This window comes from Pseudomonas sp. BS-2016, assembly GCF_001806145.1.
Lineage (GTDB): Bacteria > Pseudomonadota > Gammaproteobacteria > Pseudomonadales > Pseudomonadaceae > Aquipseudomonas > Aquipseudomonas lundensis.
Map to the genome: position 1 here is coordinate 170,523 of NZ_MLCT01000030.1, position 55,480 is coordinate 226,002.

At 60.4% G+C, this 55,480-nt stretch carries 54 protein-coding genes (2 of these 54 only partly in view); 19 read left to right on the forward strand and 35 right to left on the reverse strand.

What is annotated here, in order from left to right:
- A protein-coding gene (locus BKD70_RS16070; protein WP_047274199.1) for an HAD family phosphatase crosses the window boundary here: on the forward strand, nucleotides 1-531 show its 3' portion. It extends 123 nt beyond the left edge of the window; only the last 531 of its 654 coding nucleotides appear in the window; the start codon falls outside the window, past its left edge; its stop codon occupies nucleotides 529-531.
- 45 nt (nucleotides 532-576) lie between these two features.
- On the opposite strand, the gene BKD70_RS16075 is transcribed toward BKD70_RS16070, so the two are convergent.
- Nucleotides 577-1,539 (reverse strand): zinc-binding dehydrogenase, encoded by a 963-nt coding sequence (locus BKD70_RS16075; protein WP_047274197.1) that lies wholly within the window; start codon nucleotides 1,537-1,539, stop codon nucleotides 577-579.
- A 139-nt stretch (nucleotides 1,540-1,678) separates the two neighbouring features.
- Here BKD70_RS16075 and BKD70_RS16080 point away from each other — a divergent pair, with 139 nt between their 5' ends.
- Entirely contained in the window at nucleotides 1,679-3,760 is a 2,082-nt protein-coding gene (locus BKD70_RS16080; RefSeq protein ID WP_169835968.1) for a carboxy terminal-processing peptidase, read from the forward strand.
- Nucleotides 3,761-3,950: 190 nt separating this feature from the next.
- On the opposite strand, the gene BKD70_RS16085 is transcribed toward BKD70_RS16080, so the two are convergent.
- The 4 genes from BKD70_RS16085 to BKD70_RS16100 form a co-directional block, all read right to left on the reverse strand.
- On the reverse strand, nucleotides 3,951-4,406 hold the full coding sequence (locus BKD70_RS16085; protein ID WP_047274193.1) for a tetratricopeptide repeat protein: 456 nt from the start codon (nucleotides 4,404-4,406) through the stop codon (nucleotides 3,951-3,953).
- Nucleotides 4,407-4,775: a hypothetical protein gene (locus BKD70_RS16090; protein WP_047274192.1), complete on the reverse strand. Its 369-nt coding sequence runs from the start codon at nucleotides 4,773-4,775 to the stop codon at nucleotides 4,407-4,409.
- On the reverse strand, nucleotides 4,772-5,110 hold the full coding sequence (locus BKD70_RS16095; RefSeq protein ID WP_047274190.1) for a helix-turn-helix domain-containing protein: 339 nt from the start codon (nucleotides 5,108-5,110) through the stop codon (nucleotides 4,772-4,774). Before BKD70_RS16095 ends, BKD70_RS16090 begins: the two co-directional genes overlap by 4 nt.
- 415 nt (nucleotides 5,111-5,525) lie before the next feature.
- Nucleotides 5,526-6,263, reverse strand: coding sequence for an FKBP-type peptidyl-prolyl cis-trans isomerase (locus BKD70_RS16100; RefSeq protein WP_047274188.1), 738 nt, complete (start codon nucleotides 6,261-6,263; stop codon nucleotides 5,526-5,528).
- 266 nt (nucleotides 6,264-6,529) lie between these two features.
- On the opposite strand from BKD70_RS16100, the gene BKD70_RS16105 reads away from it, so the two are divergent.
- A complete protein-coding gene (locus BKD70_RS16105) occupies nucleotides 6,530-8,344 on the forward strand; it encodes a di-heme-cytochrome C peroxidase (RefSeq protein WP_047274186.1) in 1,815 nt (604 codons plus the stop codon).
- Between the two features lie 40 nt (nucleotides 8,345-8,384).
- Entirely contained in the window at nucleotides 8,385-9,521 is a 1,137-nt protein-coding gene (locus BKD70_RS16110; RefSeq protein WP_047274184.1) for a catalase family protein, read from the forward strand.
- Nucleotides 9,522-9,538: 17 nt separating this feature from the next.
- Here the strand turns inward: BKD70_RS16110 and BKD70_RS16115 are convergent, their stop codons facing one another.
- The 5 genes from BKD70_RS16115 to BKD70_RS16135 form a co-directional block, all read right to left on the reverse strand.
- Nucleotides 9,539-10,891, reverse strand: a complete 1,353-nt coding sequence (locus tag BKD70_RS16115; RefSeq protein WP_047274182.1) for a hypothetical protein — start codon at nucleotides 10,889-10,891, stop codon at nucleotides 9,539-9,541.
- A gap of 164 nt (nucleotides 10,892-11,055) precedes the next feature.
- Nucleotides 11,056-12,030: an HTH-type transcriptional regulator CysB gene (gene cysB / locus BKD70_RS16120; protein WP_047274180.1), complete on the reverse strand. Its 975-nt coding sequence runs from the start codon at nucleotides 12,028-12,030 to the stop codon at nucleotides 11,056-11,058.
- Between the two features lie 114 nt (nucleotides 12,031-12,144).
- Complete coding sequence (locus BKD70_RS16125) at nucleotides 12,145-12,645, reverse strand: universal stress protein (protein WP_047274178.1); 501 nt, start codon at nucleotides 12,643-12,645, stop codon at nucleotides 12,145-12,147.
- Nucleotides 12,646-12,728: 83 nt separating this feature from the next.
- The gene (locus tag BKD70_RS16130; protein ID WP_047274176.1) at nucleotides 12,729-13,646 is read right to left on the reverse strand and encodes a 5'-nucleotidase; all 918 of its coding nucleotides are present in this window, start codon (nucleotides 13,644-13,646) and stop codon (nucleotides 12,729-12,731) included.
- A 40-nt stretch (nucleotides 13,647-13,686) separates the two neighbouring features.
- On the reverse strand, nucleotides 13,687-14,073 hold the full coding sequence (locus tag BKD70_RS16135) for a co-chaperone YbbN (RefSeq protein WP_047274174.1): 387 nt from the start codon (nucleotides 14,071-14,073) through the stop codon (nucleotides 13,687-13,689).
- Here BKD70_RS16135 and BKD70_RS16140 point away from each other — a divergent pair.
- Nucleotides 14,072-14,518: a PilZ domain-containing protein gene (locus BKD70_RS16140; protein ID WP_047274172.1), complete on the forward strand. Its 447-nt coding sequence runs from the start codon at nucleotides 14,072-14,074 to the stop codon at nucleotides 14,516-14,518. The two genes, BKD70_RS16135 and BKD70_RS16140, sit on opposite strands and share 2 nt — an antisense overlap.
- Before the next feature lie 131 nt (nucleotides 14,519-14,649).
- Nucleotides 14,650-15,726 carry a 3-deoxy-7-phosphoheptulonate synthase gene (locus BKD70_RS16145; protein WP_047274545.1) on the forward strand — a complete coding sequence of 359 codons (1,077 nt, stop codon included), beginning with the start codon at nucleotides 14,650-14,652 and terminating at the stop codon, nucleotides 15,724-15,726.
- A gap of 58 nt (nucleotides 15,727-15,784) precedes the next feature.
- Here the strand turns inward: BKD70_RS16145 and ppk2 are convergent, their stop codons facing one another.
- The 3 genes from ppk2 to BKD70_RS16160 all read right to left on the reverse strand — a co-directional run bounded on the left by ppk2 (nucleotide 15,785) and on the right by BKD70_RS16160 (nucleotide 18,079).
- Complete coding sequence (gene ppk2, locus BKD70_RS16150) at nucleotides 15,785-16,954, reverse strand: polyphosphate kinase 2 (protein ID WP_047274170.1); 1,170 nt, start codon at nucleotides 16,952-16,954, stop codon at nucleotides 15,785-15,787.
- Between the two features lie 175 nt (nucleotides 16,955-17,129).
- The gene (locus BKD70_RS16155; RefSeq protein ID WP_047274168.1) at nucleotides 17,130-17,636 is read right to left on the reverse strand and encodes a macro domain-containing protein; all 507 of its coding nucleotides are present in this window, start codon (nucleotides 17,634-17,636) and stop codon (nucleotides 17,130-17,132) included.
- Between the two features lie 161 nt (nucleotides 17,637-17,797).
- Nucleotides 17,798-18,079 (reverse strand): GNAT family N-acetyltransferase, encoded by a 282-nt coding sequence (locus BKD70_RS16160; RefSeq protein ID WP_047274167.1) that lies wholly within the window; start codon nucleotides 18,077-18,079, stop codon nucleotides 17,798-17,800.
- A gap of 482 nt (nucleotides 18,080-18,561) precedes the next feature.
- On the opposite strand from BKD70_RS16160, the gene oprI reads away from it, so the two are divergent.
- Complete coding sequence (gene oprI / locus BKD70_RS16165) at nucleotides 18,562-18,813, forward strand: outer membrane lipoprotei OprI (RefSeq protein ID WP_003172710.1); 252 nt, start codon at nucleotides 18,562-18,564, stop codon at nucleotides 18,811-18,813.
- Between the two features lie 124 nt (nucleotides 18,814-18,937).
- Here the strand turns inward: oprI and BKD70_RS16170 are convergent, their stop codons facing one another.
- The 3 genes from BKD70_RS16170 to BKD70_RS16180 all read right to left on the reverse strand — a co-directional run bounded on the left by BKD70_RS16170 (nucleotide 18,938) and on the right by BKD70_RS16180 (nucleotide 21,060).
- A complete protein-coding gene (locus BKD70_RS16170; protein ID WP_047274164.1) occupies nucleotides 18,938-19,993 on the reverse strand; it encodes a L,D-transpeptidase family protein in 1,056 nt (351 codons plus the stop codon).
- Nucleotides 19,994-20,102: 109 nt separating this feature from the next.
- Nucleotides 20,103-20,396, reverse strand: a complete 294-nt coding sequence (locus BKD70_RS16175) for a hypothetical protein (RefSeq protein ID WP_003446817.1) — start codon at nucleotides 20,394-20,396, stop codon at nucleotides 20,103-20,105.
- 58 nt (nucleotides 20,397-20,454) lie between these two features.
- Nucleotides 20,455-21,060, reverse strand: a complete 606-nt coding sequence (locus BKD70_RS16180; RefSeq protein ID WP_047274159.1) for an arylesterase — start codon at nucleotides 21,058-21,060, stop codon at nucleotides 20,455-20,457.
- 10 nt (nucleotides 21,061-21,070) lie between these two features.
- Here BKD70_RS16180 and BKD70_RS16185 point away from each other — a divergent pair, with 10 nt between their 5' ends.
- The 4 genes from BKD70_RS16185 to BKD70_RS16200 all read left to right on the forward strand — a co-directional run bounded on the left by BKD70_RS16185 (nucleotide 21,071) and on the right by BKD70_RS16200 (nucleotide 25,754).
- On the forward strand, nucleotides 21,071-21,754 hold the full coding sequence (locus tag BKD70_RS16185) for an ABC transporter ATP-binding protein (RefSeq protein WP_047274157.1): 684 nt from the start codon (nucleotides 21,071-21,073) through the stop codon (nucleotides 21,752-21,754).
- On the forward strand, nucleotides 21,754-24,258 hold the full coding sequence (locus BKD70_RS16190; protein WP_047274155.1) for an ABC transporter permease: 2,505 nt from the start codon (nucleotides 21,754-21,756) through the stop codon (nucleotides 24,256-24,258). The genes BKD70_RS16185 and BKD70_RS16190 overlap by 1 nt, the downstream gene beginning before the upstream one ends.
- 34 nt (nucleotides 24,259-24,292) lie before the next feature.
- The gene (gene greB, locus BKD70_RS16195) at nucleotides 24,293-24,790 is read left to right on the forward strand and encodes a transcription elongation factor GreB (protein ID WP_047274153.1); all 498 of its coding nucleotides are present in this window, start codon (nucleotides 24,293-24,295) and stop codon (nucleotides 24,788-24,790) included.
- A gap of 109 nt (nucleotides 24,791-24,899) precedes the next feature.
- Nucleotides 24,900-25,754: a hypothetical protein gene (locus BKD70_RS16200; RefSeq protein WP_047274151.1), complete on the forward strand. Its 855-nt coding sequence runs from the start codon at nucleotides 24,900-24,902 to the stop codon at nucleotides 25,752-25,754.
- 52 nt (nucleotides 25,755-25,806) lie between these two features.
- On the opposite strand, the gene BKD70_RS16205 is transcribed toward BKD70_RS16200, so the two are convergent.
- The 3 genes from BKD70_RS16205 to BKD70_RS16215 all read right to left on the reverse strand — a co-directional run bounded on the left by BKD70_RS16205 (nucleotide 25,807) and on the right by BKD70_RS16215 (nucleotide 28,355).
- Nucleotides 25,807-26,115 (reverse strand): hypothetical protein, encoded by a 309-nt coding sequence (locus BKD70_RS16205; RefSeq protein WP_047274149.1) that lies wholly within the window; start codon nucleotides 26,113-26,115, stop codon nucleotides 25,807-25,809.
- 280 nt (nucleotides 26,116-26,395) lie between these two features.
- Entirely contained in the window at nucleotides 26,396-26,833 is a 438-nt protein-coding gene (locus BKD70_RS16210) for a DoxX family protein (RefSeq protein WP_047274147.1), read from the reverse strand.
- Between the two features lie 103 nt (nucleotides 26,834-26,936).
- The gene (locus BKD70_RS16215) at nucleotides 26,937-28,355 is read right to left on the reverse strand and encodes a transglycosylase SLT domain-containing protein (RefSeq protein ID WP_047274146.1); all 1,419 of its coding nucleotides are present in this window, start codon (nucleotides 28,353-28,355) and stop codon (nucleotides 26,937-26,939) included.
- Between the two features lie 238 nt (nucleotides 28,356-28,593).
- On the opposite strand from BKD70_RS16215, the gene BKD70_RS16220 reads away from it, so the two are divergent.
- The 3 genes from BKD70_RS16220 to BKD70_RS16230 all read left to right on the forward strand — a co-directional run bounded on the left by BKD70_RS16220 (nucleotide 28,594) and on the right by BKD70_RS16230 (nucleotide 31,366).
- Nucleotides 28,594-29,406 (forward strand): TatD family hydrolase, encoded by an 813-nt coding sequence (locus tag BKD70_RS16220; RefSeq protein ID WP_047274144.1) that lies wholly within the window; start codon nucleotides 28,594-28,596, stop codon nucleotides 29,404-29,406.
- A gap of 124 nt (nucleotides 29,407-29,530) precedes the next feature.
- Nucleotides 29,531-31,012, forward strand: coding sequence for a methyl-accepting chemotaxis protein (locus tag BKD70_RS16225; protein ID WP_047274142.1), 1,482 nt, complete (start codon nucleotides 29,531-29,533; stop codon nucleotides 31,010-31,012).
- Nucleotides 31,013-31,111: 99 nt separating this feature from the next.
- On the forward strand, nucleotides 31,112-31,366 hold the full coding sequence (locus tag BKD70_RS16230; RefSeq protein ID WP_052892149.1) for a hypothetical protein: 255 nt from the start codon (nucleotides 31,112-31,114) through the stop codon (nucleotides 31,364-31,366).
- A gap of 134 nt (nucleotides 31,367-31,500) precedes the next feature.
- On the opposite strand, the gene BKD70_RS16235 is transcribed toward BKD70_RS16230, so the two are convergent.
- From BKD70_RS16235 to BKD70_RS16245, 3 genes are all read right to left on the reverse strand, one after another.
- The gene (locus BKD70_RS16235; RefSeq protein ID WP_047274140.1) at nucleotides 31,501-32,298 is read right to left on the reverse strand and encodes an acyl-CoA thioesterase II; all 798 of its coding nucleotides are present in this window, start codon (nucleotides 32,296-32,298) and stop codon (nucleotides 31,501-31,503) included.
- 76 nt (nucleotides 32,299-32,374) lie between these two features.
- On the reverse strand, nucleotides 32,375-33,142 hold the full coding sequence (locus BKD70_RS16240; RefSeq protein ID WP_047274138.1) for a CHAD domain-containing protein: 768 nt from the start codon (nucleotides 33,140-33,142) through the stop codon (nucleotides 32,375-32,377).
- 26 nt (nucleotides 33,143-33,168) lie between these two features.
- A complete protein-coding gene (locus tag BKD70_RS16245; protein WP_047274136.1) occupies nucleotides 33,169-33,447 on the reverse strand; it encodes a hypothetical protein in 279 nt (92 codons plus the stop codon).
- 154 nt (nucleotides 33,448-33,601) lie between these two features.
- Between BKD70_RS16245 and BKD70_RS16250 the strand changes: the two genes are divergently transcribed.
- On the forward strand, nucleotides 33,602-34,642 hold the full coding sequence (locus tag BKD70_RS16250; RefSeq protein ID WP_047274134.1) for a patatin-like phospholipase family protein: 1,041 nt from the start codon (nucleotides 33,602-33,604) through the stop codon (nucleotides 34,640-34,642).
- On the opposite strand, the gene BKD70_RS16255 is transcribed toward BKD70_RS16250, so the two are convergent.
- The 8 genes from BKD70_RS16255 to BKD70_RS16290 form a co-directional block, all read right to left on the reverse strand.
- Entirely contained in the window at nucleotides 34,639-35,328 is a 690-nt protein-coding gene (locus tag BKD70_RS16255; RefSeq protein WP_047274132.1) for a response regulator, read from the reverse strand. The two genes, BKD70_RS16250 and BKD70_RS16255, sit on opposite strands and share 4 nt — an antisense overlap.
- 36 nt (nucleotides 35,329-35,364) lie before the next feature.
- Complete coding sequence (locus BKD70_RS16260; protein ID WP_047274130.1) at nucleotides 35,365-38,031, reverse strand: sensor histidine kinase KdpD; 2,667 nt, start codon at nucleotides 38,029-38,031, stop codon at nucleotides 35,365-35,367.
- Nucleotides 38,032-38,105: 74 nt separating this feature from the next.
- A complete protein-coding gene (gene kdpC / locus BKD70_RS16265; protein ID WP_047274128.1) occupies nucleotides 38,106-38,657 on the reverse strand; it encodes a potassium-transporting ATPase subunit KdpC in 552 nt (183 codons plus the stop codon).
- A gap of 18 nt (nucleotides 38,658-38,675) precedes the next feature.
- Nucleotides 38,676-40,748 (reverse strand): potassium-transporting ATPase subunit KdpB, encoded by a 2,073-nt coding sequence (gene kdpB, locus BKD70_RS16270; protein WP_047274126.1) that lies wholly within the window; start codon nucleotides 40,746-40,748, stop codon nucleotides 38,676-38,678.
- A gap of 10 nt (nucleotides 40,749-40,758) precedes the next feature.
- Nucleotides 40,759-42,453 (reverse strand): potassium-transporting ATPase subunit KdpA, encoded by a 1,695-nt coding sequence (gene kdpA, locus BKD70_RS16275; RefSeq protein ID WP_047274124.1) that lies wholly within the window; start codon nucleotides 42,451-42,453, stop codon nucleotides 40,759-40,761.
- An 8-nt stretch (nucleotides 42,454-42,461) separates the two neighbouring features.
- Entirely contained in the window at nucleotides 42,462-42,551 is a 90-nt protein-coding gene (kdpF, locus tag BKD70_RS16280) for a K(+)-transporting ATPase subunit F (protein WP_047274123.1), read from the reverse strand.
- 168 nt (nucleotides 42,552-42,719) lie between these two features.
- Nucleotides 42,720-43,952 carry a hypothetical protein gene (locus tag BKD70_RS16285; RefSeq protein WP_047274120.1) on the reverse strand — a complete coding sequence of 411 codons (1,233 nt, stop codon included), beginning with the start codon at nucleotides 43,950-43,952 and terminating at the stop codon, nucleotides 42,720-42,722.
- A 27-nt stretch (nucleotides 43,953-43,979) separates the two neighbouring features.
- Complete coding sequence (locus BKD70_RS16290) at nucleotides 43,980-44,429, reverse strand: YcgN family cysteine cluster protein (protein ID WP_047274118.1); 450 nt, start codon at nucleotides 44,427-44,429, stop codon at nucleotides 43,980-43,982.
- A gap of 154 nt (nucleotides 44,430-44,583) precedes the next feature.
- Here BKD70_RS16290 and BKD70_RS16295 point away from each other — a divergent pair, with 154 nt between their 5' ends.
- On the forward strand, nucleotides 44,584-45,177 hold the full coding sequence (locus BKD70_RS16295) for a nitroreductase family protein (protein ID WP_047274115.1): 594 nt from the start codon (nucleotides 44,584-44,586) through the stop codon (nucleotides 45,175-45,177).
- A 91-nt stretch (nucleotides 45,178-45,268) separates the two neighbouring features.
- On the opposite strand, the gene BKD70_RS16300 is transcribed toward BKD70_RS16295, so the two are convergent.
- The 3 genes from BKD70_RS16300 to rnd form a co-directional block, all read right to left on the reverse strand.
- Nucleotides 45,269-46,201: a D-2-hydroxyacid dehydrogenase gene (locus tag BKD70_RS16300; RefSeq protein WP_047274543.1), complete on the reverse strand. Its 933-nt coding sequence runs from the start codon at nucleotides 46,199-46,201 to the stop codon at nucleotides 45,269-45,271.
- Nucleotides 46,202-46,328: 127 nt separating this feature from the next.
- Nucleotides 46,329-46,622, reverse strand: a complete 294-nt coding sequence (locus BKD70_RS16305) for a YcgL domain-containing protein (RefSeq protein ID WP_047274112.1) — start codon at nucleotides 46,620-46,622, stop codon at nucleotides 46,329-46,331.
- Nucleotides 46,619-47,752, reverse strand: coding sequence for a ribonuclease D (rnd, locus tag BKD70_RS16310; protein ID WP_047274110.1), 1,134 nt, complete (start codon nucleotides 47,750-47,752; stop codon nucleotides 46,619-46,621). The genes BKD70_RS16305 and rnd overlap by 4 nt, the downstream gene beginning before the upstream one ends.
- Nucleotides 47,753-48,048: 296 nt before the next feature.
- On the opposite strand from rnd, the gene ampC reads away from it, so the two are divergent.
- Entirely contained in the window at nucleotides 48,049-49,197 is a 1,149-nt protein-coding gene (gene ampC, locus BKD70_RS16315; protein WP_047274108.1) for a class C beta-lactamase, read from the forward strand.
- Here the strand turns inward: ampC and BKD70_RS16320 are convergent.
- Together BKD70_RS16320 and BKD70_RS16325 are read right to left on the reverse strand one after the other, a co-directional pair.
- Nucleotides 49,194-49,829: a class I SAM-dependent methyltransferase gene (locus BKD70_RS16320; protein WP_047274107.1), complete on the reverse strand. Its 636-nt coding sequence runs from the start codon at nucleotides 49,827-49,829 to the stop codon at nucleotides 49,194-49,196. The two genes, ampC and BKD70_RS16320, sit on opposite strands and share 4 nt — an antisense overlap.
- Before the next feature lie 221 nt (nucleotides 49,830-50,050).
- A complete protein-coding gene (locus tag BKD70_RS16325; protein ID WP_047274105.1) occupies nucleotides 50,051-51,430 on the reverse strand; it encodes a glutamine synthetase family protein in 1,380 nt (459 codons plus the stop codon).
- A gap of 511 nt (nucleotides 51,431-51,941) precedes the next feature.
- Between BKD70_RS16325 and poxB the strand changes: the two genes are divergently transcribed.
- A complete protein-coding gene (gene poxB, locus BKD70_RS16330) occupies nucleotides 51,942-53,663 on the forward strand; it encodes a ubiquinone-dependent pyruvate dehydrogenase (protein WP_047274103.1) in 1,722 nt (573 codons plus the stop codon).
- 401 nt (nucleotides 53,664-54,064) lie between these two features.
- On the forward strand, nucleotides 54,065-55,480 hold the 5' portion of the coding sequence (locus tag BKD70_RS16335; RefSeq protein WP_047274100.1) for a TerC family protein. The gene runs 132 nt beyond the window's last position; the window shows 1,416 of its 1,548 coding nt (coding positions 1-1,416); the start codon lies at nucleotides 54,065-54,067; its stop codon lies beyond the right edge, outside the window.

Consider the following 55,480-nt stretch of genomic DNA (forward strand, 5'->3'; position numbering starts at 1 on the left):
GAACTCATGGACGCCTACAGCCGGGGCGAACTGGCTATGGAGACGTACATGGCCTTCAGCCTGGAGCCGATGATCGGTCGCACACCTGAAGAGGTTGCCCACCTGGTGGGCCCTTGGGTCGAGGAGCATATCGAGCCCATCATTTTCAGTGATGCCACCCGCACGATCGCTGCCCATCGCCAGGCCGGGGATCGGATTCTGGTGATCTCCGCGTCGGGCACCCATTTGGTCAAGCCGATTGCCGAACGACTGGGCATCGACGAAGTGCTGGGCATTGAGCTGGAGGTCCAACACGGGCTCTACACGGGCAACACCGTCGGCACGTTGACGTACCGGGAAGGCAAAATCACGCGCTTGCTGGAGTGGCTGGACGCCGAAGAAGAAAATCTGGAAGGGGCGAGTTTTTATTCCGACTCACGCAACGATTTGCCGTTGCTGTTGAAAGTGGATCACCCACACGTGGTCAATCCTGACCCGGTGTTGCGTGAACACGCTGAAAAAGCCGGGTGGCCAATCCACCACTGGAAGTAAGCGAACAAGCCCCTGACCACAAGGGACAGGGGCATTGCCGCCGTTTTAGAGCAGGTCCGGGTCGATCACCAGCACCAGCTTGCCGGACACTTGATTGCCGGCCAGCTCATCAAACGCTGCTTGTGCCTGCTCGATCGGGAAGGTCTTGGCCAGTTGTGGGCTCAAGCGCTTCTCAGTGAACAACGGCCACACTTGCTGACCCAAATCGCTGAGCAAATCCGCCTTGAACTGGTCATCGCGGCTGCGCAAGGTCGAGCCCAACAGCTGGATGCGCTTGCCCAGTACGAGGGCCAGATCCAGCTCAGCCTTGCGCCCGCCCATCAGACCGATCAGCACCCAGCGACCGTCCTGGGCCAGCAATTGGAGGTTGGACTCCACGTAATTGGCGCCCACCGGGTCCAGCACCACATCGAACGGCCCCAGCGCCTTGAGGCTGTCGAGCCCGTCATTGCGCAAAACGCCACCTTGGGCACCGAGAGACTGGCAGTACGCCAGACGCTCTGCAGACCCCACGCTGACCCAGCACGGGCTGCCAAAGGCTTTACACAATTGAATGGCCGCTGAACCGACGCCACTGGCTCCGGCGTGCAACAGCACTTTTTCACCGGGTTTCAGACCGGCCAGTTGGAACAGGTTCAGCCAGGCGGTGCTGTACACCTCGGGCAAGGCCGCGGCTTCGACCAGCGACAGACCTTCGGGCACCGGTAAAGCGTGGCGCGCATCCACCACAACCTCTTCAGCCATGCCGCCGCCGGCCAGCAGCGCGCACACACGGTCACCCACTTGCCACGACGATCCAGGGCCGACTTCACTGATCACGCCCGAGCATTCCAGGCCCAACACCTGGCTGGCGCCGGGCGGTGGTGGATAGAGCCCCGCACGCTGTAAAAGATCGGCGCGGTTCAGCCCCGCTGCCGCCACACGAATCCGAATTTGCCCTGCATCGCAGGTGGGACTTGGCTCTTCAACCCACTTCACATGACCTTCAACGCCTTGCAATGCTTTCACAGTGCCTCCATAGTGAGTCCGGACTGAGCCCGGCGCTGAAGCACCGGGCTTTTTGCATTATGCGACCGGTCCTTGATGGAACCGGCGACTTCAAAGACGGCCTAATATGCGTTATCAATTGCCCCCGCGTCGAATCAGCATGAAGCATTTATTCCCTAGCACCGCACTTGCCCTATTCATTGGCCTCAGCGTTTTGCCGCTCTCGGCCAATACATTCGCCGCTAACAGTTGGGATAACCTTCAGCCCGATCGTGATGAGGTAATTGCCAGTCTTAACGTTGTTGAGCTGCTCAAACGCCATCATTACAGCAAGCCGCCACTGGATGACGCACGTTCCGTGATCATCTATGACAGCTACCTGAAACTGCTCGACCCCTCGCGCAGTTATTTCCTGGCCAGCGATATTGCCGAATTCGACAAATGGAAAACCCAATTTGACGATTTCCTCAAAAGTGGCGACCTCAACCCCGGCTTCACGATCTACAAGCGCTACCTGGACCGGGTCAAATCGCGTCTGGACTTCGCCCTTGCCGAACTGAACAAGGGGGTCGACTCGTTCGACTTCAATGCCAAAGAGACCCTGGAGGTCGACCGCAAGGACGCCCCATGGCTCAAGACCGAAGCCGAACTCAACGACCTGTGGCGCAAACGTCTGAAGGACGAAGTGCTACGCCTGAAAATCGCCGGCAAAGAGCCCGCGAAAATCCAGGAACTGCTGACCAAGCGCTACAAGAACCAACTGTCGCGCCTTGACCAGACCCGTAGCGAAGACATCTTCCAGGCGTATATCAACACCTTCGCCATGTCTTACGACCCGCACACCAATTACCTGTCGCCCGATAACGCGGAAAACTTCGACATCAACATGAGCCTGTCGCTCGAAGGCATTGGCGCCGTGTTGCAAAGCGATAACGACCAAGTGAAAGTCGTGCGTCTGGTGCCAGCAGGCCCGGCGGACAAGACCAAGCAGGTGGCCCCGGCGGACAAGATCATCGGCGTTGCCCAGGGCGACAAAGAGATGGTCGACGTGATCGGCTGGCGTCTGGATGAAGTGGTCAAGTTGATTCGCGGCCCTAAAGGCTCGGTGGTGCGTCTGGAAGTGATTCCGGCCAGCAATGCGCCGAATGACCAGACCAGCAAAGTGGTGTCCATCACCCGCGAAGCCGTGAAGCTGGAAGAACAGGCGGCCAAAAAGTCGATCCTGAACCTGAAACAGGACGGCAAGAACTACAAGCTGGGCGTGATTGAAATTCCGGCCTTCTACCTGGACTTCAAAGCATTCCGTGCCGGTGACCCGAATTACAAGAGCACCACCCGCGACGTCAAGAAACTGCTGACCGAGTTGCAGAAAGAAAAAGTCGATGGCGTGATTATCGACCTGCGCAACAACGGCGGCGGTTCGTTGCAGGAAGCGACGGAGCTGACCAGCCTGTTTATCGACAAAGGGCCGACCGTGCTGGTGCGTAACGCGGACGGCAAGGTAGACGTGCTGGAAGACGAAAATCCGGGCGCCTTCTACAAAGGCCCGATGGCGTTGTTGGTCAATCGCCTGTCGGCTTCGGCCTCGGAGATTTTTGCCGGCGCCATGCAGGATTACCACCGTGCACTGATCATCGGCGGCCAGACCTTCGGCAAAGGCACCGTGCAGACCATTCAACCGCTCAACCATGGCGAACTGAAACTGACACTGGCCAAGTTCTATCGGGTTTCCGGCCAGAGCACGCAGCATCAGGGCGTTCTGCCTGACGTCGCGTTCCCGTCGATCATCGACACCAAGGAAATCGGTGAAAGCGCCCTGCCTGAAGCCATGCCATGGGACACCATCCGCCCGGCAATCAAGCCTGCGGTCGACCCGTTCAAGCCTTTCATTGCCCAGCTCAAGGCGGACCATGAAGCGCGCACGGCCAAGGATGCAGAATTCATCTTTATCCGTGACAAGCTGGCGCTGGCTGACAAGCTGATGAACGAGAAGACCGTCAGCCTCAATGAAGCCGAGCGCCGCGCGCAACACGCCGACATTGAAGCCAAGCAACTGGCGATGGAAAACGCCCGTCGTCAGGCCAAAGGCGAAGCACCGCTCAAAGAAATGAAAAAAGAAGACGAAGACGCACTGCCGGTCGAGCCTGAAAAGACCAAACCGGAAGATGACGCCTACCTGAGCGAGACCGGGCGCATCTTGCTCGACTACCTCAAGCTCAATGGTCAGGTGGCCACCCGCTAACGACGCACGCGTGTCGTGGCGCAGTGGCAGCGCACGATCGGGATCAGCCGTTAAAGCCGATCCCGATCTCAGCCTGGTTTCTGAGCCACCCCGGCACGGGCGTTTGATCGGGAACAGCCGTGTTGTTCACTGACCTAAAAAAGGGCGGGCCGCGCAAAGCGGTCCGCCCTTTTTTTGTCACGTCGGGAGCTTAACGCAACCCGGCCCGATAATGCTGAGCCTGCTCGGGATCGGCTTGCACCCCCGCAGCACCTTGCTCATACAGCGCCGCCAGTTTGATCGGCGCCAGCGGGTGGCCTGCCTTGACCGCCATTGTCCACCAGCGAACGGCTTCAGCAGCGTCAGGGGCTTTGGTCACACTTCCCGCGAGGCTGAACACACCCACTTGGTACGCGGCCTTGCCATCGCCCGCCAGACCCGCCAGGCGCAACAGGCGCACGCCCTCCTCCTTGGCCCCCAGCCCTTGCCCGCGAAACGCCAGGATGTGCCCGTAGAAGCTCTGGGCATCGGTATCACCCAGGTTGGCCATGCGCGCGAACTGGCCTTCCATCCAGCGCCATAAACGTGGCTGGCGAACACACCAGCGCCAGTGAAACAACTTGCGCGCCAGCCAGTAGCTGAAGCGCGCCTTGAGTCGCCACATCACTCAGGCTTCCTCATGTTCGTAAACATGCTCAAAGACCCGAACCACTTCAGCGGCATGCCAGGAAGCAGCTGCGATACCGTCAGGTGGTCCGCTGAAACGGCCGAGCCGCTCTGCGCATTCGAAAAAACCGGTACGGGGCAAACGGCTCGCCCCCTGGCTGATGACCAATGAACTGCGCATCGGCTGTTCCGCTTTGGTGTCCAGCGCGGCCAGATGCTCAAGTGCGGCGGTCAGGGTCAGCATGGCCGGGCTGGGCAATTGCAAACGTTCCAGCAACGCTCGATAGGTCACCAGGTGCCGCTGGCGGCGGGCCTGATCGAGTTCTGCCAGCAAGGCGTCCCAGTGTTGACGACTGATGCGTACGCTCATGACGCGTCCCTCCAGCCGGTGATCCCCAACTCCCAGCCAAGGCTGCGGCTGATGGCGCTGTCCGGCGTGCGCTCACCCCGTTCGATCATGCTCAGGTAAGACGGGCTGATACCGACCGTGCGCGCCAGCGTGTCGAGCGCCAGGCCTTTTGCTTCCCGCAAGCTTCGCAGTTGATCAAGCCCTGGCAGCGTGTGCTCAGGAACAGGCGCGGCTGGCGCCTCGGCGGGTGCTGGCTGCTGGCTCATACCCGCAGCCTTGAGCAGTGCCTGATAGCTTTCCCATGACAGAACCGCGTATTCGGGTTCCCCGTTGCGCTTGATAATTTGAAGATCCATTACTAAACCCCGTCAGACTTTTAAATAAATCGAGTCGGAACTTTCCCTAGAAGCTTAATCCTAACAGCCGCTAAGGTCTTGGGGGTTTTTGATGTGAGGTCAGATAAACCTACGACGGGCGAGGAAAACGGTGCGAGGCGCTGCAAATGTTATCCACACAAATTGTGGATAACCTTGTGAACAGAGCTGATTTTGATCCCTGAAAGCCCCGTTCCATAAGGGCTGCGCTCAGATCGGGCATTTTTTACACACATAAAAAAACCCATAAATTCATTGACTTGGCAGCCGAGTGGCACTAGCAACCCGCACACAGCGCTTTGGGGATGTTCCGATCAGAGGTCAAACAGAGCGTAGGAAATGAACTACAGAAACGAAAACGCCCCGTCGAGACGGGGCGCTATGTGTTGCAACTCGCTTACTTGCTGGCAGGTGCTTGCGGGGCAACTTCCTGATCAGCGCTGGCCGGGTCTTTGATACCCAGCAGTTCCAGGTCGAACACCAGCACCGAGTTGGCTGGAATGGCCGGGCTTGGGCTCTGCGCGCCGTAAGCCAGTTCGCTAGGAATGTAGAGTTTGTACTTCTCGCCAACGTGCATCAGTTGCAGGCCTTCAACCCAACCCGGAATCACGCCGCTCACTGGCAGATCAATCGGGCTGCCACGCTCAACCGAGCTGTCGAACACTTTGCCGTCGATCAGTTTGCCTTCGTAGTGAACCGTCACCACGTCGGTCGCTTTTGGCTGTGGGCCATCGGCTTTCTTGATCACTTCGTATTGCAGGCCAGAAGCGGTGGTGGTGACACCGGCTTTCTTGCCATTTTCTTCGAGGAATTTTTTGCCAGCTGCCGAGGCTTCTTCGCTCATTTTGGTCAGACGCTCTTCAGCACGCTTTTGCAGTGCAGAGAAGGCTTCGATCAGCTCGTCATCTTTAAGTTTTTGCTCTTTCTTGCCAACGGCATCTTCGATGCCCAGGGCGACGGCTTTGGAATCCAGATCATCCATGCCTTCTTGAGCCAGGCTTTTGCCCATGTTCAGGCCGATGCCATAAGAAGCTTTTTGTGCCGGAGTTTTCAGCTCTACGCTGGTCTGCGAATCGCAACCCGCCAGTACCAGGCCTACCAGAGCCACAGCTGCCGCCAACCGATGCTGTTTCATGCTATTTCCTTGTTCATGCGCCAAATGGGCAATCGAATAAAGCCGCGAGCTTATCAGGCGGCCGCGACCAATGGCTACCGGCATGAGAGCCACAAAACGATCAGAAGTTCACGCCTAAAAGACAATTCATAATCGCTGCAACTTTTGTAAACACTTAAGACGGTCTGTCAAGGAGGACGCCTAATTTTCAGCAGGAACTAATGGCTACTTGATGCCAGCCACTCTGTAAGGCATAAGACGGTAAAAAATTGACAAGGAGCGTGACAGTGCGTCTGTTTTACCGTGTTCTGCTAATCCTGCTGGCGGCCGTGGCGGGGTTGATTGCCGTGGTGGTCTATTTCACCGCCCATCCCCACTTACCGGCCTATCAGGCACCGCAGCAGCTGCATTATCTGGATCAATGGAGCCCGGCAGACCGCCAGACTTATTACTACACGCCCCAAGGCACTCAAGTGAAAGGCTTGCGCTACAACTGGTTCAGCGCGTTGGAGTTGCCGTTTTCGCAGCAACCTTTTGCCGCGCCCGAGTACTTGGCGCGCTTCGGCTTTCTGGTCGACCCGCAACAAAAAGCCAGTGCTGCCAACCCCGGCAATTTGCCTGTGGGGTTTACCCGTCACAGCAATCCCGGCAGCACGGTTGAGTACCTCGACATCACCTGCGCCGCCTGCCACACCGGCGAATTGCGTTATCAAGGGCAAGCCCTGCGCGTGGATGGCGCCCCGGCCCAGCACGTGCTGCCTTCAAGCGTGCCGACCCTGCGCGGTGGCAGCTTCGGCCAGGCCTTGGTGGCCAGCCTGGCCGCCACCTATTACAACCCGTGGAAATTCGAGCGGTTCGCCCACGCCGTGCTGGGCGATGACTATCAAGCGCAGCACAAACAGTTGCGCCGCGAATTCAAAACCGCGCTGGACACTTTCCTCGCCGTGGCCTGGAATGACACCCATCGCGGCCTCTACCCCACCCTGGAAGGCCCCGGCCGTACCGACGCCTTCGGCCGCATTGCCAATGCCAGTTTTGGCGACGCGATTTCCCCTGACAACTACCGCGTCGCCAATGCGCCGGTCGATTACCCGCACCTGTGGGACATGTGGACATTCGACTGGGTGCAGTGGACCGCATCGGCCAAGCAACCCATGGCACGCAACATCGGTGAGGCCCTGGGTGTCGGCGCCACCCTGAACTTTTTCGACAGCCACGGCCAGCCTTTGCAAGGGGATGCGCGCTACCCCTCCAGTGTGCGGGTGCATGACTTGCACCTGATCGAAGAAACCCTGCAAAAGCTCAAACCGCCCGTGTGGCCTGAAGCACTCTTCGGCCAGATCGACCGCCCGCTGGCCGCCAAAGGGCGCGCCCTGTTCACGGAAAACTGCGCCGGTTGCCACGTGCCGCAGGTCAAGGACGAAGCAGGCCGCCGCGTGCAACAGCTGACGGTCATCGCATTGGACGTGATCGGCACGGACCCCAATACCGCCAATAACATCGCCGATAACCGCTATGACGTCAGTGCCCTGCAATGGGATCCGGCCGAGTTGGCGAAGATGAACGTGACGCTGTTCCCCCACAGCGATGAACCGCTGGACTTGCATCAACTGTCCGTTGCCAAGGGGCTGGCGTACATCACCGCCTTTGTTGAAAAGCATGCGTACGCCGCCGCCGGGATCAGCCCGCAGGAACAGGATCGCCTCAATGGTTACGGGCTGCCGATTGCCGTGCAGGAAGTGCGCGCATACAAGGCGCGGCCGCTGGACGGGATCTGGGCCACAGCGCCGTATTTGCACAACGGCTCGGTGCCCACGCTGTATCAATTGCTGTCGCCTCAGTCCGAGCGCGACGAAACGTTTTACCGCGGCACGTTTGAGTACGATCCACGCCATCTGGGTTATCGCACTGAAGCCTTTGACGGGGGCTTTGTGCTGGACACCCGCATCAGCGGCAACCACAACAGCGGCCATGAGTTTCGGGCCGGGCCGCGGGGCAATGGGGTCATCGGGCGCTTGCTGCAACCTGAAGAGCGCTGGGCCTTGCTGGAGTACCTGAAAGTCCTCGGCAGCCCGCTCGAACAACAGGTGCCCGCACTGTGAAAAGGCCATTCCAACGCACGGTAACTGAAAGGATCTTTGCATGCTGACCACTCTTTGGATGCGCTTGGGCTCATGGCTGGGCAAGCTGCTACTGGCACTGATAGCGCTGGGGTTGATCGGCTGGGCATTGGCCAGCGGCTGGTATGCCTGGCAACACCGCGGGCCGGTGTCCACGCAAGAGGAAATCCCGACCGGCGAAGCCGCGATGACCCGGGATACGATTCAGACCGCCCTCAAAATTGTCGATCAGCACCGGGAAAACACCCGTTACCTGCGCGATGCTCACGCCAAGGCACATGGTTGCGTCAACGCCGAGGTTGAGGTGTTGAGCGACCTGAATCCGGCCTTGCGTCAGGGTGTCTTCGCCGAACCGGGCAAGACCTGGCACGCCGTGATGCGCCTGTCCAACGGCAATGCCTACCCGCAATTTGACAGCATTCGCGATGCCCGGGGGATGGCCATCAAACTGCTGGACGTCCCGGGCGCTCAACTGATGCCCAGCCAACAAGGCCGCACCGAACAGGATTTTGTGATGTTCAACCATCCCAACTTCTTCGTCAGTGATGTGGCCGAGTACCGACAAAACATCGGGGCGCAGGCTGACGGCAAAAAGGTCATGGCGTTCTTCCCGTCGTGGAACCCCAAGGACTGGCAAGTTCGCCATTTGTTCATTGCCTTGGCGACGTTGTCACCGGCACCGGCCAGCCCGACGCAGACCACCTATTTTTCGGTCTCGCCTTACAAGTTTGGCAGCGTGAACGCCAAGTTCCGGGTAGCCCCCGACCCTGAGCGGTGCCCGGCCTACACGCTGCCCGAGCAGAACCAGGCGCTGCCCAATTTCTTGCGCCAGGCGCTGACCCGGCAACTGTCGACTGACCGTGTACCGGCCTGTTTCGTGTTGCAAATCCAGCGCCAGAACGCCAATCGCTACATGCCGATTGAAGACACCAGCATCGAGTGGCAAACGTCCGATGCACCGTTCGAGACCGTCGCGCGCATCAACGTACCCGCTCAGGACTTTGACACCCCGCGCCAGAACCTGACGTGCGACAACCTGTCCTTCAACCCCTGGCACGGGATCGAGGCGCATCGGCCTATTGGTGGCATCAATCGGTTGCGCAAGGCCGTGTATGAGTCGGTCAGTGAATACCGTCACTCGCGCAACGCCGAACAATAATGACCTACAGGCCCGTCTCAGGCAGACGGGTCTTGCCCCTGTTCCGTGAGCACCACAAAGGGCTGCCAGCGCTCGGTCACCCGACCTTTGCGTGTCCACACCGTGTCAGTCACCAACACCTCCAACACGGCCCCCTGGGCCACATGCCGGACATAATCAGCGGCACTCAGCACACCGAGGCTGAGCAAATGCTCGAAGTCGCTGACTTCACCCTCGCGCCGGGTCACGCTGGCAATCAACGCGCGGTCGATACCTTCTGACAACTGGCGATACGACAACAATGCCCCTTGGGGCGCCGAAAAATAGATTTTGTGGCCAATCGCGTTTTGCATCAGCCAAAAACCCATGCACACGTTATCCGGCGAAAAACAGTTGTTCATGAGTAAGCGCTGGCTGGCCGGCACAGGCACGCCAGCGTTATCAGCCGAGTGATACACCGCCACCACCTGATAGCCCGCAGGCAATAGAGGCGCACCTGAGCGCTCTCTGCCGTAGGCGTCCGGGCGGTCGTATCGTTCGAAAGCGGCAATGTGAGGGCGTGTGCAGACAAAACGCGCGTGCTCCGTGTGCTTGAGAATAAAACCCACCCGTTGAACCCTTGCACCTTTAAGCATCTGGGCATGAGCCAGTCTGGCGGCGGCATTAGCCGTTGCCGCGATCGGCCCGCACAGGGGCGGCCGGTCATCAACCTGCGTGTCGATGACCTGGCCGGTTCGCCAATCGCCGGTAATGCGAGCGCGTCGACGCCAGAAAATACCGGGGCATACCACACTCAATTCCCCGGCCAGATACACCATCGCCAAAAAATCGCTCGGCAGCAGCACATTCTCGGCATCTGATTGTTCAAGGTGCCCTGGCGGGCCCGGATGGACCAACCTGAACACAGGCATCAAGGCGCGCTCCAGCTGCGAATCGCTGGAGACGTAGCACAGCAGGCTGCCATCGGGATTGGATAAGTAGAAACGCCCGTAATTGTGGCGAAATGAAATGGCCGTGCGCAGATCCATCATGGAGAAGAAGTTGTCTTGCAGGGCTCGCTCTTCATCACTGAGGTTCAGCGGGTGCGCGAAAACAGTGTGTGAGTGATAAAGCCCTTCAATGGCATAGCCTTCAGGCGGCAAAATATCGCCGTTTGCTCCCAGCGACAGCACGTCTGCGGGCCGGAACAGAGTGCCCTCACTGCTCTGTGGGATGGTGGCAAAGTACTGATGGTCTTTGCTCAAAATAAAGCCGCCGAATTCCTCTTCGCGTTGATTGCCAATTAAATCGTGGGCATACACCGCTGCATCGTCTGCGCTGATAAACGCAGGACTCAGGGTGGGAACAAGCGTTGAGTAAGGGCGGGGGGTGTCGAGGGTGGAGTCGTCCATTAGGGGGTCCTTGAGGTCGCGTGGGGGGGGGTTGAGCCGACTTGGTTCAACGGGCCATCACGCAACAGTGTCAAGGTCATTCCCGGTGCCAGGGCGTTACAGGGCTACTACCCGGCAAACGCCCCCTTAATACGCACCCCGCTTGCCGGGGCAGGTATCGAGCCTCAGTGAACAGGCAATTCGACGCCTTCGAACAGGTCTTCAAGTTCTTGCTTGTTATGGCACTGGATCGCTTTGGCCATCACTTCGCGGGTCAGGTGCGGGGCGAATTTTTCGATGAAGTCGCACATAAAACCGCGCAAGAACGTGCCCCGACGGAAACCGATTTTGGTAATGCTCGACTCGAACAGCTCGCTGGCATCCAGGACCACCAAATCTTTATCAAGGGTGGTGTCGACGGCCATCTTGGCCACGATGCCAACCCCCAGCCCGAGTCGCACATAGGTTTTGATGACGTCGGCGTCGGCGGCCGTGAACACCACTTTCGGTGTAAGGCCTCGATGGCTGAACGCCTCGTCGAGCTTCGAGCGGCCGGTGAAGCCAAACACGTAGGTCACGATCGGGTATTCGGCCAGCGCTTCAAGGGTCAGCTTGGGCAATTTGGTCAGCGGATGCCCTTGGGGCACCACGACGCAACGGTTCCAGCGATAGCACGGCATCATCACCAGGTCGCCGAACAGTTCGAGGGCTTCGGTGGCAATGGCGAAATCAACGGTGCCATCGGCTGCCATCTCGGCAATCTGCATCGGCGAGCCCTGATGCATGTGCAAGGACACGTCCGGGTATTGCTTGATGAAGTTGCTGATAACAGGCGGCAAGGCATAACGCGCCTGGGTGTGGGTGGTCGCAATCGACAGGGTGCCTTTTTTCTCGTTGGAGAATTCCTGAGCGATTTGCTTGATGCTTTCGACCTTGCGCAGGATCTCGCCGGCCGTGGTGATAATGCGCTCGCCGGCCGGCGTGACGCGGGTCAGGTGTTTGCCGCTGCGGGCAAACACTTCGACGCCCAATTCGTCTTCAAGCAAGCGGATCTGTTTGCTGATACCCGGCTGTGAGGTGTAAAGGCTCTGCGCAGTGGCGGAAACGTTGAGGTCGTGGTGCGCCACTTCCCAGATGTAGCGCAATTGTTGAAGCTTCATATGCATCCCTCAAAGCAATTAGACGCCAAGGGTATCGGCGGCGGTATATAACTATATGGAAGGTCAGAAGAAGAAATCTAGAACTTTTTTATCGTTATCAAGCCTGCAAGCATCTTAAACCTCCGTGCGACGACGGCGCTGCAGCAGCGGCACCAGGTACACCGGCATGCGTGCCAGCTCAATCACCCGCGCCGCCGTGCGTCCCAGGTGGCTGAGCCCGCCCGAAGGCTGGCCATGACTGCCGAGGATCAACAGGTCAACCGCCAGGCTGTCGGACTGCTGCAAAATCACGTGCGCAGGCTCGCCCTGAATCACCTTGACCGAGCGAATCAGGGCCAGTTCCTGCCCGCCTTCACCCAGCTCATCGCGCAGGCTTTGTAACACCCGTCCCTCAATGTTCGACAGCATGGTGCTCATGCCCTGCTGGTGCAGCGCACTGAACGTCTCTTCATCGAGATAACTCTGCAACACCGACTCCGCGAACAGCCCCATCGGCTCCACGGCATGCACCACATACAAGTCCGCACGGAAGGTACGCGCCAGCCCCAAGGCGTGCTGCATCACCAGTGGCGCATAAATACCGAGGTCATTGGCAAACAGTATCGAGCGAATCATGCGACCTCCCCCGACTCAATGAGTGGCCGAGATGGATTCAGCTTAGCAGCGCCAAGGGAAGTGCGAGGGCTATCACCGTGCTGTCAGTCGGCAGGCAAATCCTGCCGTTCGTTGCTGATACCGTGGGGCACATGCCCGGTTGCTACGACTTGGCGGGCGCGCTCGCAGTGACCGGCCTGATCGTCGAAAAACACGTCGGCCGCGAACGCTTCGAGAAAGGCCGACTTGTCCAGGCCGCCCAGAAACAGCGACTCATCCAGCCGGATATCCCAGTCACGCAGGGTGCGAATCACTCGCTCATGGGCGGGTGCCGAACGCGCCGTCACCAGTGCGGTACGAATCGGGCAGGCGTCGTCCGGGAACTCACGCTGCAACAGGTTCAGCGCCTCCAGGAACCCTTTGAAAGGACCGCCGCGCAAGGGGCTGCGCGCCGATTCACGCTCCAGGGATTGAAACGCTTCAATGCCGCCCGACTGATACACGCGCTCGGCTTCGTCGGAAAACAGCACCGCATCACCGTCGAACGCTATGCGCAGTTCTTTGTTTTCAGCCCGCCGCGTGCCTCCGGACAGGATCGTCGCGGCCGCAAAACCGGCATCCAGCGCACTGCGGACATCGTCGGCGTGGGTCGATAAAAACAGGTCGCAGCCAAAGGCATTGAGATAAGGATGCGGGTTACGTCCCCCGGAGAAGGCCGCTCGTGAAATCCCCAGCCCGTAATGCTGGATCGAATTGAAGACCCTCAAGCCTGTATCGGCACTGTTGCGCGAGACCAGCACCACCTCTACCCGCTCACGGCCGAGGGTGGCGTTGAAGCTCAGTAACTTTTGCACCAGCGGAAAAGCATCCCCCGGCGCCAGCACTTCATCTTCGTGTTCAATCTGGTACTGGCGATACGCCTCAATACCGTGGGCCAGATACACCTCATGGCTCGCACTCAGATCGAACAGGGCGCGAGACGAGATCGCCAGCACCAACTTGCCTTTCAAGCCTTTACTCATGTCGCCTCCGCTGGCAGTGCATGGGGGGTGGACGACCGGGTCAAGGCAGTTCGTCCGGTTCCGTCATCAAGGCCAGCCGGATGTGATGCGCCAGCTCGCCTTCACTCAAACGCGATTTCAACTCGCCATAAAACTGGCCGTCACGCACCACCAGCAGGGTCGGCAAATGGAAAATCCCATAACGCTGCACCAACCCGCCGTTGTCACCCGCATCGATCCAGCACAGCCGGTCAATAGGCAACGTCATCGCAGGCAGCCTGTGCCGGGCGACACGGCAGCTCGAACACCCGACGCTGGAGAAGATCACCAGCGATGTACCGGGCAGCGCCAGCAGGTGCTGGTCCGCATCAAAATCTGTCAGTTCCATTTCACCCACTATACTGAGGCAAACAATATCAAAGTGCTGGCACTTGGAGTGTGCGTTCATGGGTCGTTTTTTACCTCACCCAGATGATATCCCCGCTGAGATTACGCCCCGCAAACACCCCGCCCTTTCACGCCACAAGCTGCACTCTATCAGCCTTGGCGGCGTTTCATGCAACAGCGACCGAGGCTGGAAGCGTGGAGCGGCCGTTGACATTCACATGCCCACCCTGGGCGAGGATGCGCATTACCAAGGCTATATCGCGTGGTGTGAAAAACGTGAACAGGGCTACCGCGTGGGCATTGCCTTCACCGATGCCCAAACACTGTTTGGTGCCCGCATGGGCGAACAGGTGTGCCAAATCGAACACTTTTACCGCTTGCAGCGACTACAAAACCCGCAGGTGGACAACCTGCAAGCGCTGGCGCTGGAATGGATCAGCCTGAACGCCGTGGACTTCTCCCAAGCCACCGTGGAGCGCGCGCTGGCTCAACCAGCACTGGATTAAACCTGCGTGTGCCCATTGTCGGATAACCGCTTTACGCGTTAAGGTTCGGCTCCCCGTTGCGCTCAATCATGCTGTGCTCCGCCGCACGGGGATCGCTGGCGGCCGGCACCCGTGACCTGACGAGTAACACGATGGCTGATTTACCGATCGACGACCTAAACGTTGCCTCCAACGAAACCCTGATCACACCTGAACAGCTCAAGCGCGAGATGCCTCTGCGTGAAACTGCCTTGCAGACTGTGACCAAGGGCCGTGAGGTGATTCGCAACATCCTGGATGGCAAAGACCATCGACTGTTCGTTGTCATCGGGCCTTGCTCGATCCACGATATCAAGGCTGCCCACGAATACGCCGAGCGCCTCAAGGCCCTCGCCGCTGAAGTCAGCGATACGCTGTACCTGGTCATGCGGGTGTACTTTGAAAAGCCACGCACCACCGTCGGCTGGAAAGGCCTGATCAACGACCCGTACCTGGATGACTCGTTCAAGATCGAAGACGGTCTGCACATCGGGCGCAAACTGCTGCTGGACCTGGCTGAAATGGGCCTGCCGACCGCAACTGAAGCGCTGGACCCGATCTCCCCGCAGTACCTGCAAGACCTGATCAGCTGGTCGGCCATTGGTGCGCGCACCACCGAATCGCAAACCCACCGCGAGATGGCTTCGGGCCTGTCTTCGGCCGTCGGTTTCAAGAACGGCACCGATGGCGGCCTGACGGTAGCGATCAACGCGTTGCAGTCGGTTTCCAGCCCGCACCGCTTCTTGGGCATCAACCAGGAAGGCGGTGTCTCGATTGTCACCACCAAAGGCAACGCGTACGGCCACGTCGTGCTGCGCGGCGGCAACGGCAAGCCGAACTACGATTCAGTGAGTGTCGCCTTGTGCGAGCAGGCGCTGAACAAAGCGAACATCCGCCCGAACATCATGGTCGATTGCAGCCACGCCAACTCCAACAAAGACCCGGCCTTGCAGCCACTGGTCATGGAAAACGTGGCCAACCAGATCGCCGAAGGCAATCAGTCGATTATCGGCCTGATGGTCGAAAGCCATCTGAACTGGGGCTGCCAGGCCATTCCTAAAAACCTCGAAGACTTGCAGTACGGCGTGTCGATTACCGATGCGTGCATCGACTGGGCAAGCACCGAGAGCACCCTGCGCAGCATGCGGGCCAAGCTTAAGGATGTACTGCCAAACCGTGCTCGCGGCTAAGCACAGCCACGGTTGAACCTGCAGGAGCGCGCCCGCTCCTGCAGGGGGTTTTACAGCGCTACAGCGGAATCGAAGCCCGGCGTTCGCCGCGCTCATACACCACGTTGGCGCGCCCCACGATCAAAGGATCGAGCGCCCCGATACCTTTCAAATCCTTGTCGGCATACGGCAGCTTGTGCAGCACATAGCGCATGGCGCTCAGCCGCGCGCGTTTCTTGCAATTGGACTTGATCACCGTCCAGGGCGCATCCGAGGTATCGGTGTAGGAGAACATGCCTTCCTTGGCCTTGGTGTAGTCGTCCCACTTGTCCAGCGACGCCAGATCGATCGGGCTGAGTTTCCAGTGCTTGAGCGGATGTTTCTCGCGCTCCTTGAAGCGTCGACGTTGCTCGTCGCGGCTGACCGAAAACCAGAACTTGATCAGGTGAACGTTACTGCGCACTAGCATGCGCTCGAAATCCGGGGTCTGACGCATGAACTCAAGGTATTCATCGTCCGAACAGAAGCCCATCACGCGCTCAACACCCGCGCGGTTGTACCAGCTCCGGTCAAACATCACGATTTCGCCGGCTGTGGGCAAATGCTGAACATAGCGCTGGAAATACCACTGGCCGCGTTCCACTTCGCTGGGTTTTTCCAGGGCGACAATCCGCGCACCCCGTGGGTTGAGGTGCTCCATAAAGCGCTTGATCGATCCGCCCTTGCCCGCCGCATCTCGCCCTTCGAACAGAATGACGACCTTCTGACCGGTTTCCTTGACCCACGCCTGTAGCTTGAGCAGTTCAACTTGCAGGCGATATTTCTCGCGCTCGTAGTTGCGTCGCGACATCAGGTTCTTGTAGGGGTAGTTGCCTTTGCGCCAGTCCGGTGCCAATTGATCGTCCGGGTGCAGGGGACGCTGGTGGAAAACCGACTCGCTTTCCTGGCTGAGCAATGCGTTGCGCAACACCACCGCATCGTCGGGAGACATGCCCGACATCAAGGTGCCCAAGGTCTGGATAAGGCCCTGTGTATCGCCCTGCGGAATCTGCTGCAGGATGTCTTTGACCGCCGCACTGGTGGCCGCCTGGCGCGACTGAATTTTGTCTTCGACGACATGCCGCTGAAGTTGCGCAGGGCTTTGCGTCGGTGCGACATCACCGGACTGTGTGCGGCGTGGGCGGGAGGTACGTGCCGCTTTTTTGGCTGCGGGCTTTACGGAGGCAGTGCGAGTGACCACATCGGTCATGAGATTTCCTTAAATGAACGGCGGATGATTCAAATAAATACAGCATCTGTCGCCCGACCGCCTAGACACAGATCAAAACCCCCTCGATCACCCTCGCAGCAAACGCAGACACCCCGCGAGAACGTAGGACTCGCGGGGTGCAAGGGGGTGCGTTTTATACGGGGGTGCGGCAGATCTAACCCAGTTGCTCGTCCGCTTTCACACCCTTGCGATACACCTCATACACGATGACATCAGCGTTGAGTTCGCCCAGGTGCTTTTCAACCAATGGCTTGACGTCGTGCCATTCCAGCCCACCGACGCCCGTGGCCAGCCGCGGTAGCGCCACACTTTTAATGTGTTCGTCAGCCACATACCGGGCCAGTTCGCGCAAAGCATGCCCTACGTTTTTCAGGGTTGCCTTGCCGGGCTTGGCCGCATGACCGGTATGCAACGAATCCTGAGTCAACAGGTTCACAATGCTGCGCACTGCGCCCTTGTCATCAACCCCTGACCAGCACCAGATTTCACCGGGCTGTGGGGCCTTGCTGTGGGCGGCGTGACGATAATCCGCCACCAAGGATGGCCAACGCTCGCGCAGAGCCAGCGCCAGGCCGGTATCGAAAGGATCCTGAGGCGCAATGCCGTGAGCAATCACCTGCGCTTGACTCAGTAAAATGTCGCCTTCGACTTCACGGATCATATGCGTTCTCTCCACAGTCATTAACCCGGGCTCGGCAACGCGCCGCCCCCGCCTGATTCCAGACTAAGCGAGGGGGTCAGTGATCACGTTGATTCAGGTCAATAGCGGCAAGAGCGGCGTCGGGCAACGCCCTGGACGGGCAGACGGAGCACAGTAAAGGGTCAGAGTTTGGCTTGAGCGCGCTTGTGGCGCTCCATGTAACGCTCGACGTAAGAGCATGAAGGAATCACGTCATAGCCCATCTTCTCGGCGTAATCGAGGGCTTCTTCGGTCAATGCAGCGGCAATTCCGCGGCCACGCAGGGCGTTCGGAACAAAGGTGCGGTAGATATCCAGAGTCTGCTTTCCCAGATCCATGTAGGTCAGGTAAGCACGATGACCGTCGACAGTGGTCTCAAACTGGTGACCTGCCTGGTCATGGTGGATGGATAACGCCTCGCTCATCATTACTCCTCGCGGGTCTTGAACCGTGACCCCTACCTTACTGTTGTTTGTCGGCCGAGGGAACCACTGGGCACCCGGCTTGGGCCTCACGCAATAGCAAGACGCCAGCCTGTGTAAAGAGTAGTCAAACTCGGCATAAACGCTCGGTGCACGCGACGTGACCGGAGCATCTGTCGCCCAGCCTCATGCCAGACCATTGAACATTTTGCGCAATGTGGAAGCTATGACGAGACTCCGGCACTAAAGTCACTTGAAACCTGATGACCTGTCCCCAAATAGGGCGATGTGCTTAGTGCGTCAAACCGACTGTTTTACAAGCACAATCTGTTAAAGCTAGCCCATGGCCAGTCATTACCAATTATTTTTTTTGGTTCTTGCGCTAGGTCAGTTTACTTACTACAAGTAATGGGTAGTATGTACGCCGGCTGTTTCCTCATGTTGAAGGAGCAGCTTCAATTAGAAAGTCCTTGAAGGGGAACACGATGAACAACGTTCTGAAATTCTCTGCTCTGGCATTGGCCGCAGTTCTGGCTACCGGTTGCAGCAGCGTATCTAAAGAAACTGAAGCCCGTCTGACTGCAACTGAAGATGCAGCAGCACGTTCCCAGGCTCGTGCTGACGAAGCCTACCGTAAAGCTGACGAAGCGCTGGCTGCTGCTCAAAAAGCACAACAGACTGCTGATGAAGCAAACGAACGTGCTCTGCGCATGCTTGAAAAAGCAAGCCGCAAGTAATAGTCCTTCGGGGCTGTTACCAACCGACCCATTTTATGGGTCGGTTTTTTTTGCCTGAGGTATTTTCAACAGGCATTAAAAAGCCGCCGCAGTCAGTGACTGCGGCGGCTTTTAAACAGATCGATTACTGCACGTAATCGAGCGATTGCCCTTCTGGCACTTCGAGCACACCAGGCACTTGCGGTACGACAGCGGTGCTGATTCCGATCTCAGCCGGTATTCCCGTTTCTGCCACGACCACCGGGAACGCTTTTTCCTTGTCGATCTGAATGCTGTTTTCCAGTGCTTTGTGCTTGAGCACGAAGTTCATGAAACCAGCCCACTTTTGTTCTTTGTCTTCTTGAGTCAGATGCGACTTGTCGCTCTTGGCGAGCAGGGATCCGTCTTTGACGTTCAAAGGCTCGTGCACTTCGAGATACACCTTGCCGCCACTTACGCCCATCTTGTAAGGCTCGTTGATAATGCGAACGGGCGTCCCCACAGGCACCAACTGCGACATTTGCAAGACGTTCTTGTTCAGCATGCGGAAACAGCCGTGGCTCGTGCCCGTGCCAATACCGAACTTGGCATTGGAACCATGGATCAGGTAACCCGGCATGCCCAGCGTGAACTTGAAAGGCCCCAGAGGGTTGTCCGGGCCCGCGGGCACCACATTGGGCAGCGGATCACCATTGCGGGCATGTTCAGCCTTGATCGACGCAGGGGGCGTCCAGGTCGGGTTCGGCGTCTTGGCGGTGATTCGGGTCTGGCCCAACGGCGACCCCCAGCCCTCACGACCAATCCCCAGCGGAAAGGTGTACACCTTGTTTTGACCTTTGGGGAAGTAATACAACCGGTATTCGGCCAGGTTGATCACGATCCCTTCCCGCTTGCCGGGTGGCAGGATGAACTGGGTTGGCAACACGATGTCGGTGTCTACCAGCGTGCCATCGGGGTGCTTTTTGACCGGTAGCCAGGCATCGATGCCGGGGTTGGCCGCGATCATCTCCGAATAGCCCAGCTCATGCTCATTGCCCAAGTCTGCGAAGGAGTCTTCGTAGCGGCCCTTGATGACCTGTACCTGCCCCACCACGTCTTCACCGGGCGGTGGCAACGGAAACTCAAGAGCAGCAACAGGGCCTGCCACACACAGTGCGGCAACTGACAGACAACGGGTGACGGCAGGTAGGCGCGACAACATCCGGAACATCCTTCGCATAATCAACGGGGGACAAAAGGGGGAAAGTGTACACGCAGCCTGCCGGGTTCAGGAGGCGGCGTACCTCGCCAAAACAGTCAGACGAGGTAGATCATAGTTCAAAGCGCAATTCGGGCCAGATCGGCTCGGTGCCGCGGCGCTGCGATTCAATGATTGCGCGGCACAGCGGGCAGAGGCGGTGGTCCTGAAACACCTTGCGCGTGACGTCCGACCAACGCGGCTGCGCAGGCAGCAACGAGCCGCACAACGTACGGTCAATGGTGCCTCCCAGCTCCAATTGACGCGTCACCAGATGCACCCGTACCTCCTGGCAGGCGAACAAATCGAGCTGTTCATCGGGCTCGATCAGTTGATAGGCATATAAAGACCAGGCAGGACGCGACATCGGGGGCTCCAAATCGGGGGGGCGCCACCTTAGCCGAAACGCTGCGACTAGAAAAGCATCAAAGCAACGGTTTTAGCGCAGGCCACACATTATCCAGCAGGCGCTTCTGTCCAGCGGCTGCAGGGTGCAAGCCATCAGCCTGCATCAGCTCGGGATGCCCCCCTACGCCCTCAAGGAAAAACGGCACCAGCGCGATCTGTTTTTCGTCAGCCAGCTGCGTGTAAACACGGGCAAACGCCTCGGTATAGCGCACGCCATAATTGGGCGGCAACTGCATCCCCAACAGCAGCACTTTAGCGCCGGCGGTTTTGGCCGCATCGATCATCGCGGCAAGATTTTGTTGCAATTGCGCAGGCGGCTGACCGCGCAACCCGTCGTTGCCGCCCAATTCGACAATCACCACATCCGGTTTATGCTCTGTAAGCAGTGCGGGCAACCGGGCCTGCCCGCCCGCACTGGTGTCACCACTGATCGACGCATTGACCACCCGGTCGTCATGACCTTCGCGTTCAAGTCGCTGCTCAAGCAAGGACACCCAGCCCAGCCGGGTATCCAGGCCGAAACCCGCGCTGATACTATCGCCGACGATCAAGATTGTTCCCGCCGCTGCGTTCTGCGCCATACACATCAGGGCCAGAGCAGCACTTACAAACCACACACGCATCGGATTCTCCATGGGCGAACGTATTCTCACCGCGCAGAACCTTAGCAAAGTGGTACCCAGCGCGGAAGGCGAGTTAACCATCCTTCACCCGCTGAGCCTTGAACTGCGTCAAGGCGACAGCCTGGCCATCGTCGGCGCATCCGGCTCAGGCAAGTCGACCCTGCTGGGATTACTGGCCGGGCTCGACCTGCCCAGCGCAGGCGAAGTCATCCTCGCCGGGCACGCCCTGAGCACGCTGGATGAAGACCAGCGCGCCAGGGTTCGTGCCGAACACGTCGGTTTTGTATTCCAGTCCTTTCAATTGCTCGACAGCCTCAATGCACTGGAAAACGTCATGTTGCCGATGGAGCTGGAGGGCCGCACAGACGCGCGCGATCACGCGCGGCACCTGTTGGAGCGCGTCGGGTTGGGGCAGCGCCTGAGCCATTCCCCGCGTCAATTGTCCGGGGGTGAACAGCAACGCGTGGCCATCGCCCGGGCTTTCGCGGCCGAGCCCGACGTGTTGTTCGCTGATGAACCCACCGGCAACCTGGACAGTCACACGGGTGAGCGCATCACCGATTTACTCTTTGAGCTCAATCAAGAGCGCGGCACCACGCTGGTGCTGGTGACCCATGACGAACGCCTGGCACACCGCTGCCGGCGCCTGATCCGCCTTGAAGCTGGCCATCTGGTCGGCCCTCTGGAGCCTTGATGGCACGCATGCCACTGTTACGCCTGTGGAGCCTCGCCGTACGCCAATTGCTGCGCGATGCACGTGCCGGAGAATTACGCGTACTGTTCTTCGCCCTGCTGGTGGCGGTGGCGGCAAGTACCGCCATCGGTTATTTCGGCGCACGCCTGAACGGCGCCATGCTGCTGCGTGCCACTGAATTCCTGGGCGCCGACCTGGTCCTCGATGGCACCTCCCCCGCGCGGGACGAACAGGTTCGTTTCGGCAAGGAACTGGGCCTCAAGCATGCGCGGGTCGTGGAGTTCTCCAGCGTGATTGCCACCGACAACGGCATTCAACTGTCCAGCATCAAGGCCGCAGACGATGCCTATCCCCTGCGCGGCGAACTGAAAAGCGCTGCCCAACCCTACGCCCAAGAGCAGCCCGGCGGCGGCCCTGAACCGGGCGAGGCCTGGGCCGAATCACGCCTGCTGACAGCGCTGGACCTGAAGGTCGGTGACCCGATCGACGTGGGTTCAAAAACGCTGCGCATTACCCGTGTCCTGACCTACGAACCCGACCGGGCCGGCAATCTTTACAGCCTGACCCCACGGGTACTGATCAACCTGGATGACCTGGCTGCGACCGGCATCGTACAGCCCGGAAGCCGGGTCAATTTCCGTGAACTGTGGCGCGGCGAAGCGCCCGCGCTGGCGTCCTACCGGCAAGTCATCCAGCCCGGCCTTGACGCCAATCAACGCCTGCTGGACGCCCGCGACGGCAACCAGCAAATAGGCGGCGCACTGGGCAAAGCCGAGCGCTACCTGAACATGGCCAGCCTGGTAGCGGTGTTACTGGCGGGCGTGGCCGTGGCACTGTCCGCCACGCGTTTTGCCAATCGCCGCTTCGATGCCAGCGCGCTGCTGCGCTGCCTGGGGTTGTCGCGTCGCGAAACCTTGTGGCTGTTTGCCCTGCAATTGACCGTACTAGGGCTGCTGGCCAGCGTGGTGGGCGCCTTGCTGGGCTGGCTCGCCCAACTCGGCCTGTTCGCGCTGCTGCATGACCTGCTGCCGTCCGACGTCCCACCAGGCGGTCTGATGCCTGCGTTCGCCGGCATGGGCACCGGGCTGGTGGCGCTGGCCGGTTTCGCCCTGCCGCCGCTGGCAGCTCTGGGCCGGGTACCGCCGCTGCGGGTATTGCGGCGCGACCTGTTGCCGATACCCGCCAGTACCTGGAGCGTCTATGGCGCTGCCCTGCTCGCCCTGGGGTTAATCATGTGGCGCATGAGCCTTGATCTGGTGCTCACCTTCGCCCTGCTGGGTGGCGGTGTGCTGGCTGCGCTGGGCTTGGGCGGCCTGTTGCTGTTGGCCCTGCAAAGCCTGCGTCGCCTGTTGGCTGGCGCCTCACTGCCGTGGCGTCTGGGCCTGGGACAACTGCTGCGCCATCCCCTGGCCGCCGCCGGCCAAGCCTTGGCGTTCGGCTTGATCTTGCTGTCGATGGCGCTGATTGCCCTGTTGCGCACAGAGCTGCTCGACACCTGGCAGAACCAACTGCCCAAAGATGCGCCCAATTACTTTGCCCTGAACATCCTGCCCGCTGACAAAGAAGCCTTTGGCACGCGGTTGATGCAACTGCAGGCCACGGCAGCGCCCCTGTATCCGGTAGTGCCGGGCCGTCTGATCAGCATCAACGGCCAAGCCGTGCAAGGGCTCGTCAGCAAGGACTCAAGCGGCGACAAAGCCATTCAACGCGACTTGAGCCTGACCTGGGCCGCCAACCTGCCAGCGGGCAATGAGTTGACGGCGGGCCAATGGTGGACGCAAGACCCCGGCGACGGCATTCCCGGCGTTTCGGTCGAGGCCAAAGTGGCCCAAAGCCTGAAACTCAAACTGGGCGACCACCTGACCTTCAGCGTCGGCGGGGCGCGACGTGAAGCGCAAGTCACCAGCCTGCGCAGCATCAACTGGGACAATTTCCAACCCAACTTCTTCATGATCTTCCAGCCCGGCACCTTGCAGGACTTGCCCGCCACCTACCTCACCAGCTTCTATCTGGCGCCGGGCCATGACCGGGAAATCATCGAGCTGTCCCGCCGTTTTCCGGCCGTGACGATTTTGCCCATCGAAGCCTTGCTGGCCCAACTGCGCAGCATCCTGGCGCAGGTCACCATTGCCGTCGAATACGTGCTGCTGTTTGTCCTCGCGGCCGGTATGGCCGTGCTGTTTTCCGGCCTGCAATCCACCTTGGATGAACGCATCCGCCAAGGGGCCTTGCTCCGGGCACTGGGGGCCCGGCGCGCACTGTTGATCAAGGCCCGGCGGATCGAGTTCGGCCTGCTCGGTGCAACCAGCGGTCTGCTCGCTGCGATCGGCGCCGAACTGGTCAGCCTGGTGCTGTACCGCTTCGCGTTTGACCTGCCCTGGCATCCTCACCCGTGGCTGTTGCTGTTGCCGGTCGCGGGGGCATTGATGGTAGGGGCGGCCGGTGTCTTCGGCACACGCAAAGCGCTCAATACCAGCCCCCTGACAGTGCTGCGCGAGGGCTGATAGACTCGCCGCCTTCTCTGCCAATGGATTGCCCATGAGCCGCTACCGCCCCCCTCGCCCCGCCGGCACCGCGCTGATCACCCCCGAAGGTGAAGCGCGGATGCGGGCCGAACTGCACGAGTTGTGGCACGTGCGTCGCCCGCAAGTCACGCAGTCTGTCAGCGAGGCTGCGGCGCAGGGCGATCGCTCGGAAAACGCCGAATACACCTACGGCAAAAAGATGCTGCGTGAAATCGACAGCCGCGTGCGGTTTCTGACCAAGCGCCTCGAAAGCCTCAAAGTGGTCAGCGACAAGCCCAGCGACCCCAACAAAGTGTATTTCGGGGCGTGGGTCACCATTGAGGATGAAGACGGCAAGCAGGCGCGTTACCGCATCGTGGGCCCGGATGAGCTGGATTTGAAACAAGGCTTGATCAGCATTGACTCGCCTCTGGCGCGCGCGCTGATCGGCAAGGCGCTGGATGCTGAAGTGCAGGTCCAGACACCCACCGGCGAACAGTGGGTGTATATCGTCGCCATCGATTACCCCTGACCGATACCCCCACAAAGATGTAGCGGCATATGTAGCAGCCGTTTAAAAGCTCAGTTCCCCTTCTATGCTCAGGTGTATCCACCAACGGTCATTCAAGGAGCGAAAGACCATGAGCACAACAACTAACCATTACTGGATGAGTGAAGTCCCTGACATCAACAGACTGCGCATCGGCGAACTCATCCTGCCCGGCAGTCATGATTCAGGCAGCGATAAACAAGCACCCGACTTCCAGTGGCCACAAGAAATCACCCAAGACTTCGCCCCCCTTCACCAACTCAGGCACGGCATCAGGGCACTGGATTTAAGGGTCGCGTTTTACGGCAAGTATCCGCCCGGTGATGCGCGGCGCTTTCAACTGTTCCACAAAACCTCATCCGGGCGCACGGTCGCTGGCGACATCCTGCAAGCGCTAAAGACGTTTTACGCGGATGAACGGGCATTTAAAGAGATCGTCGTGCTGGACTTTCATGAGTTCAGGGACTTTACGGCAGAGGCGCACAGCGAACTTCAGGCGCTGATCCTCTCCATGCTGGGCGAACGCCTCGTGTCTGAAAAATGGGCCGGTTTAACGCTCGATGAACTCTACACCACCCATCCGGGAGCCAACGTGGTCGCGGCTTACAACCATTACACCAGCTCGACGTCGCTCTGGGAGGGCGTCGATCAACGTTGGAGCGGTAAAAACCTGATCTCGACAGCTGACCTCAAACACTTTATGGACAGCACCATTACCCGTTACAAAGCGCGAAACGCGTTGGTTGCCATCCAGTGCGCGAAATATGTCTTGCCGCTGCATGTGCCTGATGATTTCAAAGAGGTAATCAATCAGTGGTTCAAGTCGGAGCATTCAGAAAGTTACATTCAAAATTTCTTCATTATTAATACCGACTGGGCAACCCGCAGTGAACTGGTCAACAACTGCAAACACGCCAATCAAGTCAAAGCCCAACGTGTAACCTGACACGCTTATGGAGGCGCCGGGCATTGTTCAAAACACTCGGCGCACGTGTGCCTCAACGCAAGGTAATCAGCCCTTGGCGGGATATGCGTATCAAGTTGCGAATCACCGACTCGGCCTGTTGGGCAGTGGGCGACTGAATCACGGCCAGATCAAAACTGTCATTGGCAAACCGCGCCAGGCTGTCGTCGCCTTCTACAAACTGAATCAAAAATGCTGAAGCCCGTCCCTTTCGACGCGGCCAACCGTCCAGATAACGCAACAGCGTCGGCTGGTGTTTGCCGCCCAACAGGATTTTTGGATTACGAAAGGTTTGATTCGCCGTGATCGGCGCAAGACGTACAAGGGGACGTGGCTGACTCATCTATCGGTTTCTCCGCCTCAGGATTCTGCGTGGCAGGTGAGAGGCAACACCGAACCAGCGCTTTAGCGGTATTTCAAGGCCTGTTACAAGCCTCTTGGGTGTTCAGTCGAACACCCGGCGCCCCGCAAGTAGCTGTTTAAATCGGCGCAAGAAAACATCCTAGATAAACCCGGTTACAACTGTCAAGAATCACGTTCTGAGGCAGTCCGCCGGGCAGTGAACCCCTGACAGCTACCCGCCTGCTCGTCTGTAGTCAGGTCAGACGAGCAGGCCTTTGGGCTTACTTATGGGCAATCGCCTGATCCAGGGACAATTTGCCCGCGCCCTCGATCAATACCGCCAAGGTGCCGCCCAGCAGCGCCAGGGCGAATTCATAGCCGTTGTTGGCCATGAACAGACCGTTACTGATATGCACCGTGAAAATCGCCACCAGCAAGGTAAAGGTCAGCCCCAGTGCGGCAGGCCGCGCCAGCAGCCCAATGATCAGCGCCAGCCCGCCAAAGAACTCCGTCCCGCCCGAGAGCAGCGCCATCAGGGTCCCGGGCGCCAGACCGATGCTTTCCATCCATTGCGCCGTACCCGCCAGACCGCCCCCGCCAAACCAGCCAAAGAGTTTTTGCGAACCGTGGGCGGCGAAGATAATGCCGACCAGAACCCGTAACACGGTCAAGCCGTAGCCCGCGTGAGTCCCCAAAACGGTGTGGGTCAATTTGTTCATGGTGCAGTCCTTTTCGTCAGTCAGGTTGGGAGTGGCGCCATATTAATCAGTTTTTATCCGGTTAAAAGTCGAATAAATGCCCAATAACAATCGGATTTATCGATTATTTGCGGGAAGCCAACTTCGGTTCAGCGGGCTCCAGGGCGTCGCGTTCCCGGTCGAAGGCCAAATAGTATTTATTCACACTATTAACATAGCTGACCGCCCCCATTCCCACCTGCTCCATGGCAATGCGCTCTACCTGAAAGAACCATTGATTGGGATTAAGCCCCCTGCGCCGGGCCTCTGCGCGCATGGCCTGCACGCGTTCGGGCCCCATGTTGTAAGCCGCCAGCACGAACGCCATGCGCTCGCGTTCATTTAATTTGGGGCTGGCAAAGAACTTGCGCCGGATCATCGCCAGGTACTTGGCACCCGCCTGCACATTGCTGTCGACGCTTTGAATATTGTTGACGCCCACCCGCTGCGCCGCCGAGGGCGTAATCTGCAACAGCCCCATTGCGCCGCCCGAGCCTTTGGCATTCGGGTTCAGCGTGGACTCCTTGAACGCCAGCGCCGCCAGATTGAGCCAGTCCATGCCTTGTTGCTGCGCATGCTTTTGCAGCACCGGGCGCAGTTTTTCAAGCTTCTGCCGGTCTGCCCGCGCCAGCGGGTAGTGCACGCGATACAGGCGTCGATAGACGCGCTCGAACGCCACATTCTGATCGTCAGGCACGCTGTAGGTCGTCAGGAAGCGATCGATGCTGGCCCGCAACATCGACGCATCGCGACGCACGTACCAGCGCATGGCCCCCGGCTCGCTGACCAGCACTTTGCGATCAAAGCGCAGCTTGGGCATCAACGCGGCCCAACGCTCGGCAATCGGCTGTTCGACCAGGGTCAGGTGGTAGATTTTGGCTTGCACCATCTCCAGCACATCTTCGACCGCCAGGGTCGGGTCCACCCATTCGATTTTCACCGGCGGCAGTTTGCGCAGTGCCAGTTTTTGATTGATCAGGTTCACCGCTTCGCCAGCCGCACTGCCCGTCGTCAGCGCCACCGTGCGGCCCGACAATTGCTCAAGACGGGTGAAGCGTCGCTCACCCTTGACCCCCACGAGAATCAGCGACACGCGATCAATGATCGGCTCGCTCGGGCTAATGGCATGGCTCGGCTTGACGTCCAGCAGCTCGCCGGGCGCCATTAAGTCGCCTTCGCCGCGCAACAGCGCACCCAGCAGTTGATCTTTGGCTTTAGGGATGATTTTGAGGGTGATCTGTTGACCCGTTCGCGCATGGCCGTTGAGGTAACGCTCGAAGGCCCGCAAGCGATGGTATTCGACACCAATCGACTGGCCCTGCACTTCACCGGAACTGTTGCGGCTTTGGTTGACCAGCACGCGCAGCACCTGGCTACTACGAATCTGCGCCAGATCGCGGACCTGACTCGGCTGCGCCGCCTGGAGCGGTCCGGGCAGGCGTGCCGTTGCCAGACCGGGCAACAGCATCAGGCACAGCGCAATCCACAGCGTCAGTCTTGTCATCCGTTCTCCGCAAAGAATACAGCCCGTCAGCGTGCCGGATTACCCGACAACCGGTCGCCCTTTTGGGGCATAAGGTGCGCTGCGAGCCGTGTGCAATTGCGCGGATACAGCGAATCCTGTACCGGGAATTGCGCAATTGCGGCATTCAAAGACAACCACAACTCTCTGTAGTTCTTGGTTTTTCTTATTAAATCGACAGCTCTGATATGCTTCGCGGCCTGTGGCCTGAGGTAGCACCATGCAACTCATCGATATCGGCGTCAACCTGACCAACCCCAGCTTCGACGGCAAACATGAGGCCGTGCTGGAGCGTGCCTACGCCGCTGGCGTGTGCCAATTGGTGCTCACCGGCACCAGCGTAGACGGCAGCGAGCACGCCTTGCAGTTGTGCCATGAGCAGGATGAAAGCGCCACGCGGCTGTTCTCGACAGCGGGCATCCATCCGCATTCGGCCAGCGACTGGAACACTGACAGCGCCCGGCGTTTACATGCCTTGCTCACAGAGCCACGGGTGCTTGCTGTGGGCGAATGCGGCCTGGACTTCAACCGTGATTTTTCGCCACGCCCGCAACAGGAAAAAGTGCTCGAAGAACACTTGGCGATGGCTGTGGATTTACAACTGCCCGTGTTCTTGCACGAGCGCGACGCCAATCAGCGCCTGCTGGAAATCCTGCGCGACTACCGCGACCGCCTGCCGGCTGCCGTGGTGCATTGCTTCACCGGCGAGCAGAAGGCGCTGTTCAGTTATCTGGACCTGGATCTGCACATCGGCATCACGGGCTGGATCTGCGACGAACGCCGCGGAACGCATTTGCACCCGCTGGTGCGCAACATTCCCCGCGGTCGATTGATGCTCGAGAGTGACGCGCCGTATTTGCTGCCCCGCACCCTGCGCCCAAAACCCAAAAACGGTCGCAACGAACCGGCCTACCTCCCCGAAGTCCTGCGTGAAGTGGCGCTGCACCGGGGTGAAAGCGAAGCCGATCTTGCCGAACACAGCACCGCCTGTGCCCGCGCCTTTTTTGGCTTGCCGACCCTGCAACACGTTTGAGGCAACAGGGGTGAGCCCTCACAGGTTCACGCCCTTGACCCACATCAACAAGATCGTCATGGTTTGACGGCACAATGATGGCACCTTGCCAATATTGTTTCCGCCAAATCAGAGAAGACCTTCCATGGGTGCCTGGCTTAGCAACATCTCGCTCAAATACAAATTCTGGGCCGTCAACGCGGTGGCCTTCGTCACCACGCTGTTGCTGGTGCTCTACGCCGTGCAACTCGAACAACAATCGCGCGCCGATGCCGCCCGCGCGAATGCCCATGCGCAGGCGCAATTGCTCAGTGCGTGGCCGGGCGGTCAAGCCTTGCCCGCCGTCGACTTCTTGCTGCCGATGAGTCCGGGCCAGGTTCCCACCGTGGACGAACACCCCCTGCCGCAACTCAGTGAGGGCAATGGGTGGGTCTCCCTCCACGCCATGCCGTTCTTCGGGCACAACCCGCTGCTGGGCGCCGAGGTCATCACCCGCCCTGACGGCCAACGGGTTGCGGTACTGGCCTACGCGCCAAGCCTGGCGCAAGTGTTTGTCGAGCGTCTGGCGAACTACGCGGTAGCGGTGTTCGTGCTGATGCTGGCGATGCTCTGCGCTTCGCAACTGTTGATTCAGTTCTTGCTCAGCCAGCTCAACACGCTCAAAGACGTGATGCTGCACGTCGAAAAAACCGGCGACCTGTCCGCCCGCGTGCCCTTGGCGTGCACCGACGAGGTGGGGCAAATGGCGGGGGCCTTCAATGCCATGCAAGCCGGTTATCAACGTATCGTACAGACCGTCGCCGACACCGCCGCGCAATTGGATGCCGGTGCCGCGCGACTGGCCAGCAGCATGGACGAAGTGCGTCATGGCATGCTCGGCCAGCAAAGCGAAACCGATCAGGCCGCCACTGCCATCAATGAAATGTCTGCCACGGTCTATCACATTGCCCAGCACGCTGGCGCCACCCGCGACCTGTCGCAAACCGCCGACACCCTCGCCGGCAGTGGTCAGCAAGTGGTCAGCCGGGTTCAGGACTCCATCGCCAGCCTGTCCAACGGCGTGCAACAAACCGCCGAGATGATTCAGCAATTGGCCCAAGACAGTCAGAAGATCAACGGCGTCGTCAGTGTGATTCACAGCATTGCCGAGCAAACCAACCTGCTGGCGCTCAACGCGGCGATTGAGGCCGCCCGGGCTGGCGAGATGGGTCGCGGGTTTGCCGTGGTGGCCGATGAGGTGCGCAACCTGGCCAAGCGCGTGCAAGCCTCGACAGACGAAATCACCACCATGGTATCGGCCCTGCAAGCGGGCACCCGAGACGCGGTGGACTTCATGCAGGAAAGCTCGTTCAAGGCCGATGACTGCGTGCAGCAGGCCCAAGAGGCGGGCGAGGCGCTGGCGGAAATCACCGACGCGGTGGCCAAGATGCGCGAGAGCAACACGCAAATTGCGGTGGCCGCCCAGGAGCAGAGCCATGTTGCCGAAGAAATGAACCGCGCCGTGGTCAGCATCCGCGACGTCACTGAAAACACAGTCCAACAAACCGTCGACTCAGCCACGACCAGTAACCAGTTGGCGACGCTGGCCGGTGAATTGAACCGGGCCATCGGTCAGTTAAAGCTATAAGGCCAATAGCCATTGTCGATTCGCCGCGTGCCTTGCGCGGGCCTATCCTCTGTTCATCCGGTTCAGCCATCGCTGAACCCTCGAACAAGGAGTGCAATCATGGGCAAACGTCATCCCAACCTGCCTGCCTGGCAATGGCGCTCGAACCCACAGAGCCATGCAAGCGCCTCGCATCAGGCGATTGACCTGATGGCTGTCGCGTTGATGGTGGTGGCCTTTCTGCTACTGGCCTCGGGCATCTTCAGTGGCAACGCCACCAGCGCGGTGATCGGCCTGGTGACGCTGTTTGCGGCCACACGCCTGCAACACCAGCGTCACAAGGCGCATGAAGAACCACACAGTCAGGCGTTCTGACTGGGGCGGTTCCCGTTTAATAGCCGCCGCGACGAACACCCACGGGGGTGCAGGGCAAGGCGAGAGAATCGGGGTTGGGTTGTAGCCAATAAGCATCGATCAACGCCGCGCTGCGCCACGTGGGCTTTCATCCCCTAGCCAAACACCGTGACGGTCTGGCGGCTGATCGCAATCAGCTCGCCCGCAGGCGACCACAGATTAGCCGCCACATGGCCATACCCATCCTGCGCATGCTCGATCACGGCCAGGTATTTGCACCACTCAAGGGTGCTGATGTGAACCTGCGGCTGCACAAACTCAATGGTCCAGGTCAAAGTGCTACCGGCGGCGGGCTTGTCCAGCAGCGGCAGCAACGCCGGGGGCCAGGCATCGACCAGGGCCAGCACGTGGGTTTCGGTCAGGGGTTCGTCCTTGACCTCACCCGCAAACCGCACCCAGCCGCCCATTTCACGCCCGCCCTTGCCGGTAAATGGCAAGGCGCCTACCGCCCAGCCCATCGACAAATGCCGCATGAATTCCGGCGTGATGCCTTTGATGTAGGGCAACAGCGGGCAGCTGTCGACGGGCTTCATGTCCGGCGCCGGCAGGCTCTGCACCTTGACGGACGATTCGCGTGGCGCCCCGAAGCTGCCTTGAACCAGCGTCACCACCTGACCCTGTTGCAGCGCCCTGCCCAGCACCTGCGTGACGGCCTTGCCTTCACGCAGCACTTCGACTTCAAAGCTAACCGGCACATCCGGGGCCACAGGCCCGACGAAGCTCACCGACAGCGAGCGTAAAGCACGCTGCGCAGGGACTTGGGCACGCATTGCCTCATACTGCAAGGCCGCCATCAAACCGCCAAATGTCGCGCGTCCCTGACCCCAATCGGCCGGAATCGTGACGGACGACGGGTTATGACGCACCGCCGCAACCAATTCTGAAAACTGCATGAGCACCTCGGTATGGATCATCAGACGCAGATACTACGCACCCGCCGCAGGCAGCACAGCGCTTGATTCGGCCAAATCATGAGTGAAAACAGGCCGCGCTCAACTTGATCAACGCGCGGTCGGCGTCCTGTTCACCAAGGGCCAGGGTGTCACGCCAGCCCTCGACACAGGGCTGCAAGTCCGGCTGCTGCTCGGCCTGCAACAACCATTGCCAGGCATCGTGCCAGTCGCCCAGGGCTTTTTGCGCCTCTTTAAGGCGTACCAGCACCCTCGGCGGCAAGCGATCCAGTTCGGGGTAGGCCTCGGCGGCATAGCGCACGCGTTTAATCAGCAAACGCACACGGTGCCGGTCATGGCCGGGGTCATTCAGCGCCTTTTGTAGGGTCTGCCACTGTTTTTCGAGCACCTTTTCGATGCGCGGGCGCAACCCGCGCAGCAACCCTTCACGCTGGGCGGCCCGCAGAAACCGTGGGAAGACGTCAAGGATCATCAGCAGTTGCGCCAACTGCGCGCTTTCGGCCACGGCGAGATAGCTGCCAGCCAGTTGCGACAACCGACGCTCAGCCAGTTGCGCGTGCCCCTGTTGCTGCAAATACGCCGCCAGCACTTCCAGATCGCGCAGCGGCGTAGTCAGAGCACCCACCTGTGAGGCCGCCATTTCCAGCTGCACCACCCCCGGCAACCCCCGCAGTGGTCTTAGTAGGCTGCGCAGACGGCGCACCGTGGTGCGCAAATCATGCAAGGCTTCGGGGTCGGTTTCGGCCTGCAAGCGCGCCTGACAGGCCAGCAACCTGACCTCCAGACGCACGATGTTCGCCACAATCTTGTCAACCCATTCAGACATCCTTCCCCTCCCCGTCCCGCACCGGTTTAACGACCCGCGCGTGACTCACGAATATAAAAACGCGCTTTCTCGGCTTTTTTCGAGCAGCCTTCAAACGCTTCGAACTGTTGTTGAGTTTTAGCCCCGGTCAGCAACGACAGGGCCTTGGAATAGCTGATCGTGCCTGCAAACCCTTCGGCCTTGGCCAGGTCCAGCTCGTGCCAGGCGGCATCCAGCTGCGTCGCGCAACTGTCACGGTAGGCCGTTTTGCCCGCACAACCGGCCAGCATCAACGCCATCAACGGCACACAGATCAGAGCTTTCATGGACATACCCTCAAACAATTAATGTTAATTAGAGGCTAAGACGCAAAAGCAGGTAGAAAGTGCCCTGCCCCGGCGCGCCGTCTTTGCAAGACTAGCTTGCCCATTCAGGAAAAGGCATTGCATTGTTAGCACCTCACTGGCCAAGGATTGATTCATGAAAAAGCGCGTTGCATTGGTGCTGGGCTCGGGTGGCGCCCGAGGGTACGCCCACATTGGCGTCATTGAGGAACTCGAACGCCGTGGCTACGACATCGCCTGCATTGCCGGTTGCTCGATGGGGGCCGTGGTGGGGGGCATTTACGCGGCTGGCAAGCTGGATCTGTACCGCGACTGGATTCAAAGCCTGGACTATCTCGATGTGTTGCGGCTGGTGGACGTTAGCTTTCGCCTGGGCGCCATTCGTGGGGAAAAAGTGTTCGGTCAAATTCGCAACATCGTTGGCGAGATCAACATCGAAGACTTGCGTATCCCCTACACCGCCGTGGCCACGGACCTGACCCACCAACAGGAAATTTGGTTTCAGGAAGGCTGTCTGCATCAGGCAATGCGGGCCTCGGCGGCGATTCCCAGCCTGTTTACCCCGGTGATGCAGGGCAGCCGCATGCTGGTCGACGGCGGCCTGCTCAACCCGCTGCCCATCGTGCCGGTGGTCTCCAGCCATTGCGACCTGATCATCGCCGTTAACCTGAACTCCACCCTCCAAAACGGCTACCAGTTGCCCGTCATTCAACGTGCCCCGGCGTTCAAAAGCCGTTTCGACAACCTGATGAACTCCCTCGGCTCACACATCCCCTTTCGCAATAAACATGCAAACGACCTGCTGGAGCTGGAACAAGCGCTGCTCACGCCTGCCCCGGATACCCCGCCCAATCCCTGGATTGAATCGTCGCGCCCCGACGGCCAGCAACCGGCCGCCGCCCCGACCCAAGAAGGCGCGCCCAAATCCGCTTCAGGTTCATTCATCATCGACAACGTCGGCCCGGCGTCGCTGCTGGATTTGATCAACCAGAGCTTCGAGGTCATGCAGACGTCACTGGCGCAATACAAGATCGCCGGTTATCCGCCCGACATTCTGATTAACGTGCCCAAGCGGGTGTGCCGGTTTTTCGAGTTTTACAAGGCGCCCGAATTGATCGCCTTGGGCCGCGAGATTGCCAGCGACACCCTGGACCGCTATGAGAGTGAAACCCCCTAAGCGTCCAGCAAGCGATACCCCACGCCCGGTTCGGTCAGGATAAAGCGCGGGCGGGTCGGGTCATCGGCCAGCTTTTGCCGCAAATGACCGACCACAATGCGCAAGTAATGGCTGTTCTCGACATGGGTTGGGCCCCAAATATCCTTGAGCAGTTGCTGCTGGGTGATGACCCGACCCGGATGGCGCGCCAACTGCGCCAGCACGGCATATTCCTTGCGCGTCAGGGCGACTTCGACGCCGTCCAGCACTACACGGCGATAGGCCAGGTCCACGGTCAAGGGCCCCACGGCCACGGCGGCCTGCTGCACCTCGCCCGCCGGAGCCTGACGCAACAACGCACGGACGCGCGCCAGAAACTCCTGAATGCCGAAGGGTTTGGTCACGTAGTCATTGGCGCCGCCATCCAGCGCTTCGACCTTTTGCGCTTCGCTGGCCCGCACCGAAAGTACCAGCACCGGCACCCCTGACCATTCGCGAAACTCGCGCAGCACGTGCTGGCCGTCCATGTCCGGCAGGCCGAGGTCGAGCACCAGCAGATCCGGTTTCTGCAGCGCGGCCAGACTCAAGCCGTCGGCGCCCGTGGCCGCTTCGAGCACCTGATACCCCTGGGACACCAGGCTGATGCGCAAAAACTTGCGGATCTGCGGTTCGTCATCAATGACCAAAACGGTGGTGGGTTGGCTCATGGCGTGGGTTCACCGTGCAAAGAGGCGCGCAGAATATCAGGCTTCACGGGGCGGCTCTTCCCCTTCCGGCAGCGGCTGTTCAGGCAGCGGCAAGTGCAAGGTGATGCACGTGCCGCGCCCGCCGATGCCCTCGCCCACACTGATGCGCCCGCCATGGGCGCCGACCATGCCCTGACAGATCGCCAGCCCCAGCCCCGTGCCCTGCCCGCCCCGGTCGCCGCGGGCAGCGGTGTAAAACATGTCGAAAATCTTCGCCCGGTCTTCTTCCGGGATACCCGGCCCTTGATCGCTCACGGCAAACCACAGCTCCTGTTGATCGGCCCCGGCCACCAGTTGCAGCACGCCATGGGGCGGTGAAAAGCGTGCGGCGTTTTCCAGGACGTTGACCAGTGCCTGCTCGATCAACGCCGCGTGAATGTGTAACAGCGGCAATTGTGGCGCCACGTCGACCTGCACCTGCAACGGCGCGAGCACCGCCCGCAGCCGGTTCAACGCACTGGCGACGATGTCCGTCGGCGACACCCAGTCCCGCGCCAGCTTCAAGGCCCCATGCCCCAGACGGGTCATGTCCAGCAGGTTCTGGATGTAACGGTCCAGGCGCTCGGCCTCGTCACGGGTGCCCTCCAGCAACTCGCGCCGGTCCTCAAGCGGGATCGCCTCGCCCAGCGCAAGCAGCGTGTCGATACTGCCGCGCATGGTGGTCAGCGGGGTGCGCAGGTCGTGGGACACGGAGGCCAGCAAGGCGCTGCGCAATTGTTCGGTTTCGCCATGCAGGCGGGCGGCTTCAAGGTCCTGGGCCAATTGCGCACGGGCCAGCGCCTGTGCCAATGGTTGGCTGAGGGCCATCAGCAGGCGCCGCCGCTGACCGGTCAAGCTCTGGCCTTCTTTCGGGCTGACGCCCAGCAAGGCCAATGGACCGTCGTCCACCGTCAACGGCCACCACCACCAACGGCCCATCGGTAAAGTGCCGGTGCCTTTGCCCGCCGGTTGCTCGTGATTCCAGGCCCAGTCGGCCGCCGCGCGCTCGGCCTCGTTGAAGGTCAACGGCCCTCCGGTTTCCACGGTCCAGCCGCCGCTGCCATCACGGTTGAGCAGGCACAGGTTGAGTTCTTTCCAGCCGCTCAAATGCTGGGCGGCGGCGTTGACCACCGCTTTGCGGTCGGTGGCAGCGGTCAGTTTGCGCGACAGGTCCAATAGCTCGCTGGTCTCTTGCTGGGTCTCGCGCAGCGCCTGCAACTGGCGGCGCTGACGGGCCGCGAGGTTGCCGGTCAAGGCGGCCATGAGCAGGAAGAACACCAGCGTCAGCACGTCTTCTTCGCGCTGGATACTGAACGAGAAGTTCGGCGGGATGAATAAAAAGTCATAGGTCAAAAAGGACATCGCTGCACAGGCCAGCGCAGGTCCCAGGCTGCTGCGCACCGCCACCAGCAGCACGGCCGCCAGAAACACCATCGAAATATTGGGCAACGCCAGCACGCTGGACACCCCCCAGGCCAACGCACTGGCCAGCACGGTCGCCAGCAGCGCCAGACCGTAGTCGAACCACACCAGCGACCCCACGCGCCGACGCGGCGTGGCATCCGGTGCCTGCTCGTTATCGAGCACATTGATTTCCAGCCCGTGGGCATCGCGCAACAAGCGAGATGCCAGGCCGCCGCCGAAGCATTTCCTGCGCCAGTTCGGCCGTGACTGGCCCACCAGTAGCAGGCTGGCGCGGCGCTCGGCGGCGTGCTGAATCAGGGTTTTCGCCACTTCGCCCGCGCGCAGCAACACCACCTCGCCCCCCAGACGCTCAGCCAATTGCTGCGCGCTTTGCAGGCGCAACCGCGAGTGCTCGTCCCGCGCACTGCCGTTGTCCACGTGTACCAGACTCCATGGCAAATGCCGGCGCTCGGCTACCCGGCTGGCGTGACGCACCAGCCGCTCGGCCTGTGCATCGCCATCAATGCCCACCAGCAACCGCCCGCGCAACGCCGGGGCAGCCTGACCCAACTGGCGATAGCCTTTGTCCAGCTCATCATCGACATACACCGCCGCGGTCTGCATGGCCAATTCGCGCAGGGCATTGAGGTTGGTCTGGGTGAAAAAGGCATCGATGGCCGCGCGGGCCTGTTCGGGCACATACACTTTGCCATCGCGCAGCCGCTCCAGCAGTTCGCGGGGCGGCAGGTCGATCAGCAACAGTTCATAGGCTTCCTGCACGATCCAGTCCGGCAGGGTTTCGCGCACGTGCACCCCGGTGATGCCGCGCACCTGATCGTTGAGGCTTTCCAGATGCTGGACGTTGACCGTGGTGTAGACATCTATCCCGGCGGCCAGCAATTCCTGCACGTCCTGCCAGCGTTTGGCGTGGCGACTGCCGGGCGCGTTGCTGTGGGCCAATTCGTCCACCAGCACCAATGCGGGCCGGGCGTGCAGCAGGCCATCCAGGTCCATTTCTTCAAGCTGCACGCCGCGGTATTGCGAGCGCACCAAAGGCTGTTGCGCCAGGCCGTTGAGCAGGGCCTGGGTTTCGGCGCGGCCATGGGTTTCCACCACCCCGACCAGCACCCGGACACCCTGACGCACCTGGGTGTGGGCTGCCTGAAGCATGGCGTAGGTCTTGCCCACGCCCGGGGCCGCGCCCAGAAACACCTTGAGCCGGCCACGGCCAGCCCGAGGCAAATCCGCTAACAACGCATCGGCGCGACCGGAATCTGTCATGTCTTTACCTATTCAAATGGAGATCAACGCGGTCGCTGCCGCAACAGGCGGCAGCGACAACGGCGGCAGATGGCTCAGGGTGTGAGCTGGGCCAGCGCCCGGTTCAGGTTCAGCACGTTCACCACCGGCGGCCCAACCCACGGCTGCTCGATGTGCGCCTGCAGCAAGTGCTCGACCGTTTGCACCGGCAAGCCTCGGGCCGCAGCCACACGTGGCAGTTGATAGCGTATTGCCTCAGGTGGCAAGTGCGGATCCAGCCCGCTGGCGGATGTCGTCAGCATTGCCAGCGGCACTGGCCCCTGTTCGGGCACGGCCCATTCGGCGGCGCTGTCCTTGATCCGCGCCGCCAGCGCCGGGTTGCTGGGCGCCAGGTTGCTGGCCGCGCTCGACACCGTGGCGTAGGCCCCGGCCGAGGGCCGCGAGTGAAACCATTGTTCGCCGGTGAAGGCCTGGGCGATCAACTGCGAACCGCGCACGCTGCCGTCCGCATCGCGCACCAGGCTGCCATTGGCCTGATCGGGAAACGCCAGTTGCGCGATCCCGGTCACGGTCAGCGGGTAGATCACCCCGGTGATGGCCGTCAACAGCACCATCAGGCTCAGGGCCGGACGTAAAAGAGTAGCCATGTTGCGTTCCTCCTCGGGTTAAACCAGATGCAGCGCCGTGAGCAGCATGTCGATCAGCTTGATGCCCACAAACGGCACCACCAGCCCGCCCAGCCCGTAAATCAGCAGGTTGCGACGCAGCAGTTGCGCGGCACTCGCCGCCTGCACCCGCACGCCGCGCAAGGCCAGCGGGATCAGCACCACGATAATCAGCGCGTTAAACACAATCGCGGACAGGATGGCGCTTTGCGGGCTGTTGAGGTGCATCACGTTGAGCACCCCCAGTTGCGGGTAAATCGTGGCAAACAGCGCTGGCAGGATGGCGAAATACTTGGCCACGTCGTTGGCAATCGAGAACGTGGTCAGCGCGCCCCGGGTCACCAGCAACTCTTTACCGATCTGCACCACATCCAGCAACTTGGTGGGGTCGCTGTCGAGGTCGACCATGTTGGCGGCTTCGCGGGCCGCCTGGGTGCCGTCGTTCATGGCCATGCCCACGTCGGCCTGTGCCAGCGCCGGTGCGTCGTTGGCGCCGTCGCCGCACATCGCCACCAGACGGCCGTCGTTCTGCTCCTGGCGGATGCGCGCCAGTTTTTTCTCCGGCGTGGCTTCTGCCAACACATCATCGACCCCCGCCTCGGCCGCAATCGCCGCGGCGGTCAGCGGGTTGTCGCCGGTCACCATGACCGTGCGGATCCCCAGCTTGCGCAGTTCGGCAAAACGCTCGCGGATGCCGGGCTTGACCACGTCCTTGAGGTGAATCGCGCCGAGCAGCTTGCCTTGCACGCACACCAGCAACGGCGTGCCGCCACTCTGGGCAATTTTGTCGATTTCACGGGACAAGGCCGGGGCGACCTCATCGCGTTTCAGGCCGATAAAGGCCAGCACCGAATCCACAGCGCCCTTGCGGTACACCCGGTCGTTGTAATCGACCCCCGAGAGCCGCGTTTCAGCCGTGAACGGCACTGCTGTGATTGCGTGCGCCTCCGGCTCTGGCAGCGCGTGCAGGCCACGGATGAACTCGACAATCGACTTGCCCTCCGCCGTCTCGTCCGCCAGCGACGCCAACAGCGCGCCCTGAGCCAGCTCCATCGCGGTCACGCCGGGGGCGGCATACAGCGCCGTGCAGCGGCGATTGCCGAAAGTGATGGTGCCTGTCTTGTCCAGCATCAACACGTGCACGTCACCGGCGGCCTCCACCGCGCGGCCGGACTTGGCAATCACGTTCAGGCGCACCAGCCGGTCCATACCGGCAATGCCGATGGCCGACAGTAAGCCACCGATGGTGGTCGGGATCAGCGTCACCAACAGCGCAACCAGAAACACCAACGGCAGACTGCCACCCGCAAAATAGGCGAAGGGCTGCAAGGTCACGACCACGATCAGAAAGATCAGGGTCAGGCCGATCAGCAGAATATCCAGCGCCACTTCGTTGGGCGTTTTCTGGCGTTTGGCGCCTTCGACCAGCGCGATCATGCGGTCCAGTGTCGACTCGCCGGGATTGGCGCTGATCTGTACCAACAGCCAGTCCGACACCAGCCGCGTATTGCCTGTGACGGCCGAACGATCACCGCCCGACTCGCGAATCACCGGGGCTGACTCGCCGGTGATCGCCGCTTCGTTGACCGCGGCAATGCCTTCAATCACCTCACCGTCACCGGGGATCATCTCACCGGCTTCGACACGCACCACATCGCCTTTGCGCAAGCGCGTGGCTGGCACCACTTCAAAGCTGCCGTTGGCCGTGCGGCGGCGCGCACTCAACCCCACGCTGCCTGCTTTCAGGCTGTCAGCCCGCGCCTTGCCCCGACCCTCGGCCAGGGCTTCGGCGAAGTTGGCAAACAGCACGGTAAACCACAACCACACGGCGATTTGCAGCGCTACGCCGGTGGGCACCACAGGGTCGGGCAACACGCACAAGATCGTGGTGAAGACCGCCGTCAGTTCCACCACCAGCATCACCGGCGAGCGCTTGAGCTGACGCGGGTCGAGCTTGACGAATGCGTGTAACAACGCCGGACGCCACAGGTCGGCAAACGCGGTTTTCGGTGACGCAGGCGCCTGGGTGTCAGGCGCAGGCGTCAGGGTTTTAACAGGAGCTGGCATGCTCATCATCGTGTCCTCAGAAACCCGGAATCAGTTGTTCAGCGATGGGGCCAAGGGCCAGTGTCGGCAAAAAGGTCAACCCGCCCACCAGCACGATGGTCATGGTCAGCAGCACCACAAACAGCGGGCCGTGGGTGGGAAAGCTGTCCTGCCCCACGGGGGCGGTTTTCTTCATCGCCAGGCTTCCGGCCAGCGCCAGCACCGGCAGGATGTAGCCGAAACGGCCGATCAACATGCCCAACCCCAACATCAGGTTATAAAACGGCGTGTTGGCATTGAGCCCGGCAAACGCCGACCCGTTGTTGGCACTGGCCGAGGTAAAGGCGTACAGCACTTGACTGAAGCCATGGGCACCGGGGTTGCTCACCGACGCCACGGCGCTCGGCAAACTGGTCGCCAGCGCGCTGAGCACCAGCACGCCCACCGGCATCACCAGCAGCGTGACCACCAGCAGTTGCACCTCTTTGGCTTGCAGTTTTTTGCCCAGGTACTCGGGGGTTCGGCCAATCATCAAACCGGCCAGGAACACGGCAATCAGTACGTTCAGCAACATGCCGTAGAGTCCGGCGCCCACACCACCGAAGATCACTTCACCGACCATCATGTTGACCATCGCCACCATCCCGCTCAGCGGGTTGAGGCTGTCATGCATGCCATTGACCGACCCGTTAGAGGCCGCGGTGGTGGTCTCGGTCCACAGCACCGTGGCGGTGGTGCCAAAACGCACTTCCTTGCCCTCCAGCGGTGCGGTGTGTTCAACCAGCGGGCTGTTGAGCGCAGGGTTGGGTTGAGACTCTGCGTACAACGCAGTGCCGCCGCCGATCAAGAACAACGCCAGCATGCAGGCGATGATGGCGCGGCTTTGGCGCAGGTCCTTGACGTAATGGCCGAAGGTGAACACCAGCGCCACGGGAATCAGGATGATCGACGCCACTTCAAACAGGTTGCTCCAGGCCGTGGGGTTCTCGAACGGGTGCGCCGAGTTGACCCCGAAAAAGCCCCCGCCATTGGTGCCCAGTTGCTTGATCGCAATCTGACTCGCGGCCGGCCCTAACGGGATGACCTGATCCACGCCCTCCAGGGTCAGCGCGTGAACATAATGCGCCAGGGTTTGCGGCACGCCCTGCCACACCAGCAACAGCGCCAGCACCAGGCACAGCGGCAGCAGGCCGTAGAGCGTGGCGCGGGTCATGTCGACCCAGAAATTGCCCAGCGTGCGGGCGGACCGGCGGCTGATGCCACGGCACAAGGCAACCAAGACCGCCAGGCCCGTCGCCGCACTGACGAAGTTCTGCACGGTCAGGCCCGCCATCTGGCTGAGGTAACTGAGGGTCGCTTCGCCGCTGTAGCTCTGCCAGTTGGTGTTGGTGACAAAACTCACAGCGGTGTTGAACGCCTGCGTCCACTCCTGACCCGGCAACTGCTGCGGGTTGAGTGGCAAATACTGTTGCAACAGCAAAATCGCAAACAGCAACACAAACCCTGCGAGGTTGAACGCCAGCAACGCCAGCGTGTACTTCTGCCAAGTGTGCTCATCGCCCGGATCGACCCCGGCCACCCGGTAACAGACCTTCTCGACCGGCCCGAACACCTGCGTCAACCAGGTGCGCTGGCCTTCCATGACCTTGTAATAAAAACGTCCCAGCCAGGGCGCAGGCAGCAACACCAACGCGAAAAAGGCCAGCAACAGCCCATAGTCATAACTGTGCATACCCGCTCCTAATTCCGATCAGCGCGCAACAGCGCCACCAGCAGATAAACGAACAGCCCCACTGCCAACAGCAGCGACACCCCATCCAGAATGCCCATCGACGTGCTCCCCAAAGCGGCGATTGCCGCGTGTGGGGAAAGTGTGGGGTTCAGGGGCGTAAAGGATCGAGATCGAGGGGGATGCGAGGGCGTAAAGAGGCCGTAAAGAAAACCATCACTGCAGATCTGTCGCGGCTGCCGGATCTGCCACGACAGTAAGCCGAGCGGTCAGCGCAGCAGGGGGGTGTCCAGCACTTCGGACGCGCCGCCCAGCACGCTTTCGCTCAGTTGGATAAACGATTGGGTATTGACCTTGTCCATGCGCATTAACGCTTGGCTCACATCGTCCAGCGAACGCTTGCTATGGGTTTGCAGACGGATTTCGCGGTCCAGCGCCTGCAACAGCGTCACCGCACGCGCCACCACCGCCGGATTGGCCTGCGCGCCGCGCATCCGCTTCACGCCTTTGCCAGTCGCATTGAGCTTGTGCTGCAAGGTCTGATAACGCTCCTCGCTCATCCCGCCTGCGCGGCGCATCAGTTCGATGGCGTAATACTCGCTCAACCCTTGGCTGATCCAGTCATGGCCCGGTTCTACCTTGATGCCACTGAACAGTTGCACCAATTCGCGCAACAACGGGCTGCTGCCGGACTCGCTGACCATCGGCAACGCGCTGCTCAGGTAAATGGAGTTGCGGTCGGCGCTGGCGCCTTTCCACATCGGGCTGCCGGCCCCGACGATCAGCAACTTGGGCGGGTTGCGCGGGAACACCGCTTGCACCTGCGGCCAGACGAAGGTCAGCAACGTCAGGACGTCCATGCGCCGCATGCCCTGTCCTTGCGGTGCGGCAACGGTGACCTCGGTTTCGCCCAGCGTGGTGCGCCGGCTGCCCAGCGTGCCCGCCAGCATCCACCCGGTTGGCCGATCAAACAAACGCGAAACATCGTCAATGCGGAAACGGTTTTTGCCGATGCGCGGCCACGCGGTTTCGACACTTTTCCAGCCTTCGGGCAAGGCGAACGTCAGCCGTGACACCAACTCGGTACCGTCTTGCTGGTCGAGGCTGGCAGGCGGCACCAGTTGCTCGCCACGGAACAACGCCCACTTGGGCGTGGCATAGGTGTCGAAACTGCCGTTTTTAAAGGGGTGATTGAGGCGAACCCGGTAGCTCAGCGTGGCGGTGCCTGACGCGGGATGCCACACCCCACGGCTGTGCTGCGGGTCGGGGGTGAGCTGCCAGCCGCCATCGGCCTTGAAATCGCTGTAGCTGCCGGGTGCGCCAAGGTCGAAATCCAGGCTGCGCACGGCTGAGCCTTCAGCCAGCGTCAGGCGCACGTCGGCCTGGCCGGTTTGCGGCATCAGGCGCACGTGGTAATCCAGATTGACTTTTTGCGCGGCCCACAGCGGACTGCCGAGCAGTGCTATCAGCAGCCCCAGGGGGATTCGGTAACGCAGCGGCATACACACTCCTTGCGACCGCTCCGGCGATTAACCGGCGCGGAAAATCAGATGATCTTCCCAGTCTTCTTCCGGCACGCTGCCTTCGGCCAGCATGCGCCCCGATTGCGAGATGCGCTCGTGGTGCACGGCGTCCGGATCACCACACACCAAGGGGTGCCACAGCGGCAGGTCCTTGCGTTCGCTGACTAGCCGGTAGCCACAGGTGGGCGGCAGCCATTTGAATTCCTCCGCCTTGCCCGGCGACAGTTGAATGCAGTCCGGGACAGAATCACGTCGATTCGGGTAGTCCGTGCACCGGCAGGTTTTCAGGTCGAGCAGTTTGCAGGCAATGCGCGTGTAGTAGACGCTGTTGTCGTCTTCATCTTCGAGCTTTTGCAGGCAGCACAAGCCGCAACCGTCGCACAGCGACTCCCATTCCTCCTGATCCAGTTGATCGAGGGTTTTGCGGATCCAGAACGGTTCAACTTTTGCGGCCATGGCTCAAACATCAACATCGGGGAATGGAAAAGGCCGCCAGTCTAGTGCCCTAGGCCCCGCGGGCCAAGCGCTTGTCGTCAGACTTGTCAGCCAGATGGCATAACAGTAGCTTTGCGCCTACGCTGAACCGCGAAAATCAACTCAGGTATCAAGAATGACTGCTAATACCCGCATCGCCGATCACGCCATTCACGAGCAATTCACCCAGCGCTGGTCGCCCCGTGCTTTCACCGATGCCACCCTCGACACACCGACCCTCATGAGCTTTTTTGAAGCCGCACGCTGGGCGCCTTCGGCTTACAACTCGCAGCCTTGGCGCTTTCTGTACGCGCTGCGCGGCACCCCGGCGTTTGATCGCTACCTGAACCTGCTGGTGGAATTCAATCAGGGCTGGGCTAAACACGCCGCCGCGCTGGTGGTGATTGTGTCGAAAACCACCTTTGCCGCTCCGGGCACCACCGAAGAAAAACCGTCACCGACTAACGCGTTCGATACCGGCGCAGCCTGGGGCCATCTGGCCTTGCAAGCTCACCTGAGCGGCTGGCATACCCACGGCATGAGCGGGCTCGATTACGAGCGCGCGCACAAAGAGCTGAAGATCCCGGAAGGCTATGCCGTGCAAGCCATGGTGGCAATCGGCAAGCTGGGGGACAAAGCGACGCTGGTCGATTACCTGCAAGCCAAGGAAGTGCCCAGCCAGCGTGAGCCGCTGAGCAAATTAGTCGCTGAAGGTGATTTCAGCCTCTAAGCGCGGCCTGTCGCTGCCGCAAACCGCGAGCTTTCGACCTGGCCCTTGAAAGCTCGCAGCCTCGCGTTGTCCGGCAGCGACCCCAGTCTTGTTAATAGCCGCGTGCGAAATCCACTTCGCCACGCATCGGCTGCCCCGCCTGAAACGCACGCAGGTTGTCGACAAACAGTTGCACCATCAACGACGGTGACGTCGGCGCCGAACTGTGGCCGGTCAACAACAGGCCCCAGGCGGTCCAGAATGGATGCTTGGCGGGCAATGGCTCCTGCCGGCACACGTCAATCACGGCGGCGGCAATATGGCCGACCCGCAACGCTTCAACCAAGTCCGCATCCACCACGGCGACGCCGCGCCCGGCATTGATGAACACCCCGGTCGGATTGAATTGTGCAAACAGTTCGGCATCGTACAGGTCGTGGGTGTCCGGCGTGTTGGGCAACAAGTTCACCACGTAATCCACCGCCCCCACCAGGCGCGGCAAATCCTCCAGCGTGCCGACTCCCTTGAAGGGCGCCTGCTCACGGGCGGTGCGGGCGATGGCATACAGCTCCACGCCAAACGGTTGCAGAAACTGCGCCACGGTCTGGCCAATGTCGCCGGCGCCGACGATCAGCACCTTGCGCCCGACCAGGCTCTGGCCCATGCGGTTGTCCCATTTGCGCTCCACCTGACTGACCAGCCGCGCCATGACTTCACGCTCGTGACCGAGGATGTACGTCAGCACGTATTCGGCCATGACCTGACCGAAAATGCCCACGGCACGGGTCAGGCGGTAGTTGCGCTGCAAGCCGCCGGCCAACAGCGGCGTGATGCCCGCCCAGGTCGATTGCAGCCATTGTGGCTGATGCCCCTGACGCATCAGCGTGGCCAGCAGATCAGGCTGGCCCAGCCATACCGGGCAATCGGCCGCCAGACGCGACAGCTGCGCCGAGTCGCCACTGGTCAACACCTCCAGTTCAGGCGCGGCCGCTTGCAGCAGGCGTGTGTAAAGGGGGTGGTCATGTTCGGCAATCAGAACGCGCATGCTCGTAACCTTTTTAAAACGCTGCCAGCGGCCGCCGTCGCGGGTTAACGCGTCGAATGGGGGCACCGCCAATGCATTTGAATCCACTCAGGACAGGTGCCCTCTGCCGGGCACCCGGATCAGGTCGTTACATCGGGTCGTTGCGACGTAACAGCTCTTCAGGCAAGTGCTCGATGTATTCGTCTTCGGCCGGTGGCATCTGCAGGTGATAACCCTGTTTCTCAAGGTTCTCCAGCACCACGGCGATGTCTTCGCGCGACAGCTTGCGCTCGGGGGTCAACACCAGATCGAACGCGTGAATGGCTTTGCCAAACGCCGCCATCAAAGGCTCCGGCACGCGCTCCAGGGCATCGGCCTTGAGCACGTACAAATACATTTCGTTGCGCTTGGTGCTGCGGTAAATAGAGCAAATACGTTTCAAGACGGTTCTCCAGCAGTGGCCAGGCTGTCGAGCAGCGCCTGACCCATCAGCTCACGGCGCCATCCGCGCAGTGAGTCCGGCAATTGATAAGGGCCATTGGGGAAGCCGCTCTTGACCAGCGCTTCCAGGGTTTTCTTGCGCAGCATCAGCTCGGGCGCCATGTTCAGTTGTTCGGCATACACCTGGCCCACCGCCCGCAGGCGTTTGATCAGCGCCGCGGCTTCTACCGGCAACGGCTCGGGCACGGCAGGCGGCCACTGCTCCGGTGGCAGGCTGCCTGCACGCTTGATCAGGTCGAGTAAAAACTCGCCGTCCTGACGCACAGTGCGCGGGTGCATGTCTTCGATGCGTGCCAGCGAAACCAGGTTGTCGGGCTGGGTTTTGGCCAATGGCCACAACGCATGTTCACGCACGATCCGGTTGCGCGGTAGGTCACGGGCGCGGGCTTCACGCTCACGCCAGGCGCAGATTTCACGCAAGACCGCCAACTGATCGCGGGACAACTTCCACGCCAGCTTGGCCTCGCGGTACACCTCGTTCGGGTCCACTTCGCGGCGCAGGTTGGCGACCAGCTCAGCACCGTCTTCGAGCACCCAGTTGTACTTTTCGGGCGACAACCGCGGACGCAACAGCACATACACTTCCGCCAGATGTTGAGCATCTTCGGCGGCGTAGCTGATCTGCGTTTCGGACAGTGGACGTTGCAGCCAATCAGAGCGGGTTTCGCCTTTGGGCAGGTCCAGGTCGAGCACTTCCTTGACCAGACGCGAATAGCCCATCGAGAACCCCAGGTTCAGGTAGGCGGCTGCCAACTGGGTGTCAAACAATGGCGCGGGCAAGCTGCCGGTCAAGCGCAACAGCACCTCAAGGTCCTCGCTGCACGCGTGCAGCACTTTGACCACGGCCGGGTTTTCCAGCAGGGCTGCCAGCGGCTGCCAGTTGTCGATGGTCAACGGGTCAATCAGGTAGGCCCGCTCCCCGTCGCCGATCTGAATCAAACCGGCAATGGGGTAAAAGGTGTCGACCCGCATGAATTCGGTGTCGAGGGCTACAAACGGCAAGTGCTGCCATTGGGCGCAATGTTGGCCGAGGCTATCGTTGTCGCGGATCCAGTGAATATCGATGGCCACACGGCTCTCCCTTGAAGAATGGCGCGCAGTATATATCGGCATCAGGCATTTCCGGCGATTGACTGACAAACTTGTCGACGAAAAAACCTACACAAATTCGGGCCTCTACCTTCAACACACGCGCCGGTTAAATGTGTATTTTCACCCGGCTCGCGCTTCGAACAGCGTTAGCAGCACGCTCACACCGGTGATCAAACGCAACGCGACTCCGTCTTCAAGAAACATTCAGTGACAAGGCCGTACCCTGTACCCGGCACCACCAGCCCTGTTCCCACATCGACCAGAAGGACGCCCTCATGCGCCAGCTGTTTAAACGCACTGCCACTGCCCTTTCACTGTCCGGTTTGTGCGCCATGAGCCTGCCCGCCATGTCCGCAAGCCTGGACAGCACCGTGCAAGAGGCCGCCCAGGCGGTGATGCAGCAATACAACGTGCCCGGTCTGGCCATCGCCGTCAGCGTCGAAGGTAAGCAGCAGTTCTTCACCTTCGGTGTCGCCTCAAAATTGACGGCCACCCCGGTGACCGCCGACACGCTGTTCGAAGTGGGCTCCATCAGCAAAACCCTGACCGCGACCCTGGCTACTTACGCTCAGGCCAATGGGCAACTGTCACTCACTAACACGGTGAGCACGTACCTGCCCGAATTACGCAACACCCCGTTCGGCAACGTAACGCTGATCGGCCTGGCCACTCACACGGCCGGCGGATTTCCGTTGCAGGTGCCCGATGAGGTTCAAAACGATGCACAACTCATGGACTACCTCAAAGCCTGGCAACCGACGTACCCGCAGGGCACCCAGCGCAGCTATGCCAACCCCAGCATCGGCATGCTGGGGGTGATCGCCGCCAAACGCATGAACATGCCCTACACCGAGGCCATGCAAGACCATTTGCTGCCGGCATTGGGGATGAAAAGCAGCTATCTGCAGATCCCTGACAGCGAGATGCACCGCTACGCTCAGGGGTACAACAAAGAGGATGCGCCCGTACGTTTAGGGGCAGGCGTATTGGCGGACGAAGCCTACGGCCTCAAAACTTCGGCGCGCGACCTGATCCATTTCGCCGAGCTGAATGCAGGTCTTGGCCAGGTCAGCCCCCCCCTTCGCCGGGCCCTGGACACCACCCATACCGGTTACTTCCGGGCCGGGCCCATGACCCAGGACCTGGTGTGGGAGCAATACCCCTACCCGGTCACATTGGCTGCACTGGTCGAGGGCAATTCGAACGCCATGGCCTACGACACTCAACCGGTTGAGGCCTTGAATCCACCGCTGGCCCCGCGCGCAGACAGCTGGATCAACAAGACCGGCTCAACCAATGGCTTCGGTGGCTACATCGCGTTCGTGCCCGCCAAAAAGCAGGCCGTGGTCATCCTTGCGAACAAAAATTACCCGAACGAAGCCCGGGTGAAATTGGCTCATGCGCTTTTCGAGGCGTTGAATTAACTGCCTTTGCGCAACACGAAAATGCTGCCCGCCGTGTGGCCGGGCAGCACATCGTATTGTTTGAGCACGCTGAAACCCGCCTGTGAAAACTGGGCTTCGATTGCGTCCTTGGTCACCCAGATGCGCTGCGGATTTTGCGAGGGTTTAATGAACAGCGACAGGATCAACGTGTCACGGCTGACCCGGTGCAATTCGCGCAAGATCGCCAGACGGTGCTCGCTGTCACGCACATGGTGAAACAGCTGCATGCAAAAAATGCAGTCCACGGCGTTTTCAGGCATATCGATGGTAAACACCGAGCTTTTAAACAAGGTGACACGCGCCAGCAAGCCCGTCGAATGGTGGGTTCGGGCGTGATCGAGCATGCCCTGAGACGGGTCGGCGGCCAGAATCACCCGGTTGCCATGCTCGGCCAACAACGGCCAGAAACGCCCGGCACCGCACGCCAGGTCCAGCACCAGCCCTGGCTCGCCCGCCACTTTGAGCGCGCGCCGAATCAGCGACTGCTCCCGCCACATGGCCAGACGCCGGAGCACACCTTCAGGCCGCACTTCGCGGCATACCTGAGCATGCTCGCGGTCATAGCGTTCAGCGAATTCAAGCTCAATGGTGGAAGGTGGCTGCGATGACATGGCCCGCGAACTCTTGTGTATGAAGTTATTCGCCAAGGAGGTTAGCGGGCCAGCAGTGAAAAAATTGTCAGGAAAGGATGAAAACCTTCGTGGCGGTTAAACGCCTGCCCTCACAGGAACAAGGCGTTTAGCCATCCATGGCCCAGTCGCCGGGGAAGGTGGCCTCGTGGCCACGGTGACAGGTCCATTGCGCCCGCTCCCTCCACCCTGTAACGGCAAGCTCACGCGTGCTGCAAATACCAGCGCCAGTCCTGCTCGCCCACTTCGCCCATGAACTGGCGGTATTCCGCGTTTTTGACCGCCAGGTACACCTTCACAAACGCAGGGCCGAACGCTTCTTTGGCCCAGTCAGAGCATTCCAGGGCACGCAAGGTCGTCAACCAGTCGGTGGGCAGTTGCTCGGCGGCCTGTGCGTAACCATTGCCTTGGACCGGAGCGCCCGGATCACGCTGCTCGCGAATACCGCGATGAATACCGGCCAGAATGGCCGCTGCGGCCAAATACGGATTGGCATCGGCGCCGCAAATCCGGTGCTCGATATGCCGCGAAAAAGCCGGGCCGCCCGGCACCCGCAGGCTCACCGTGCGATTGTCCACGCCCCACGTCGCGGCCAGCGGCGCGTAGCTGTTGCTCTGAAAACGTCGATAAGAGTTGGCATTCGGGCAAAACATCAGCAGTGAGTCGAGCAGCGTGCTGAGCATGCCGCCCACCGCCTGTTTGAGCAGCGGCGTGCCTTCGGGCGCTTCACTGGCGAACAGGTTGTTGCCGTCCTTGTCGGCCAGGCTGACGTGCATGTGCATGCCCGTCCCGGCCAGATCGTCAAACGGCTTGGCCATAAAACACGCAGCCATCCCGTGCTTGTGCGCCACGCCCTTGACCAGTCGCTTGTAGCGCACCGCTTCGTCCATCGCCTGCAACGCGTCGGCGCGGTGTTCAAGGGTGATTTCCACTTGCCCCGGTGCGTATTCGGAAATGGCGGTGCGCGCCGGAATGCCTTGCAGTCTGCAGGCGCTGTACAGATCGGCCAGAAACGGCTCGATTTGCTCCAGTTCACGCAACCCGTAGACCTGCGTCGCACGCGGTCGCTGGCCGTCGGCATCACGCGCCGGTTGCGGCCGGCCCTGGCTGTCACGCTTTTGGTCGAGCAAGTAAAACTCCAGCTCCGCCGCCATCACCGGGTAATAGCCGTCGGCCTTTAGCCCGTCGATCACCTTGACCAGCAGATGACGTGGGTCGGCCACGGTGGCGGGCATGCCTTGCTCGGGGTGCATGCTGACTTGCACCGCTGCCATCGGTATCTGGCGCCACGGCATCGGTTGCAGGCTGCCACTCAACGGGTAGGCGCGGCAGTCGATGTCGCCCACGTCCCAGACCAGCCCGGTATTTTCCACATCGTCGCCATTGATGCTCAGGCCCAGAATGGTGCTCGGCAGCGGCCGACCGCTTTCATAAACCGCCAACAGTTCATCGCGGTGCAGCAACTTGCCGCGGGGCACGCCGTTGTTGTCGAGGATGAACAACTCAAACATCTCGATATGCGGGTGCGATTGCAGAAAATCCAACGCTTCTTGTAACGGCGCAAACAGGGTCGTGGCACTCATGGGAAGACTCGTATAGGCGTATCAGACAGGCGCGCAAATGCGCGGTTGATCAACATCAGCCAACACAAGGGGTATCCGGGGGGCGCGCATGACGGCAGTGAAACAAGGCCCAAAACGCCAGTTCGCCCGGCAGTTCACACCGATCAAGGGTGGCGCAGGGAAGATAACCACGAAGCGGCCGTCCTGCAGGCGCGTAAATGCCTGACAGCTTCACGCGTTGAATCTCTACAAGGCCAAGCCTCATACCTGCAACCATTGCCGAAAAAGAACACGCAGCCTCCCATGCGCCGCAGCCCGCTTAAATACAGACTTATCAACCTTTGAGTGGCCAACCGCTAAACATTTGAACGCACGTGATAGCGATGCGAGGCCGCACGCCTTGCGCTGATGAACATCTTTTCATCGAACGACTGCGCCAGGCGCAAGGTCGGATCCAGTGTCTATCCTGCTTGGGAATGGGTTAATCGCCTGTCTCAGGCTGTCTGTTTTCTTACTTCAAGGAGCCTCTCCCATGTCCCGAACGGTTGCTGATTTCATTACCGAAACGCTGCAAGAGGCAGGCGTCAAACGCGTGTTTGGCGTGGTAGGTGACTCGTTGAATGGCTTTACTGACTCGCTGCGCCGTCAGGAACAGATTGAGTGGATTCACATGCGCAACGAAGAGGCCGCTGCCTTTGCCGCCGGTGCCGAGGCGCATTTGACCGGTGAGCTGGCGGTCTGCGCCGGCAGTTGCGGCCCCGGCAACCTGCATTTGATCAACGGCCTGTTCGACGCCCACCGCAGCGGCGTACCGGTGCTGGCGCTGGCCGCGCATATCCCCAGCAGCGAAATCGGCATTGATTACTTCCAGGCCACCCACCCCGAAAGCCTGTTCAAAGAGTGCAGCCATTACGTGGAGCTGGTATCGCACCCCGAGCAGTTGCCGCAGATTCTGGAACGCGCCATGCGCATGGCCATCGCCAAGCGCGGCGTGGCGGTGGTGGTGATCCCGGGGGATGTCGCCCTGCAAACCACGCAAGCCAAGGTGCCCCACTGGCTCAAGCCCGCCATGCCACTGATTCGCCCCGCCGACACCGAAATCGATCAGTTGGCCTCCTTCCTTAACGACGGGCGCAACGTGACATTACTGTGCGGCGCAGGGTGCGCCGGGGCACATACCGAGATCCTGGCCTTGGCCGAACGCCTGAAAGCCCCGATCGTGCATGCATTGCGCGGCAAGGAACACGTCGAATACGACAACCCGTATGACGTCGGCATGACGGGCTTGATCGGCTTTGCATCCGGTTACAAAGCGATGATGAACTGCGACACCTTGCTGATGCTGGGCACTAACTTTCCATACCGCCAGTTCTACCCGGAGCACGGCAATATTGCGCAAATCGACGTGCGCCCTGAAGCACTGGGCAACCGTTGCCCGTTGCAGCTGGGATTGCTCGGTGACGTCAAGCTGACCTTGCAGGCGGTGTTGCCCAGCATCAGACAAAACGCCGACAGCGAGCACTTGGAGGCGGCACTCAAGGACTACAAAAAATCCCGTGAAGACCTCGATGCACTGGCCGAAAGCGGACCGAACAGCGACATCATTCACCCGCAATACCTCAATCGACTGGTCAGCGAGCTGGCGGATGACGACGCGATTTTCACCTGCGACGTCGGCACGCCCACCGCTTGGGCAGCGCGCTATTTGAAAATGAACGGCAAGCGGCGTCTGGTCGGCTCGTTCAACCACGGCTCCATGGCCAACGCCATGTTGCAAGCGATTGGCGCACAGGCGGCGTTCCCGCACCGGCAAGTGGTGTCAATGTCGGGCGACGGTGGTTTCACCATGATGATGGGCGACTTTCTGACGCTCAATCAGGTGGGTTTACCTATCAAAGTCATCGTGCTGAATAACGGCACGCTGGGCTTTGTCGAGATGGAAATGAAAGCGGCCGGGTATCCCGACGTGGGCTGCGACCTGAAAAACCCAAACTTCGCCGCAATGGCCGAGGCCATGGGTGTCAAGGGCATCCGTGTGGAACACCCTTCGCAACTGGAAGCCGCGCTGCGCGAAGCCTTCAGCCACCCGGGGCCGGTGTTGGTGGATGTGGTCAGCGCCCGTCAGGAGCTGGTCATGCCGCCGACCAAAACTTTTGAGCAGGCCAAAGGTTTTAGCCTGTTCATGCTCAAAACGGTGATGGACGGCCGTGCGCGGGAGTTGATCGACCTGGCCAAGGTCAACCTGTTGCGCTGAGGTTCGCCGCCCTGTCAAAACCCTTGGGGCCTACGCTTCGAGGGTTTTGTTCGCCCGCAGCCCGCGCCGGTTCCTCACCCCACCCGCAAGGCTATCCCGTCAAATTTTGTAATAACTCCGGCTGACCGAAAAAGCCTGGATCGCTGTAGTCTTGCCCTCCCTCATTGACGCAAGGTTTATATGAACACCCTTCTGGAGCCTCCCAGTCGCTTCTTGGCGCTCGCAACTCACCTTCACGTGCACCGCCTCACCTCATCTCCCGGCATCGCCTCCGCTCGGTGCTCGCTCATTGTTTCAGTCCCTGCCCTACCCCTGACACCCACGCTGCGTTCGTGCGTCAGCGCGTCTGTGGTCGCCCGGCCTGTCGTTTCCTGTCTTGAACAAGAGGTTTACTGATCCCTATGGAATGGATTGCAGATCCGACGGCCTGGCTGGGCCTGTTGACGCTGATCGTGCTGGAGCTGGTGCTGGGCATCGATAACCTGGTGTTTATCGCGATTCTGGCGGACAAACTGCCGCCGGAGCAGCGCGACCGGGCACGCGTGATCGGCTTGTCGCTGGCGCTGATCATGCGACTGGGCCTGTTGGCCAGTATCTCGTGGATGGTGACGCTCACCGAGCCGCTGTTCGAGGTGTTCGGCAAAGTGTTCTCGGGCCGTGACCTGATCATGTTGTTCGGTGGCCTGTTCCTGTTGTTCAAGGCAACGATGGAGTTGCATGAACGGCTGGAAGGCCATGTCTCTGAACGCACCTCGAACACGACCTACGCACTGTTCTGGCCAATCGTGGCGCAGATCGTCGTGCTGGATGCGGTGTTTTCACTGGACGCCGTGATCACAGCGGTGGGCATGGTGGAGCACTTGTCGGTGATGATGATTGCCGTGGTGTTCTCCATCGGCCTGATGATGCTGGCCAGCAAGCCGCTGACCCGCTTCGTCAATAGTCACCCGACGGTCATCATGCTGTGCCTGGGCTTCCTGATGATGATCGGCTTCAGCCTCACGGCCGAAGGCCTGGGCTTCCATATCCCCAAAGGGTATTTGTATGCCGCGATTGGCTTCTCGATCCTCATCGAATTGTTCAATCAGGTCGCACGGGCCCGTCGCAAAAAAAGTGTGCAAGGCCTTCGCCCGATGCGAGAGCGGACGGCGCATGCGGTCATGCGGCTGTTGAGCGGACGCAAGCTGGAAGCGGATGAAGTGGACGAGGAAATTGCCGATCTGCTTGAAGGCGGCGAGACCAAAGAGGTGTTTCACCGTCGCGAACGCATCATGATCAGCGGCGTGCTGCAGTTGGCTGAACGCCCTATACGCACCGTGATGACGCCCCGCGCCCAAATCGATCACATCGATCTGGCGGATACGCCCGAAACCATTCGCACGACCCTGATGCACTCGTCTTACTCCCGTTTGCCGCTCATTCGTGAAGGGCGAATTGATGAGCCGCTGGGGTTCATTCACAAGAAAGAACTGCTCAAGGAGTTGCTTGCGGGCAATCAGCCGAATCTGGAGGCCATGGCGCGTAAAACCATCAACTTGCTGGACAGCTTCACGATCCTTAACGCCCTGGAGCAGATGCGCAAGGAATCGACCCACATTGCGTTTGTGATCAATGAATTCGGGGACTTCCTCGGCATTTTGACCATGACCGACATTTTGGAGTCCATTGCGGGTGAGTTACCCGATGCCAGCGAAATTGACGGGCCTGACATCGACGTACTGGATGACGGGTTCGCCGTCAGCGGCGCGTTGAACCTGAGTCAGGTACGTGAGCGCACCGGGTTCCCGGCCCACGGCACGGACGACTATCACACGGTG

Excerpts from the sequence above, each read along its gene's own strand:
- BKD70_RS16080 (WP_169835968.1), top strand. The coding sequence starts at position 1,679 with ATGAAGCATTTATTCCCTAGCACCGCACTTGCCCTATTCATTGGCCTC.
- BKD70_RS16090 (WP_047274192.1), bottom strand. The coding sequence starts at position 4,775 with ATGAGCGTACGCATCAGTCGTCAACACTGGGACGCCTTGCTGGCAGAA.
- BKD70_RS16095 (WP_047274190.1), bottom strand. The coding sequence starts at position 5,110 with ATGGATCTTCAAATTATCAAGCGCAACGGGGAACCCGAATACGCGGTT.
- BKD70_RS16100 (WP_047274188.1), bottom strand. The coding sequence starts at position 6,263 with ATGAAACAGCATCGGTTGGCGGCAGCTGTGGCTCTGGTAGGCCTGGTA.
- BKD70_RS16110 (WP_047274184.1), top strand. The coding sequence starts at position 8,385 with ATGCTGACCACTCTTTGGATGCGCTTGGGCTCATGGCTGGGCAAGCTG.
- BKD70_RS16115 (WP_047274182.1), bottom strand. The coding sequence starts at position 10,891 with ATGGACGACTCCACCCTCGACACCCCCCGCCCTTACTCAACGCTTGTT.
- cysB (WP_047274180.1), bottom strand. The coding sequence starts at position 12,030 with ATGAAGCTTCAACAATTGCGCTACATCTGGGAAGTGGCGCACCACGAC.
- BKD70_RS16125 (WP_047274178.1), bottom strand. The coding sequence starts at position 12,645 with ATGATTCGCTCGATACTGTTTGCCAATGACCTCGGTATTTATGCGCCA.
- BKD70_RS16130 (WP_047274176.1), bottom strand. The coding sequence starts at position 13,646 with ATGAGTAAAGGCTTGAAAGGCAAGTTGGTGCTGGCGATCTCGTCTCGC.
- BKD70_RS16140 (WP_047274172.1), top strand. The coding sequence starts at position 14,072 with ATGGGTCGTTTTTTACCTCACCCAGATGATATCCCCGCTGAGATTACG.
- BKD70_RS16135 (WP_047274174.1), bottom strand. The coding sequence starts at position 14,073 with ATGAACGCACACTCCAAGTGCCAGCACTTTGATATTGTTTGCCTCAGT.
- BKD70_RS16145 (WP_047274545.1), top strand. The coding sequence starts at position 14,650 with ATGGCTGATTTACCGATCGACGACCTAAACGTTGCCTCCAACGAAACC.
- ppk2 (WP_047274170.1), bottom strand. The coding sequence starts at position 16,954 with ATGACCGATGTGGTCACTCGCACTGCCTCCGTAAAGCCCGCAGCCAAA.
- BKD70_RS16155 (WP_047274168.1), bottom strand. The coding sequence starts at position 17,636 with ATGATCCGTGAAGTCGAAGGCGACATTTTACTGAGTCAAGCGCAGGTG.
- BKD70_RS16160 (WP_047274167.1), bottom strand. The coding sequence starts at position 18,079 with ATGAGCGAGGCGTTATCCATCCACCATGACCAGGCAGGTCACCAGTTT.
- oprI (WP_003172710.1), top strand. The coding sequence starts at position 18,562 with ATGAACAACGTTCTGAAATTCTCTGCTCTGGCATTGGCCGCAGTTCTG.
- BKD70_RS16170 (WP_047274164.1), bottom strand. The coding sequence starts at position 19,993 with ATGTTGTCGCGCCTACCTGCCGTCACCCGTTGTCTGTCAGTTGCCGCA.
- BKD70_RS16175 (WP_003446817.1), bottom strand. The coding sequence starts at position 20,396 with ATGTCGCGTCCTGCCTGGTCTTTATATGCCTATCAACTGATCGAGCCC.
- BKD70_RS16180 (WP_047274159.1), bottom strand. The coding sequence starts at position 21,060 with ATGCGTGTGTGGTTTGTAAGTGCTGCTCTGGCCCTGATGTGTATGGCG.
- BKD70_RS16185 (WP_047274157.1), top strand. The coding sequence starts at position 21,071 with ATGGGCGAACGTATTCTCACCGCGCAGAACCTTAGCAAAGTGGTACCC.
- BKD70_RS16190 (WP_047274155.1), top strand. The coding sequence starts at position 21,754 with ATGGCACGCATGCCACTGTTACGCCTGTGGAGCCTCGCCGTACGCCAA.
- greB (WP_047274153.1), top strand. The coding sequence starts at position 24,293 with ATGAGCCGCTACCGCCCCCCTCGCCCCGCCGGCACCGCGCTGATCACC.
- BKD70_RS16200 (WP_047274151.1), top strand. The coding sequence starts at position 24,900 with ATGAGCACAACAACTAACCATTACTGGATGAGTGAAGTCCCTGACATC.
- BKD70_RS16205 (WP_047274149.1), bottom strand. The coding sequence starts at position 26,115 with ATGAGTCAGCCACGTCCCCTTGTACGTCTTGCGCCGATCACGGCGAAT.
- BKD70_RS16210 (WP_047274147.1), bottom strand. The coding sequence starts at position 26,833 with ATGAACAAATTGACCCACACCGTTTTGGGGACTCACGCGGGCTACGGC.
- BKD70_RS16215 (WP_047274146.1), bottom strand. The coding sequence starts at position 28,355 with ATGACAAGACTGACGCTGTGGATTGCGCTGTGCCTGATGCTGTTGCCC.
- BKD70_RS16220 (WP_047274144.1), top strand. The coding sequence starts at position 28,594 with ATGCAACTCATCGATATCGGCGTCAACCTGACCAACCCCAGCTTCGAC.
- BKD70_RS16225 (WP_047274142.1), top strand. The coding sequence starts at position 29,531 with ATGGGTGCCTGGCTTAGCAACATCTCGCTCAAATACAAATTCTGGGCC.
- BKD70_RS16230 (WP_052892149.1), top strand. The coding sequence starts at position 31,112 with ATGGGCAAACGTCATCCCAACCTGCCTGCCTGGCAATGGCGCTCGAAC.
- BKD70_RS16235 (WP_047274140.1), bottom strand. The coding sequence starts at position 32,298 with ATGCAGTTTTCAGAATTGGTTGCGGCGGTGCGTCATAACCCGTCGTCC.
- BKD70_RS16240 (WP_047274138.1), bottom strand. The coding sequence starts at position 33,142 with ATGTCTGAATGGGTTGACAAGATTGTGGCGAACATCGTGCGTCTGGAG.
- BKD70_RS16245 (WP_047274136.1), bottom strand. The coding sequence starts at position 33,447 with ATGAAAGCTCTGATCTGTGTGCCGTTGATGGCGTTGATGCTGGCCGGT.
- BKD70_RS16250 (WP_047274134.1), top strand. The coding sequence starts at position 33,602 with ATGAAAAAGCGCGTTGCATTGGTGCTGGGCTCGGGTGGCGCCCGAGGG.
- BKD70_RS16255 (WP_047274132.1), bottom strand. The coding sequence starts at position 35,328 with ATGAGCCAACCCACCACCGTTTTGGTCATTGATGACGAACCGCAGATC.
- BKD70_RS16260 (WP_047274130.1), bottom strand. The coding sequence starts at position 38,031 with ATGACAGATTCCGGTCGCGCCGATGCGTTGTTAGCGGATTTGCCTCGG.
- kdpC (WP_047274128.1), bottom strand. The coding sequence starts at position 38,657 with ATGGCTACTCTTTTACGTCCGGCCCTGAGCCTGATGGTGCTGTTGACG.
- kdpB (WP_047274126.1), bottom strand. The coding sequence starts at position 40,748 with ATGAGCATGCCAGCTCCTGTTAAAACCCTGACGCCTGCGCCTGACACC.
- kdpA (WP_047274124.1), bottom strand. The coding sequence starts at position 42,453 with ATGCACAGTTATGACTATGGGCTGTTGCTGGCCTTTTTCGCGTTGGTG.
- kdpF (WP_047274123.1), bottom strand. The coding sequence starts at position 42,551 with ATGGGCATTCTGGATGGGGTGTCGCTGCTGTTGGCAGTGGGGCTGTTC.
- BKD70_RS16285 (WP_047274120.1), bottom strand. The coding sequence starts at position 43,952 with ATGCCGCTGCGTTACCGAATCCCCCTGGGGCTGCTGATAGCACTGCTC.
- BKD70_RS16290 (WP_047274118.1), bottom strand. The coding sequence starts at position 44,429 with ATGGCCGCAAAAGTTGAACCGTTCTGGATCCGCAAAACCCTCGATCAA.
- BKD70_RS16295 (WP_047274115.1), top strand. The coding sequence starts at position 44,584 with ATGACTGCTAATACCCGCATCGCCGATCACGCCATTCACGAGCAATTC.
- BKD70_RS16300 (WP_047274543.1), bottom strand. The coding sequence starts at position 46,201 with ATGCGCGTTCTGATTGCCGAACATGACCACCCCCTTTACACACGCCTG.
- ampC (WP_047274108.1), top strand. The coding sequence starts at position 48,049 with ATGCGCCAGCTGTTTAAACGCACTGCCACTGCCCTTTCACTGTCCGGT.
- BKD70_RS16320 (WP_047274107.1), bottom strand. The coding sequence starts at position 49,829 with ATGTCATCGCAGCCACCTTCCACCATTGAGCTTGAATTCGCTGAACGC.
- BKD70_RS16325 (WP_047274105.1), bottom strand. The coding sequence starts at position 51,430 with ATGAGTGCCACGACCCTGTTTGCGCCGTTACAAGAAGCGTTGGATTTT.
- poxB (WP_047274103.1), top strand. The coding sequence starts at position 51,942 with ATGTCCCGAACGGTTGCTGATTTCATTACCGAAACGCTGCAAGAGGCA.